This window comes from Irregularibacter muris, assembly GCF_024622505.1.
GTDB classification, from domain to species: Bacteria; Bacillota; Clostridia; order Eubacteriales; family Garciellaceae; genus Irregularibacter; species Irregularibacter muris.
In genome coordinates this window covers 1-57,671 of the sequence record NZ_JANKAS010000008.1, presented here as the reverse complement: position 1 = coordinate 57,671, position 57,671 = coordinate 1, and the positions used below count along the sequence as shown (strand labels likewise).

Genomic DNA, 57,671 nt, shown 5'->3' with positions numbered 1-57,671 from the left:
GGCAATGGCATTTTCTAAGATGGCTAATTGACCGTCTAGCATAGCTACATCTACTTTTTGACCCTTTCCTGTAAGGTTTCTTCCATAAAGGGCAGACAGAATACCGATAGCTCCAAATAATCCTGCTGTGATATCTCCTACAGAGGTACCTACACGGGTAGGCTCGCCACCTGGTTGGCCAGTGATACTCATAATACCTCCCATACCCTGAACAATCATATCATATGCTGCTCTTTGGGAATAGGGGCCAGAATGTCCAAAACCTGACATAGCGGCATAGATGATCTTTGGATTAACTTCTTTTAATACATCATATCCTAATCCTAATTTTTCCATTGTCCCTGGACGGTAGTTTTCTGTCACTACGTCTACTTCTTTAATTAAATCTAATAAAAGCTTTTTGCCTTCTTCAGACTTTAGGTCAACTGCAATACTTTTCTTTCCTCTGTTAATACTTACGAAATATATACTTTCACCATTGACAAAGGGTCCAAAGGCTCTGGCATCATCTCCACTACCAGGACGCTCAACTTTTATAATCTCGGCACCTAAATTGGCTAATACCATTGTACAATAAGGGCCAGCTAATACTCTGGTTAAATCCAAAACCTTTATACCTTCTAAGGGTTTTTTGGTCAATGGATTCACCTCCTATAATTGTTTTTTATATCTATTTTTAAAATTAGAGGAGGGCAAAAGCCCTGACTCTAAACTTTTAAACTAATCCTTCTTCTTCTAACATCCCTACAAAGGCTTCTAAAGCATCTTCATAGCACTTCATTGGAGGATGTACAATACCTGCTCCTACTTGACCCACACCTGGATCTTTATGAGCAATACCTGTGTTAATTACAGGTCTGATTCCTGTTTCTACTACTTTTCTTATATCAATACCTGTTGCAGTACCTCTGAAGTTTAAGAAAGGCATTGTATATACATTGTTTTCTGCAGCTGTAATTTCATACATAGAAGTTGAATAGTTTACAGCATCTTGTGGAGTACCACCAACGAATTGAACGATAGCTGGTGCAGTTGCCATGGCAAATCCACCAATACCTGTAGTTTCTGTAATAACACTATCTCCAATATCTGGGTTAGCATCGTCTTGAGAATATCCTGGGAAATATAATCCATCGATAAATTCTGCTGGTGCAGTAAACCATCGGTCTCCACCCTCAATACCTGATACTCTGATACCAAATTCAGTACCATTTCTAGCTTGAGTAGTAACAATAGTGCTATAAGGAATACCCTTAGCAGCGTCTAGTGTACATTTACATGCTGGCATAGTCAGGTTAAGAGCAAAGTGGTCATTGGAGTCCATAAACTTTAGTACATCTACAATATCTTTTTTATCAAAGTTTGTTTCAGCTACATAAGGAGCTATGGCTCTAATAAACATTCCTGTACCGGATTTATTTCTATTATGACCTTCATCGCCCATTTGAAGCATTTGAGCAATTAAGGTTTTTAAGTCCATTGGTCCATGAAGTGCAAGAGCTTCCTTCAATACAGGTCCTAATGTTCCTTCCATCCACTTTAATCTATCAATAACTTCTTGTGAATAAGCACCGAATCTTAAAACTTTTCCTAAACCTTCATTCAATGTACAGTAGGCATAGTTTCCATAGTTTTCATTTTTTATGATAAATACAGGCATAGATGGAGACATAACCCCAGCCATAGGTCCTACTGCATCATGATGATGACATGGATCTAATGTAATTTCACCAGATTCTAATAATTTTACGGCTTCTTCTTCATTGGATGCAAGTCCTTCATAAATAAGTGCACCCATCATAGCCCCTCTCATTGGTCCACTGGCATTTTCCCATTTTAGTGGTGGTCCTGCATGTAATAATGTCTTTTCAGTCATTCCAGGCACTGTATCTAATGCAGTTCCGATGCCTACAAGAGTAGGTTGACCATTTAAGATAATCTCCATGGTTTTTTTGTTGGCTTCTTCAATTCTTTGCATTACCATTTGTGTATTCCTCCCAATTGTTTTAATTATTTATTTTAATTTTGAAAGTAAAGACATCATCTTTTTGTTTCCACCTGCTGGTGGCTTCCAGTTCATGATGACGGTTTTGATTTCTTGATCTTTTAGGTCATTTCCAAAGGACTCTAGGCCCATGTTGATGACTTTGAGCTCTTGACCGAACAATTCATTGATTTTGCTCATTTTTTTATCCCTCCACTATTTAATGCTAGAAATTAATTTTTCGCTAAAACGAATGGCTTGTGCATTAGATGGTAATACAATGACACCATTTTCCCTAAGTCTCGCTTCGCACTCTTTTAGATTTTGTGGATCTTCATTGGTTCCACATACAAAGGCTACAAAAGTGATATGACGTCCTTCTTTTTGGGCTAATTCTCTTCCTTGAAGGATTCCTGGTAAGATTTCTCCTACAATGTCTGGGTTTGCTCCATATCCTATAACAAAGTCTAATAGGATTACGGCTACTTCTGGGTCTTTGGCTTCTTTTAAGATAACATCTATTCTTGTTGATGGGTCAATCATTGGATGAGGTTTTCCTACAGTAAACTCATCTTCTCCTAGGTCAAGTACGGTGTGTTCTTTACTTTGGAAGGAGTTTTGTAGTTTGTATTCTTTTTTCAGTGGAATATTGGAATATCCGTCTTTTCCGTTTTCCAGCATAATTTCTAAGGCTTCATAGGCTAGAGTACCCCCAGAGTATAATCCTCTTAGGTATTTTTGTCCCTTAGCATATTTTCCTACTTCCTCTTGGGCTTTTTTCTCTAGTTCTGCTTTGTCTACTGTGAAATCTACTACATCTTTTACTTCTTCTCCTCTAGATAAGGCTACAGCTTTGTAAGCGGTATCTTCTAAAGTAAGTCCTGCATAAGCTCCATGACTTCTTGCTACTTCTGGGTCTCCACCAATAAAGTGTACTACTGCTGGTTTTTCGGATTCTTTTAAAGCACCGAGTACTTTTTCCATAACTTCTTTTGCTGGGGGTTTGGAGATAACCACTATGACTTTTGTTTTAGGGTCATTTTGTAGGGCACGGATGCCATCTAACATCATGATTCCGCCAATTTCTGTTTTCAAGTCACGTCCACCGGTTCCAATGGCTTGGGTAATTCCACTTCCTAATTTCCCTATAATGGCGGATACTTCTTGGATTCCTGTTCCAGAGGCTCCCACCATTCCAATGTCTCCATCTTTTACTACGTTTGCAAAACATAGAGGGATACCATTTAGGATTGCGGTACCACAGTCAGGTCCCATCACCAATAGTCCTTTATCATGGGCGTATTTTTTCAATTCTAATTCTTGGTCCAATGGAACGTTATCACTAAATAACATAACGTGCATATCTTTTTCTAAGGCTTTTCTTGCCTCAGCTGCCGCATATTCTCCAGGAATGGAGATAACCGCTAGATTTGCATCAGACATGGTTTTATAAGCAGAATCAAAAGTTGGTGGTTTGTAATCCCCTGCTTGATCCTCTGCTTTTTTATTTAATAACTCATCTACTTTTTCTACGGCATGATTAAAGGCTTCTTCACTTTCTGCGTCTACGGTAATGTAGAAATCATTGTTTGTTAATTCTTCAATCTCTGGTGTTAATAGGTTTAAGTTGCCACTTAGTTCTTTGTTTAGATCTGTTGCCATACCTACTAATACTTCTTTTACACCAGGTACATTCTTTACTTCTTTAGTAATAATCATCAATGTTACAGAATCATAATATGTGTTTTTCTTTACTTGCACATGTACTGCCATGTTTTTCCTCCTTTATACTTATACATAATAGTTGTAGATGATAAAAGCTCCTAATAATAAGCCCACCATTGTATCTGTTCCTGAAGTGGAACCTAAGTTAATGGCCTCTTGTACCGCTTTTTCTAGATCTTTTTTATTCTCTGAAGTAACTAGAGCTATACATAACTCTTTAATAGGTCTTGCGAACTCACCTCTGGTGGCTGCAATGAGCATTTGCTGACTTACCAATGTGGTTTGATTTGTAATTTCTTTGATAAGGCCATCCTTGAGATAGGAAATAACCTTTAAATCCTCCTGGCAATATTGGCCTACATAGTAGAGAGCTGCCATCATACCCACCAGCAGATCATCTGCTGAAGGGGTTAATCCAGGACCAAATCCTACAATTCTCTTTAACATATTTTGGATTAGGGATTTTTCTTTTTCAACAATCCCGTACATCAGTTCTTTTATTCTTGGGGCTATAAACTCGCTGTAATGATTACCCGAAAAATCTTTTCCCAATTCTTGATAATTATAGAACTTTATAACCTCAGGATACTCAAAAACTAGGGGGCCTATTCCGTAAAAATTTCCCTGTTCAATCAAGACTCTTAGAACGATACGAAGATTATTTTTTAATTGGGCTTTTCCCAATCTGTGTTGAAAATCAGTGACCAATGAGGGATCCCAGCTAATGGTATTTTGGAGATTAATATGAAAAGCTCCTACCACACTTCGAATTCTCTCTCGATTTATGATCACTTTCATTCCTTGCTGTAAAGATAAGCTTTTCATTGTTTGTCCAGCTGCTAAATCTAGAGAAATGCTATAAGGATTATCTCCATATTTACTTGAAATCAACCCAATCAAATTATTGTCAGCTAGTTGAATGTTACAAGCTTGATCAAAAACTGAATGAATAAATCCTTCTACGGTTTTATCATCAATTATTTTCTCTACCCTAGTACTTATACTAACCGCATTTATCATTTTATTTCATCCCTTATCTTTGCTGTGATTACCTCATCTCTCTTATTATTAAATTCTATTTTTTAGATGGTTTCCCTTTGTTAAATATATATAAAGAAGTTTCAAGCTTTGAACTTTTTTTTGTTATCTTCTTATATTCTTCCTTATTTTTTATTTTTTATCTATGATATACATAATTTTAAGAGCAATTTCTAAATTTAAACGTTGGTGGGCATCTTGAAGGTTGACATGACATATTTCTTCAATTCGCTGAATTCTATATAAAATGGTATTGTAATGGGTAAATAATTGCTTTGAAATCTTTTTTAGGTTGCCGTTATTTTCGAAATAAGACTGCAAAGTTTTCACTAACTCTGTATCCTTGGCTTTGTCATATTCTACCAGGGGCATTAGGGTTTCTGTATAAAAGCGTCTTAACTCTGGTTTTAAATTTTCATAATATAGGAGTCTATAAATCCCAAGATCATCAAAATGTACAACTTTATCTTGGTTAAATAATTTCCCAAGGGTTATGGATTTCTTGGCATCCTGATAGCTTTTGTATAATTCTTCTATCTTAGAATAATACCTTCCAATGCCAATAGATATCTCTATTTCAGGAAAAGCCTTTTTTACCACCTCTATAATGTTTTTTCCCAAGTCAATACTTTTATTTTTTACATCACTACTATCCATTAAGGGGTCAACGGCTAATAAAATAGTTAGACTATCGCTTTTATCACCCATAATTATTTTTTGATTGTGCTTTTGTGCTGTGCTTTGAATGCTTTGTTGAATACGGTTCTTATATTGTTGAATAAATTCCGCATTATTGGGTGTCTTTTTAAAGGATTTTTCAAAATCATCTAGACTAATCACCATAACCACATAGTCTTTGCCAAATTCTAATCCAAAAATAGGTCCTCTTTCAATTGCCAGCTTCTGCAGACTCTGATCAGGAGATAGTAGATCCTCAATAAATTCTATTTTATGTCTTTTTTCTACTTCTAAAATGGCAACTTCCTTCATGACATCCAAAGCTGCTATGGCTGATGAGGTTTCAATGGTTCTCATATCCACTACTTCCAACTTAGCATTCGTCTCCCATACAATAATATACCCATAGGTCTTATTTCCTGCCACTATAGGCATGATAACTTTAGTAACCGTTTTTCCCCCTACCTCATCTTCGGTGCGTTGGTGCCTGTGCAGTTGATAATAGCGGGAGGATATTCCCTGTTGTTTTTGAGCCTTGACCATTAACTCTTCTCGTAGTTCCGGGTTTTCTCTATATAGGGAAACTACTGTGTTATTAAATAAATTATCCTGAATGGCCACAGGGTTTTTTACCATCTTTGCTAGAGCATCACTAATATCTTTTAATTCTCCGCCAGCCAATAATATATTCATCAATTGTCCATGAACTTCCTCTAGAGTGGTCAATAGGGCAGCTTGTTTATTTAATACTTCTGCTAAAATAGGGTTCATAATATCAGTAAAAGAAGCCTCAAAGGGTAGTTCAATAAGGGGGAACCCCAACGATTCAGCCGTTTTAATCATATCCTCTGAAATAGATTTCAAATATCTTCGGGGTTTTATGGCCAGCCCAGCTAATCCTTTTTCATGAAGCTTAGGAATTAATTCCTTTTGTGCTATAGGGTCATCCTTTATAGAATAGGCCGTAGTGAGAAGCAGCTCTCCCCCCTTTACCCAATCCCCAATATCCGGTACCTCCATGATATTTATCTGGGTAATAGCATTGCCCTTACCTCTTTCTCCTGCGATAAGTTTCGCTCCCTTTAGTGCGTCTAATTTTAAAGCCTGTTCTATCGTAATACCTGCATTTGTTAACATTGCTTATCACCTCGTCTGCACTGTAAATACAATAATGCCTCTAGTACTCCCCCTCCTACCGAACGAGCTTTATCTGAAATGGTCAAACAATGTTCTGCCACATCCCTAGCATCAATATCGCCTATCTTATAACCGGGGGTCACTGCTAATCCATCCTGTAATAGACCTCTGAGCACACCAGATATGGTAGCAGGTACGGGCTTTTCTCCTACATAGGCCACAATCTCGCCTTTCTTTACGATATCCCCTATTTTTCTGGTGGCTTTAAATTCTCCTTCAATAGGCGCTCTAAGAACCCTATCGATATCATGTCCGCCTATTTCCCCTGGCACACCGGTATTGGGTATGGCTTGCCCTTTTAAAATAACCCTGCCCAAAAAATGTCCCCTCATGGTTTCTATTACGGCATGAACATCCTCACCTGCAGTAAATCCCGGTCCCACTCCTATGACTATGGAAGCCATGTCCTTATGGGTACCCAAGTTTTTCTTTGCCAGGATTGCATCCACTATGGCCAAGGGTTTTAGCTTTTCTATAGACTCTCCCTTAGGATCAATTAAAATCGGTAAAATCTCTTGATCTATCATATCTATAGCGTCCTCTGGACTTTTTGCCAGTTTAGCCTTTATTCCTTCTATAATCATTTCCCCATCATAAATGGCTTGGGCAAAGGATACTGTTCTTCTTACCATGGTAGGTTTTTCCACTTCCAAAATAACCACTGGAAATCCAGCCATTACTAGTCTATGAGCAATTCCACTAGCAATATCTCCCCCGCCCCGCATTACAATTAAATTCTTCATTAAAATCTCCTCAATTCTACTAAAGATTGACCTGAACCACCCTTTATTGCTTTGATTAATTCTCCCATAATACTAATAGCTATTTCTTCTGGAGTTTCAGCTCCTATATCCAGGCCTATTGGAGCATGAGCTTTATCAAGTTCCTCTTGGGAATACCCCTTTGCCAATAGATCATCCAAGATTTTTTTCACCTTTCTTTTACTACCAATCATTCCTATGTAGTCTGCCCCTGATCTAATGACTCCTTTCAAACTAGGTCCGTCATCATTCTTAGTGGCTATAACTACATAGTGGTTTTTATGAAGTTTTAGCTCTTGTAACTCCTTTGTATAATCCTCTACGATCATCAATCTCTTGGCCGTAGGAAATCTTTGCTCATTACAATATTCCTTTCGATCATCTACCACCATAAGATCAAAGCCCAAAAAATCTACTAATTTTGATAAGGCATAGTTTACATGGCCTCCACCTATTAACACTACGGTAGGTCTGGGATGGATGACTTCAATAAAGACTTGCATACTTCCTCCACAATTCATATTTAATCCACCTTGAACCTCTTTATTTAATTCATAAGAAACTAATTTGGATTTCCCCTCTTTAATAGCCTTCAGAGCCTCTTGGATGACTTCCTTTTCCACCGGCCCCCCGCCTACGGTTTCAGTAATGGAGCCATCTTCCTCTATAAGCATTTTTGCTGTGGATTTTCTAGGGGTGGAACCACCAGAGGAAATAACCGTGGCTATGGCAAAGGCCCTTCCTTGTTCTTCCAGATCAATGGCTTTTTTATAAACTTCCATCCTGATCCCTCCTGTATTCTATGGCTTTTTGATAATCTTCTTGAGTATCAATATCGTAGTTTTCCATTTCTTCAGCAATAGGAACCTTCACTATTCTATGGGGATATTTTTTAATAATCTCTCTAGCCCCTTTATCTCCCTGTAGTGTTTTCATCTCTTCAAAAAAACTCTGACTAAAAATTACAGGGTTTCCCCTATTCCCATTAAAAGTCGGTAGAACAATATCCTGGGGATAGTGAGAAAATGTATCTATTAATAAATTAATGGTTTTTTTCCCAATAAAGGGTTGATCCCCCAATAAAAACATTAATCCCTGTACATCTCCCTCTATATTTTCTACTGCTTTTTTTACGCTCTTACTTTGTCCTAGGGCATAATCTGGATTATAGATAAGGGATATTCCTTTTTTTCGAGCAATCTCTTCAAATTCTCTTTCATGATGTCCATATACTAAATATACCCCTTTTAATTTGGATTCTATAGCCTGGTCAATGACATTTTCTACTATGCTTTGATGGCCTAAGGGCATAAGGAGTTTGTTTTGTCCAAATCTCTCGGACATCCCTGAAGCCAATATTACGCCTCCTACCATTTTTCCTTCTCCTCCACTCTTTGTAGTATTGGATTAAGGGGATTTTGCACCTGTCCCAACAGGATTTTAAAATTCTTGGGATGATCCCGAGATAAAATAATCTGGGCTAGTTCTTCTGCTTGTCCTATAGATTTTTCATCAATTTTATTAATAAGTACAAAGACTTTGCTTTCCTGTTCAACTTTCTTCAATAGACCTTTTTTGTGTAAAATGACTTCTGCCATCATTTCTTTGGTGAGAATAGTATCTTGTTCTTCCTCCCCTAGATGAAGAATGTTCAATATATTTTTTGGCCGATGGACATATTGTTCTGTAATCGGTTTTCCTAAGGCGTCTATTCCAACCACTATAATAACCACATCACTTTTTTCAGGCAAGGCTGGTTCATGGCTAGCATGGGCCTTAAAGGGTTTTCTATTGGCACCATCTGCCTCCACAAGAATAACATCTGCTATGTTTTCTTCTTTGATTTTTCCAACCCAATCTACTGAAATTCCCTTTATCTTATCTTCTCTCACCTTTGTGGTTGCTAAACCAACTATGAAATGCTTTTCAAAGCAGCTATGTAATTCCTCTATAGCTTTTAAGTAGTCGGGTTGAATCACCAGCTTTTCCACTTCATTATCCTTGGGTAAGGCCAAATGAGTGGTGGTAGTAACCAACACTTTTTTGCCCTTTTGGCTTAATTCCTGGGCAAATCTATACATAGTCGTAGATTTGCCTCCCCCTCCCACTAAAGAGATTATGCTGGGAAAACCATTTATTTCCAAACTATCATATATCAACATTTTCTCACCTTTTTCTTATAAAAAAGCTTTCTTTATATTCATACCTTATGATGGCTATTTAAATCATATTTTATCATTATTCTACAAGGATTATAGATCATTATCGGTTTTCTTTAGATATTGACTATAACTATTTTCCCATAAATCTATTAATCTATTAAATGATGGTATTATATTGTAAGGATATTCTACAAAGTATATGCAATTCCTTTGTATAATATTTACAACCTTACTAAAAATTCTATTATGTATTGTAGATAAACAATATTGTTTCTATTTAACTCCAATGAAAAAACTCCTATTCTAGAATAGGAGTTTTTTACGAAGCAGGTTATATTGTAGTTAGAGTTTCATTATTGCTCACTTTCAGCTGATGGTAAAACTTTATTAAGAATTATGCCTGCAACAGCTGCTAATGCCATACCAGAAAATTGTATTGGACTGTCGCCAAGTGGTATTTCAAATACTGCTCCACCAATACCTAATACTAAAATAACAGAAGCAATAATTAAGTTTCTAGAAGCTTTAAAGTCCACATTATTTTCTACTACTGTTCTAACACCAATGGAAGCAATCATACCAAATAAAATAATGGAAATTCCTCCTACTACCGCAGAAGGTATTGTGGAAATAAGACCACCAATTTTACCAATAAAAGCGATAGCTATAGCAAAAACTGCAGCAATTCTCATGATAGCTGGATCCCATACCTTAGTTAAAGCTAATACTCCAGTATTTTCTCCATAGGTGGTATTCGCTGGTGCTCCAATCATACCTGCCATAGCCGTGGCAATACCGTCTCCCATTAATGTACGGTGAATTCCAGGATCTGCCACAAAATCTTCCTCTACAGTAGCTCCAATAGCCAAAACATCCCCCACGTGTTCTACTACTGTTACAATGGCTACAGGAGCAATGATGGTAAGTGCCTTTGCACTAAACTTAGCCATAGTGAAAGCTGGTACAGAAAGCCAAGCGGCTTCTTTAATTGGAGTATAATCTATAACTCCTAATAATGCAGAAGCAATATACCCAACGCCCAATCCGCACAGTACTGGCAATACTTTAATAAATCCTTTACCATAAATATTAACCACTGTTACCGTAACTAAGCAAATAAATGCCAATAACCAATGAGAAGATGCCATATCAATAGCTGTTGGAGCTAAGTTTAATCCAATAACCATAATAATCGGTCCTGTAACAATAGGTGGGAACAAGGAATGAATTAATTCAGGTCCCACTAATTTAATGATAAGGGCTAAAATAACATAGATAATTCCTGCTACAACCAAACCACCCTGAGCATATTGTAAGTTAGCTATATACTCTGCACTGCCCTGTTCTACTCCCCCCATTTGTCCTGCAGCAATAATTACAGGGATGAAGGCAAAGGACGAACCAAGAAATGCTGGCACTTTCCCTTTAGTCATAAGGTGGAATAATAAAGTACCGGCTCCTGCACCAAATAATGCGACAGAAACATTAAAACCTGTTAGCAAAGGCACCAATACAGTAGCCCCAAACATGGTAAATACGTGTTGAATACCCAGCACAGTTTTTTTACCCATCGGGATATAGTCGCCTTTTCTAATGACCCCGTCATTAGACATTGTTTTTTGATCTGCTGACATAAATGTAAACCCCCTTCAATTTTTGATTGCCCCATTGGGGCGTTAAACCTTACTGCCCTGCTTCGCATTATAACCTTTGGCTTTAGACCATAGTTATAATGATGTATTGATACTCAGTCACCCAAAAAGGGGACGGAGTTTCAAGCTTTATAATTGTTTTATAAAATTACCCCTTTGTTTTTATAACAATTCAACAAAGCTTTTTATTTTCCTTCTCCATAGCAAGAAATCTTTGTTTTTTGAAAACGAGTACATAGATTGTAAAAATATATACCCTGCTATGGGGCTTATGACTTTTCATTAGCAGGTAGTTATATTTATACCCCTTATTTACTTTGATAAACCTTTAAGGGCAATTTTCTATATCCTAATCCCACTGACAATCCATTTTATACCAAGCATTTCTTTCTTGATAACTTTATTCTATATAAAAGACAATCATCCCTTTGTAAATACCTTATAAATTCGAGCTCTCTAATTTAGATACTTTACTTAATGTAGTTTTTTATTCTGTCACACTTTCCTTGCTCCTACATAACTTGATAATATAGTCTATTTTTTGGGGAGGAACTTTATATGAAAAGTTTTTCTAATTTTATTAAGTCCATAGGATTAAATCATAACAATAGGATAGAGCCTTCCATTCTATGGAATTTAGAATCCTATCCTATATCCCATTTCCCCATGATTATCCAAGTGAAAAAAGGTGTTGAACATTCTATAGAGAGAACTTTTAAAAGATTGGGATGCAGAGATATAGAATACTTCTCTATTATTAATAGTTTTTATTCCAAGGTACCTATTAAACATATAAAAAAAATTTTAAACCTGCCCGCTATTACTTATATGTCTGCAAATCATAGGGTATATTCCTGTATGGATGAAGTGACGGATAAGATAGGTTCATCTCAGGTAAATCAATTTGGTTATACGGGAAGAAATGTAGTTATTGCCCATTTAGATACAGGGATTCATCCCCATGGTGACTTATCTAGGCCTAAAAATAGGATTATTTATTTTAAAGATTTTATCCATAATCTTTCTAGAGCCTATGATGATCATGGTCATGGCACCTTTGGGGCCGGTTGTATGGCTGGAAACGGTATAATGTCTAAGGGACAATATAAGGGAATTGCACCCGATGCCCTACTTATTGGTTTAAAATGCTTGGACCAATCTGGATCTGGTGAAACTAAAAGTGTTCTACAAGCCCTACAATGGGTATTGGAAAATAAAGAAAAGCACAATATTCAAATCCTTCATCTACCCTTTGGCGTAGATTATCCCTATCCGGTAGTATGGGATCCTTTGGTGGAGGCAGTAAACACCCTGTGGGATGAGAACATAACTGTAGTGTGTGCTGCCGGCAATAACGGGCCCCACCAATCCACTATCCTATCCCCCGGTACTTCGGAAAAGGTGATCACTGTAGGAGGGAGTAAAAAAACTGCACGGCCAGGTATGGAAGATGGCCTATGTGATTTTTCCAGTAGAGGCCCTACCCTGGCAAATGGGACAAAACCCGATTTAGTGGCTCCCGCCCGACAAATTATATCTTTAAATTTCAATACCAAGTTTCATCCCTATCTATCTTTTTCTGGTACCTCTGCCTCCTCTGCCATAGTGACAGGAGCAATTGCTTTACTCTTGGAAAAGCATCCTCAATTTACCCCAGAGGAGGTAAAACTTGCTATAGAAATGTCCTGCGACAGTCTTCATGTGGATAAAAATATTCAAGGGAAAGGTATTCTTAATATTGAGAAACTACTTAGCAATGAGTTCAAGTAAAAACAAGGTAGACACTAAATAAAAGAGAATAGGTAAAGATAGAAAAATCCGGTCAAAATAAGTATTGACCGGATTTTTCTATCTTCTTTCCTCTACCTGGATATATAATTAAATGGATTTTGAGGTGTCCCATTTTTTCGAATTTCAAAATGCAAATGGGGACCTGTACTATTTCCAGTATTACCCATCTTTGCAATTTGCTGTCCTTTGGATACTCTTTGCCCTGAGCTTACTAGTATTTTACTTAGGTGGGCATACCTTGTGGTATAGCCTGCCCCATGATTCACTTCCACAATATAACCATATCCACCCCTATAGCCGATAAAGCTGGTGACACTTCCTCCATCTGCCGCATAAATAGGGGTCCCTGTACTATTTGCAATATCGATTCCTGCATGACGTCTTCCACCGGATCGCGCGACACCAAATAATCCTCCTGCTCCTGTCCGTCCTGATGCAGGTCTACTGAATTGTCCCGTTCTAGCCGTAGAGGGCTTTGCTTTGGTGCCCTTTGCTACAACTTTATCTGTAGGTTCTTTTATCACTTTTTCTGACAAAATAGTTTTGGTCTCTTCTATTCCATTTTTAAAGACTATCTCTGCTGTAACTTCCTTAGCCCCATATTTTCCTTCAGTAATAACCTTTTGTTTCCCTTTCTCTAACTTCTTATCCTCTTTATAGATGGTTTCAAAAGGAGTTTGTTCAGTGGTTGTCATAACTTGTACACTTTTTATACTGATAAAAGGCTTTGGTACAGTTAAATTAATTTCATCTCCAGGATGTAAATCATCAATGTTTACATCAGGATTACTTTCTTCTATTTCTCTGATTCCCACATCAAAGGCTCTAGAGATATCCCAAGTAGTATCTCCCAAAGCAACTTGGTAGATTTCTACTTCATCTGTTCCTTGCTCCAAATACTGGGTGGCTTCCTCTTTAGGAGAAATTTTCCCTAGCGGAATATCTTTTTCCACTATTTCTACCTTCTCTACAAAACTAACTTCCTTAAGTTCTACATTTTCTTTTGTGTTTGTATATGGTTTTTTAATTTCTTCTAAAATATCCTCTGCAATGTTTTTGTTTTCTACAGCAACAACTTCCTTACCGTCAATTTTGATAATTGCACCGGCCTTTTTCAATTCAACACTTTGAGATAAAGCCTTTTGAAGATGATCCTCTGAAGTAATATCTTCCTTCTCTATTCTGATTTTTTCAAAGGCTACCTCCTGCTGGAAAAGAACCTCATCTCCTCTAGCTAAAGTGATTTCTTCCTTCATCCCTTCCAATAGCTGTTGAAAATCTTGTTGCCTTTTTACAACGCCTATCTCCTGACCATTGAAAATGACTTTATACCCTAGACCTGATTGATAAGCTCCCAGAAATAATAAAGATGCCACAACTATGGCCGTAAAAGATAGGGTCAATCCTAATTTTCTTTTAATGATTAATTCTTTCATCCGTAAAACTTTTTTGTCTCTATTTATTTGTGTTATTTTACTGGAAAATTCCTTAAAAATCTTCTTCATCTTCTCAAGTATTTCTCCCATGTTTACACTCCCCTATAATCATTTCCCTTATATGTATGTAATGTCTTTACAAAGTTTGTAACGTTTATGTAACGTTTTTATATAAATTCACGAACATTCATAGTTTACCACATATTTCATAAAATACAACAGAATACGGGATTTTTTTTAAAAATTCCTTCCATATGGTTTTAGCATATGATATACCTGTCCCAATTATGCTATAATAGAAGTATAATTTCTAAAGGATGGTGTATTGATTGAACAAGTTTCAACTTACAATACAAAATGACGACTTAGGAATTACCCCAGTGGAAAATTTATTTATCAATCATTATTTACCAAAAGCTCCCGGTGACTTTGTCAAAGTATATCTTCTGGGGCTAAAGTTTTGTTTTCAAAGTACAAATCACAGCATTTCTAATGAAGTAATCGCTAAAGCCTTGGGCTTATTAGAATCTGATGTAGTGAAAGCCTGGAATTATTGGCAAGCTCAAGGCATTGTCCATATATCTCCGGCTGAAGATGAAAACAAGATGATTTCCTTTTTAAATATAAAAGAGGTGGTATTAAATAAATCTTCCTTGGTAACCTCCAATACAGTCGAAGGATCTACCCAGGAGTTGGTTTCTTCTAGAAAAAACCAAAAGGTAAAAGAAATGCATGAAATTATTGAGAAAATGTATGGGCGACCATTGAGTCCTATGGAAATGAAGCTTTTTCACCAATGGATGACTGAATATTCCTTTTCTCCCGAGGTCATTATTCTCATGCTAGAGGATTGCTTTAGTCGGGGACGTAAGGAAATGGCCTATATCAGAAAAGTAGCTCTTAACTGGTATGATGCTGGCATTATCGATGTAGAAGATGCTGAAAAGTACATGGGTACCCATAGAGATAAATGGGAAAAATACTTTAAAATCATGTCTTCCCTTGGGTTTAAAAACAGGCAACCTTCCCAAAAAGAAGAAGAATTAATGGATAAGTGGATTATAAAATATAATTTAGACATAGAGATTATTTTAGAAGCCTGTGCAAAAACTACAGCAATTTCTGAGCCTAATTTCAATTATATTGATAAAATTCTTACTGATTGGCATGACAAAGGCTTTACCACCCTGCAAGAGGTGAAAAATGAACAACCTATGGTTGCAGACAAAAAATATACGCCCAAAAAGCCTTCTCAAAAAATCAGTAGTAAGCTTGATCTAGATCATAGCTATGATATAGAGAGTCTAGAAAAAAAACTTTTAAAAAGAACTAGGAGTGATATAAGTGATTAAATCACTTATTGTTGACATTATCCAAGAGTATGATAAGAAAAGGGAAGATAGTCAAAGAAAACTAAAAATGCGTAAAGAAAAACTCTACCAGGAGATCCCTGAGTTAGCTCTCATTGAAAATAAAATGAGAGAAATAGGGTTAGAGGTAGTAAAAGCTGTGCAGTCCCATCCAGAACAGGTAGAACAGCTCACTGCCAAACTTAAGGAAAAAAGTATTGACTTACAAATGGAAAGAGCTGAAATATTGGCTTCCCATGGTTATCCTGTAGATTATTTGGAACTCAAGTTTTCTTGTAACTTTTGTCAAGACAAGGGTTTTATTGGAACAAAACGTTGTAAATGTTTTGAACAACGTCTAATCGATAAAGCCTATGTGCAATCTAACTTACATAATTTATTAGAAAAAGAAAACTTTGATACTTTTCATATAGACTATTATGCCGATAAAGAACAAGAGGGCCAAGAGGAAAGCCCCCGTAAGAATATGGAAAACATTTTACTGGGATGTATTAATTATGCTAAAGACTTTGAAAATCACAACAAAAATCTTTTCTTTTACGGCAGCCCTGGTCTTGGAAAAACCTTTCTTTCCCATGCCATTGCAAAGGAATTATTACAAAAGGGTAAAATTGTCCTTTATCAAACCTCCTCGGATTTGATAGACTTTATTCGAAAAAATAAATTTGATCAAAATAACAACCAAGAAAATACTTTGTTAGAAAGAATTTATTTAAGCGATCTACTCATCATTGATGATTTGGGAACTGAGAATCTAACAGAGTTTGCAAAAATGGAATTATTTAACATCATCAATAAGCGCTTACTTACAGGAAAAAAAATGGTGATATCCACTAACTTGTCCCTCAGAGAGCTTCAAGAAAAATATCCTAATCGTTTTACCTCCAGAATACTGGGGCATTTTCAACTTTATAAATTTTATGGAGAAGATATTCGGATAAAAAGAAAGAATATTTTATAAGCTAAGGTAAAAGGTAGGGATTATCCGCTTCTGCAAATAAGAAATATATATTTATTTATGATACTCTAGCATCAAAAATAGGGGGAAGAATAAACTTCCACCCTTTTTTTATTTCCCTAACCATCGTTCAAAAAACTTCTGATAATCCTTGCCGGTAACCGCTTTGGTAATACTCTTTATATCTTTTCCCTGTACATTGGTAAATTGATTTTCCCCCATATAATATTGTAATATAGAAAGCATATTTTCCTTTCCAATCTCCTTTTCTAACTGATAAAACATTATAGCCCCTTTACTATAGACCAGTCCAGAATATTCTCGATTGTCTTTAAATTCATCAACGCTTCTGGCAATAATTTCTTTCTTTCCTGGGAGTTTATCCTTTATTCTAGTGTAATCATCGACCACCATGGTTTTAAATACCCGCATTCCTATTTCTTCTCCATACTTCTCCCTGAAATATAAAATTGTAGAATACTCCGTTAAGGCCTCATCTATCCAAGGCTCCTTCACCTGATTATTCCCTACTATACCATACCACCATTGATGAGCAGTTTCATGGGCGATGATATATTCCAACATCAAGGTAGTATCCATAGCAAAAACATTTTTATCTATATATACCAAATTAGGGTATTCCATTCCTCCAATGTAGAAATCACTGGCTACTACTGAAAACTGTTTGTAGGGATAAATTCCAAAACTTTTATTAAAAATATCAATAGAATCCTTTGCCACCTCTAAAGCCTTCTTGCCCTGCTGATTTTCCCCATAATATACGTGAATATCTGTATCTCCCGCTTTGTCCCGTAATATTTTAAAATCCTTGCTCATCACCCAGGCAAAATCTCTTACCCCATTGGCCTGAACTGTCCATGTCTTTTCTTTCTTCTGTCCCTTTGTTTTTTGTGTATTTACAATGTCCCCTGTGGTAGCCAATTGATATTCCTTTGGTAGGGTTAAAGAAACTTTATAATTGCTTACTTCACTGTAAAAGGGGTCTCCTATAGCATAATAGGGGTCTAAATTCCATCCCTCATCATCATATACAGCAGCAACAGGATACCAATTTCCCAGATTGTAAGTAGTCTCTCCATAACCAAATCTGCTAGCTGAAGGCGGAATCTTTACTTCATATTCAAAATAAAGAGTAACTTCCCCTTGGGATTTTAATACTTCTGGTAAATCAATTTTGAGAATAGTTTTTTGTTGGCCTTCCACATCATATTTGACTTGCTTTCCTTGCACCTTGACATTTTTTATTTCTATATTGCCTGGTTCAAACCCCTTTGGATAAGCAAATTCCATTTCATCTGATGGGAAGGGAAGATTTTCTTTGTCCCCATAGGCATTGGGATATAAATGAAAATAAATAGTCTCAAAATCTTTGGAATGTTTATTAAAATATGTAGTCCTTTGTATTACCTGCAGGGTATTATCCTTCTCTACAAATCTAGCCTCTAGATCATAATGATGTAATCCATGTTGGGAGAGATGATTACTACTTTGAGGGCTCCAAAAATGAGATAATAAACCCTCATGAAGCTGCACACCCATGATGCAGATAAAAACCATAAGTAATACTAAAGTGATATTTCTGATCATTCTTTTTGCCACTTTATACACTTCCTTAGAATCATGTTATCTATCTATATTCTAAAAAGAGCTTGACCTATAACCCTTGTGCATAGAATAACCTAAAAACTATACAATATTACAGGCATAAAAAAAACACCTCTAAGGGTGTAATATAGAAATGGAGCTGGCGATAGGAATCGAACCTACAACCTGCTGATTACAAGTCAGCTGCTCTACCGTTGAGCCACGCCAGCATAATTCAATTATCACTTCATATCTAGATTAAAATGGCGACCTGGAAGGGACTCGAACCCTCGACCTCCAGCGTGACAGGCTGGCATTCTAACCAACTGAACTACCAGGCCACTTCTTTATCTTCAATATAAAAATGGTGGTCGCAATAGGGCTCGAACCTATGACCCCCTGCTTGTAAGGCAGGTGCTCTCCCAGCTGAGCTATGCGACCAAAAATGGTGACCCCTAGGGGACTCGAACCCCTGTTACCGCCGTGAAAGGGCGGTGTCTTAACCGCTTGACCAAGGGGCCAATGGTGACCCATCGGCGACTCGAACGCCGGACACCCTGATTAAAAGTCAGGTGCTCTACCGACTGAGCTAATGGGTCAGGAAACCTACAGTGTTGCTGTTAACTTTTTACTATTTGCCTTCCATAGATCTCATCGGAATTAAGTGACTCGCGAAAAATTATTTCATAATTTTGGCTCCCTACTTATACCGACTGAGCTAATGGGTCAAATGGACAAGCTTTCTTGTCCCACATTTATATATATTACATTAGCTTACCTAAAAAGTCAATTATTTTTTTACAAAATAGATAAGTTTTTTTCTTCTTTATTGACGATATCCCGTGCAACCACAATTCCTGTAACCGAGGCTTGCATCAATCCTCTGGTAATCCCTGCACCATCTCCAATGGTATATAAGTTTTCAATCTCTGTTTCAAAATTAGGATTTACTTTTACCTTACTGCTATAAAACTTACATTCCACTCCATAAAGAAGGGTATTCTTAGAATATAACCCTGGGGCTACCTTATCAAAGGCCTGTAGGGCTTCTATAATAGAAGTCAGATGTCTATTGGGTAAGACATAGCTTAAATCTCCTGGTACCGCGTGTTTCATAGTGGGTATAGTGGTAGATTTTTTTAGACGATCCTTGTCCGTCCGTCTTCCTTTTAATAGATCCCCTAATCTTTGTACCAGAATCCCACCACCAGTTAGCATATTTGCTAGATTTGCAATATACTGTCCATATTTAATGGGTTCATTAAAGGGTTCTGTAAAAGATGTAGATACTAATAATGCAAAATTTGTATTGTCTGTTTTTAATTTTTCATCGGCATAACTATGTCCATTGACTAAGGCTATCCCACCTTCATAGTTCTCTTGGGATACCACGCCTCCAGGATTCATGCAAAAGGTTCTAACCTTATTTTCAAAGGTATCGGAATAGTATACTAGTTTTGCCTCATATAAATCCTTAGTGAGATGATCGATAATGCTATTGGGCACCTCTACCCTAACGCCAATATCTACCGCATTATTTGTGGTATCAATAGATAGTTTTTGTGTTTGCTGGCTTAGCCATTGGGCGCCTCCTCTACCAGGAGCTGCTATAATATATTTTCCCAATAGGATTTCTTTATCCTGCCCTTTTTTCTGTACCCTTATTCCCTTTACTTTTTCATTTTCCACAAGAATATCCAATGCATCTGTTAGTTCCATAAAGGTTATATGATCTTCTTTAATCAAATAATCATACATCCCACCTAAGACGTCAAAGGCCTTTTCTGTCCCTAGATGCCTCACTGGACAAGGAATTAAGCGTATATTGTGTTTAGAAGATTGATATTGTATCTCTTCTATTTTTTTCTCATTCAAGCCATGGATCTTTCTTTGGGCACCAAATTCCAAGTAAATTTCATCTGCATAGTGAATAAGAGATTGGGCCTCTTCTTCAGACATATAATCAGTGATATGTCCACCTACCTCATGACTTAAGGATAACTTTCCATCACTGAAGGCACCTGCTCCTGACCATCCACTCGTTACTCCACAGGGATCACAGCCCACACAATGATTTGTGGTACGAGCAGGACACTTACGCCTATGGATTTCTCTTCCTTTATCTATGATTAAAACTTTTACATCCTTATTTTGCTTTGTCAGTTCTAAAGCAGTGAAAATTCCTGCTGGTCCCGCACCAATAATAATGACATCATATATTTTCCCCATATTACGCCCCCACCTTCTTCATTTTTATAGGGTAAAACCTGAACTTCCCTATGCTATACTATCAAAAATAAGCGTGAAAATCAATCAACATGCGAATATTAACAAGCATTTATTAGATAATATTCGATATATTATCTATATTTCCTTTTCACCTCTTAGGCAAAGAGAGGGGATAACTCTCTGCTATGGGGTTAACATTTCTAAAAAATAAAAAAATCATGGATAAGTTTAAAATGCTATCTATAACTTATCCATAATTTTTTTGCAAATTTCCTATTGATGATGTCTTTCCAAGCTAGCAAACTTAGTAAATTGTCCCAACCACACCAACTTAATTACCCCGGTGGGACCGTTTCTTTGCTTGGCAATACTCACTTCACCTATGTTTTTTTCCTCGGTATCTGGATTGTAATACTCATCCCTATATAAAAACATAACTACATCGGCATCCTGCTCTATGGCGCCTGATTCTCTCAAGTCTGAAAGGATGGGCCTATGATCTGCTCTAGCCTCTGGAGCACGACTGAGCTGGGAAAGAGCCAATACTGGACAATCCATTTCCCTAGCAAGGGCCTTTAGGGAACGGGAAATCTCTGAAATTTCCTGTTGTCTACTCTCTATCTTGCCATTCCCCGACATCAATTGTAAATAATCAATCAGGATTAGCCCTAATCCATGTTCCATCTTCAGTCTTCTACACTTAGCCCTCATCTCCATTACGCTGATACCAGGAGTATCATCAATAAATACAGGAGCTTCTGCTAAAATAGCCATTCCTTGGGCCAACTTATCCCAATCGCTTTCTTGTAAATCTCCTGTTCTCAATTTCTGACTATCAATATGGGCTTCGGAGCATAGCATACGATGGATTAATTGCTCTTTAGACATCTCTAAGCTAAATACGGCTACAGGCACTTTCTCTTTTACTGCCGCATGTTGGGCGATATTTAGTGCAAAGGCTGTTTTGCCCATAGAAGGACGGGCAGCGACTAATATAAAGTCTGACTTTTGAAAGCCTGAGGTTTTACTATCTATATCAGTAAACCCTGTGGGAATACCGGTAATTTGACTTTTATTTTTAAATAACGCTTCAATATTATCAAAGGCATCCAAAAGTACCTCTCTTATGGGTACAAACCCATCAGTAGTACGCCCCTGGGAAATGTCAAATATTCTCTTCTCTGCCATTTCAATAAGATCACTTATTTCCTCTGAGCCTTCATAGCTCTTATCCAGAATGTTCGAAGAAGCTCTAATTAATTTTCTCATTAAAGATTTTTCTTCTACAATCTTTGCATAATGGCGTACACTGGAGGAAGAGGGAACAGCGTTAGCTAATTCAGCTAAATATGCTGCTCCTCCTATTTGTTCCAATATATTGGTGTTTTTTAATTGCTCAGATAATGTGATGAAATCCACTGGTTCAGATCTATTGTATATCTGTACAATGGCATCAAATATTGCCCCATGGGCTTCTCTATAAAAATCCTCTGCTATCAAGATTTCTGTAGCCCCGGCAATAGCCTCTTTATCTAACAACATTGATCCTAAAACAGATTGCTCTGCTTCTATACTTTGAGGTGGAACACGTCCCATCATTGCATCCATTCACTTTTACCTCCCACTACCCTAACTTCTAATTTTGTGCCTCTACTTTGACAGTCAAATTCCCTGTGATGTCAGGATATACTTTTACTTCTACATTTATATTGCCCACGTATCTAATGGGTTCTGCTAAACTGATCTTTCTTTTATCTACTTTTATCTTTTTTTGGCTTTGTAACACTTGGGCAATATCCTTACTGGTTACAGAGCCAAATAATCTTCCATCTTCCCCTGCTCTTTCTTGAATGACAATAGTGGTTTTTGATATTTTATCTGCTAGGGCTTGGGCTTCTTCTACTTCTCTTTTTTTTCTAATCTCCGCTGCCTTTTTTTGTTCTTTTACCTTGGTTATATTGCCTTGACTAGCCTCTACTACCAACCCCTTAGGTAATAAATAATTTCTTGCATAGCCATCACTGGCATTGACAATTTCTCCTTTTTTACCTAATCCTTTTATATCTTGTTTTAAAATTACTTTCATTTTTCTTCCCCTTCCTGTAAGTATTCTTCAATGGCATTTTTTAATAAGACTGTTGCTTCTTCAAAATCCATATCTACTAATTGGGCCCCTGCCACTGACAGGTGACCTCCTCCACCAAGTTTTTCTAAAATTACCTGGACATTGACATCCCCTAAGGAACGGCCACTAATAGAAATGTGATTATCCCGGGCTGTCATCACAAAGGAAGCAATAATCCCGCTAATATTTAAAAGCTCATCGGCGGCCTGTGCTGCAATTAAATTGGCATCCCGCACATCAGATGGGCTAATCGAAATGGCAATATTGTCCTTAAAAATTTGAGCCCTTTGTACAGCCTCTGCCTTGGCTACAAAGGTAGACATATTATTTTGAAATAATTGCCTTGAGGAAATGGTGTTGGCTCCTCTTCTTCTTAAATAAGAAGCAGCCTCAAAGGTACGTACTCCAGTTTTAAAGGTAAAGTTTTTGGTGTCAATAAAAATGCCTGCCAATAATGCGTCAGCCTCTATAGGCTCTAGTTCTATTTTATCTTCAATGTATTGGAGAATCTCAGTTACCATTTCACTAGTAGAAGATGCATAGGGTTCCAGATAGGTAAGCACTGGGTCTTCAATAAACTCTGATGCCCTTCTATGGTGATCAATCACAATGACTCTGCTTACTTCCTCTAGGAGCTCTGGTGATTGGGTAAAGCTTGGTCTATGGGTATCTACTACTACCAATAGTGTTTTATCGGTAGTACTCTTCTTAGCCTTTTCAGGAGAAAGAAAAACTTTATTGTACTCCTCCCTGACCATTCTCTCATATAATGTATCAATATTTGGATTGGATTCTTTAAAGATGATATGGGCGTCCTTGTTGAGGGCTCGACAACACCTATAAATCCCTAAGGCAGATCCAAGACTATCCAAGTCTGGAAGATCATGACCCATAATAAATACCTGATCTGCTTGCTCTATAAATTGTTTTAAGGCATGGGCCATTACCCTGGCCTTTACCTTTGTTCTTTTTTCTACTGCCTGACTTTTTCCACCGTAGAAGGATAGTTTCTCTCCTTTTTTTACCACGGCTTGGTCTCCTCCCCTACCTAAGGCAATATCTAGGGCAGCATTAGCAGATTCCTGAGATTTAGATGGAGTATTTCCCTCAATACCCACCCCTAACCCAATACTTAGGGTAATAGGAATTTTATTTCCTGATTGAATCTCCCTTATGGTATCTAAGATATCAAATCTTTTTTCCTCCAGGGCATTTAAATACTTGTTTTCAAAAATCATAATGTATTTATCATTGGTATATTTTTTAAGCAGAGCATCGCTTTGCTTTGCCCACATATTGATCTTTCTATCAATAGCCGCTACAATAAGAGATCTATTGTTTTCAGCAGTTGATTGCATCACTTCATCATAATTATCTATTTGTATGAAGGCAATGGAGGGTTTTTCCTGCTGATAACGCTCCCTTATATGAACATAGGAGGTTTTATCTACCCAATACATCATAATAATATTTTTACTTATTTTTTTATGATTGGATACCTCAACTACATTACTTAACACCTCATAGGTACGTCCATCTATCTTTTCGGTAAGGGATTTTTTTCCCTCCTTGCTACTTTCTAAGATTTCTTTTATATGAATATCTTTAAAAACATCTACAATCTTTTCTTCCAACAGGTTGGGTTGATTGCAAATATTGGAAAATTCTTCGTTGTACCAAATAATGGTACCGTCTTCCTCTAAAATGACAAGAGGTAAGGGTAAATCCAAAAGAGTCTTCTGGGTAGCAGTATCAATATTTATAGATAAATTTTCAATATATTTCGTCCATTTTTCTTTCTTTTCATGTATACTACGCCAATTGTAATAAATAAGATACAACAGAATCAATACGCCTATACTAGCAACAATAGGATTATAAATAAATATAATCATAACAAGGATTGCTATAATCCATAGATGAATGGTTGTATCTGGTATTAATATATTCCAAAACTTTCCGTCTTTCATAGTTGAACCTCCCGGCAAATTAGCGCCCATTATGTTTTATTAGGTTTCTAAAATTAAAGACTACATCAAACAAACCAATAAAATGAATCATGATTTGTAGAAAGGGGGTCAGTAGGATAAATAGATATCCTATAAATTTAATTCCTTTGGAAAAGTTTCTATGGTGAAAAAAATAAGAGATAACGGCTAAGCCTTGGATGAAAAATACCATAAGAATTAAATACAAAACATTGCGATGGACCATATCAAAATTAGGAATTTTTAAGTATTGACCTAAAGTGGTTAAGACGATTATAAAAAATAAACCATAATTTGCATGACTAGGTAACTTCCAATTCCTTAAGGGTTGAATTTTGGCCACCTGGTGATATCCTAATCTTGGTAAAAGCTTTTGTGTGACCAACATATTTATTCCTGTAATGGCCATGGGTATGGTCAATAAGATAGCAGGAAATAGCATGTTGACCGTCTGCATCATATTCTCTATTCTTTCTACTGCCTGATCTAAGATATTGGGGTCAACACCCATTTTCTGGTACATATTGGTGATTTCCCCCATAGACAATTTCATCATTTCAGTCATTTCAGTAAGAATATCCACGCCTACAATGATTCTATAAAATTGAAACATTACCACAATAGATAGCAAGGAGGTCACATATCCCAAGAGTGCAGTCTTAGATATACTCCATTGTTTCTGATAAGCGTATCCCAAAACAATACCTAATAAACCATACATCAAAATCAAATATCCCGAATAAACAATAGGAGTAAATATACTTACTAAAACAGAAGCTATAAAGGTAGCCAATAGGCTGATGGTCATCCCCTGTCTTATCCCCAAAACAATAATCGGAATGGGCCAAATAAATATTAATAGGTTAAGAAAAGGGATATAATAACTAAGAACTCCTAAAAGAGCGGTTAAAGCAGCCATAATCGCTCCCTCGGTCATTGCTCTGGTATTAAATTTTTTATTCAAATATAAACACCTCTATCTATTGTTTTTGATATATTGGCATAAATTAGATAGATCTCCAAACCATTTTTCTGCTTCGTGTTCTTCTACAATACCCAACTTTAACTTACTTTCCAGCTTTTTATCTATATCTTCATACTTTACGCCTAATCTTTTTCCCGCTAAATAAGTTACCATAATAATATTAGCAAGCACATCAATAATGGCTTCTTGGCTAATCTTAACACCCTTAAAGCATAGGTCAAAAAGACTAGAGACCCCAGCTAATAATTCGCACTTTAGCCATTCAATCATTCTGATGTTCTTTGTAATATCCATATCCTTATTCATGGAGTTCATACTCACATCCCCCCTATTATTCTATTATATCAGATATCTCCTAATTCTAAAAAAGACTTTTGGGTTTTCTTATTTATCCTTATATTGAATGAAATAGCAGACTTTTTTATCGTGAAAACGGTTGGCTCTGCCCTAATGCCATAGGAAAAGTTGCTTTGGAGGGGCATGATCAACTTTCCCATATTACAAAATAGCAGCAAAGCTGCTTTATTGGATGTAATACAAAAGCTTGGTCTCTTACCAACAAGACAAGCTCTTCTCTTTTATAATAAATAAGCCCATCCTATGGATGGGCTTATTTGCTTATTCTGCAGTAAAGGGTAATAAAGCAATACTTCTTGCTCTTTTGATGGCAATTGTTAATTGCCTTTGGTGTTTTGCACAGTTACCTGAAACCCTTCTAGGTAAAATTTTACCCCTTTCAGTAACGTACTTGCTAAGTTTTCTTATATCTTTATAATCAACATGATCTACTTTATCCGCACAAAAACTACAAACACGTTTTTTAGGTCTTCTGAATGGTCTAGCCATATTTTTCCCTCCTTTTCTAGAATGGAAGTTCATCCTCTTCTCCATCAATTGGATAGAGGTCATCTAAATCAACGTCTTTAGTGGCATTGTCCTGAGATGGATATCCACCACCTCTATTGTCTCTGTTTTTAGACTCTAAGAAATGAACCTCGTCTGCCACTACTTCAGTGATATATCTTCTTTGCCCATCGCTACCTTCATAGCTTCTGGATTGGATTCTTCCAGATACCGCAACTAAACTTCCTTTATTTATATAATTCGCGCAATTTTCTGCCTGTTTTCTCCAAACTACGATGTTAATAAAATCTGCTTCTCTTTCACCATCTCTATTCTTGAAAGCTCTATTGATCGCAAGAGTAAAATTGGCTACTGGAGTACCATTACCCAAATATCTTAATTCTGGATCCTTGGTCAATCTACCAACTAAAGAAACTTTATTTAACATTTTTCCACCGCCTATTTATTATTCTTCTTCTTTAATAATAATGTGACGAATAATATCTTCTGTGATTTTGAAAACACGATCTAATTCAGCAGGAATAGCAGGATCAGCTGTATAATTCATTAAAACATAGTATCCTTCTTTAAATCCTTTTACTTCATAAGCTAATTTTCTCTTTCCCCATTGATCAATGCTTTCAACAGAGCCATTGGTTTCAATAATTCCTGTTGTTTTTTCAATTAAGGATTGAACCAATTCTTCCTCTGCCTCTGGACGAATAATAAAAATAGTTTCATATTTGTTCATTACCTTCACCTCCCATCTGGACTAACGGCCCTATATAATATAGAGCATGGACTTACAGAACGATATTATATCACATATTGATTATAAAGAAAAGTTTTTAATCCATTTTTAAGACTCCATCTTCTACAAGGTGGGTTCCCAATATTTTTTCTTCATATGAAGTAGAGTTTCTACCTAAAGTTTTGATGTTCAGCCTTAGCTAGACAAGCTCATTCTTGGCTGTCATCCTCTACCTTTTTTACTATCTTTTTTACACTTTTTTCAAACTTAGAACGGGGGAGCATAACCACCCGACCACAGCCCAAACATTTTATTTTAAAATCCATACCTACTCTAATGATCTCCCATTGGTCACTACCACAGGGATGTCCCTTTTTGGTTTGGACAATATCCCTAAGACTATATTTGTCTCCCATGACTTTTCCTCCCTGCTATTGTTCTAATTTCTTTTGATAAACACTTCTAGTAGGATAGGGTATTTCTATACCTTCCTCATCAAAGGCTTGCTTAATCTCCTGGAGTAGTAGTCTTTCCACTGCCCATTGTTCCATATTTATCGTTTTAGCCACAATCCTAATGCTTATGGAGAACTCTCCTAGATTTTGTATCCCTAGGACATCAGGGCCTTCTACTATTGTATCATTTTCTTTGGCAATCTTTTGACACAGTTTATTTAAAATCTCTATTGCCCTTTGGATATCCTCCTCATAGGCTATACGTACATCTACCATAGCTCTCATATTTCCTCTGGAGTGATTGGTGACTCTAGAAATTTCCCCATTGGGGAGAATATGAAGGTCTCCATTGAAATCCCGAATTTGGGTAGTCCTTAGGCCCATATTTTCTACGATTCCTCCAAAACTGTCTATATTAATATAATCTCCCACAGAAAACTGATCCTCTAGAAAAATAAAAAATCCTGTAACTACATCACGGACTAAATCCTGGGCACCAAAGCCTATGGCCAGTCCTCCCACCCCGGCAACAGCGATAATGGAGGTAACATCCATAAAAAATCCTACAATAGTCACAATTCCTACAAAATAGATTAGATACCTAAATACACTCTTTAAAATTGTAGATAGGGTATTGGCCCTTCTCTCTTCTATAGAAATTTTTCCCAGACTTTTTCTATGAAAAAATTTATCAATAATCTTATTTCCCAACCTTATTGCAATACTCATGGCAATAAAGACCAAAATGGCTCCTAAGAATTTTTTAGCCCCTTCACTTAATATTTTTATGGCTTCATCAGAAAGTTGAATAAAAAATTCTGTGGGATCTTTACCCAATCGAGTTAGTAGGTTTTCTAACCACTTCAATGTCCATCCCCCTGCTCTACTATTTTTTCAATACTCTTTTTCCCCTGTTCTACTTTTACCTTAAATATTCCATAATAGGAAAGGTTTTTATTCTTTAAAGTTTCCTGGGCAAAGGGTATGTCTTTTTCTTGTATTTGTAGGGAGAGACCACAACTACTAGTGATTTCCCTGGGTGTGGGTATCATCATGATTTTTTTCTGTGCTTCCTTTAAAGCTTGCTCAGTAGAAATTGCATGATGAGTTGAGTTAAATGCAATGATATAATAATTATCTGTCATGGGTATCTTCCTTTTTCTTTTTATAATACTATAGATTTTCCAGCCTCATGCAAGGATTCTACAATGGTGTACATATTGGATATATTTCCTACCTGTAGTTGTTCCTTAAGATGATAATAATCCAAGCAAGTGCCACAGGACATAATCTCTACACCCATTTCCTCTAGTCTTTTTAGGTGTTCTATAGAGGGTGATCCTATACAGGCTAATTTCACTCCATTATTTACAAAAATTAGCTTATCGGGTCGTGGCTCTACCTCTGTCATGGTATATAAATATCCCTTGATCAAAATATTGCCCAATTCTTCTTCCCCTGTACCCATTTTATCATTTCCTATTAAAATAACAAATTCCCCATTGCCCTTCTGTACTACAGGTTGTATATTTTCTATAGGCTGTACGCCCTCTTCCCCTTTGGTGAGGGTGATGTAATAATTCCCATCCTTTTCTTCTACATCCACTAAGGTATTCATTTTTTGTGCTAGCTTTTTTACATTCTCCTTGGCAACTTCATTGTCCACTATGGTAATTATACTCCCTGCTTTCATTTCATCTAAGGCTTTTTTTGTATTAATCACCGGTTGGGGACAATTTAACCCTCTACAATCTATTTCTCTACTCATATGACAATTCCTCCTTCTCTTTATCCCTATTTTTATATTGAAAAAATTTAAAATTTCTTATTTATATAATGATACCATAATAATCTTTGTATCTTAGGGCTATATATTTTTTTTATAAAGAAAAGAATTCCATTCAAAAATATTATTATAAAAATTCTCCATAAATATCCACTTATTTTATAACATCTTTATTCATGAAATCCTTCCCTTATGGAAACAATGTACTAGAGGAAGGAGGTTGTCCATGACATCTTTTGCTAAAAATCAGTTTGAAACCTATACCATAAGCAGTGATACTCCCCAGGCTATAGCTCGTTTTTCTGAGTATTTTCATCAATGCATAAAAAGTATCCTGCCAAGAAATATTGAGAACATTATTGTTTTATGCATTGGTACAGACCGTTCCACCGGCGATTGTTTAGGTCCCCTAATTGGTCATAAATTACATAGGCACCAAAACAAATATACCAATATCCACATTTTGGGTACCCTGGAAAGTCCTGTTCACGCCAAAAATTTGGAAGAATATATCGAGAAAATAAAAAGGGAGTTTCCCTCTCCTTTTATTATCGCCGTTGATGCCTGTTTAGGTAAGTTTGACCGTGTAGGCTATATTAATATTTCTCCGGGACCTTTAAAACCAGGAGCTGGAGTAAATAAAAGCTTGCCCCCTATAGGTGACATGCACATTACTGGTATAGTAAATATTGGTGGATTTATGGAATATATTGTTTTACAAAACACCAGATTAAATTTAGTAATGAAAATGGCCGATGTTATTAGTCAATCATTACATAGGAATTTTTTACTTTTTGATGGTTTTTTTACATCTAAAGAAGAAGTATTTGAAAGAAGGATAGGAAAAGATGGTTAGAAACAATATCAGGGTGGTATGAAGACCACCCTGCTACCATGATAAGCGTACAATATATTCTGTTTCAATAGCTTGAGAGTTGTCTAAAGCAGAAATGCACTGAGGGCGGTAAGTCACCCAAGAGTTTCACGCATTCATACATTAGGAGTGCTAACCTTCCTTGGTGGTTAATCTTAGATTTTAAGGTGTTTAATAAAAATCTCTAAAAAGGGGAGAATAACTTCTTTGCTTTAATAATTGGTCAATTTCATCAATAGACTTATCTCTAGCATTTATCATAAAGGCTCCATTTTTTGTATGAATATTTTCTCCTGTAAAAATTGTGGGGCTAGATGTTTCCTGTTGAAGGTTTGATCCCTCATGACCATTGTTTATATACACTATGGCATCTATGGATTCATCCCCCCCTAGATTTACAATCTGATATCCCTTGTTTTCTAAACCCTTTCGAATGTCTTCCAAATTTCCATCTATAGCAATATTCAAAAAACCACCTCCAATAGCTTTATTATGAGCAGGAGGTAGTTTTTTATTCAATTTTATTCTTATTGATCTGCTGGTTGCGCCATTAATGACATCTCTTGGGCCACTGAGACTTTTAGGCCCTTTTCTATTATTTCAAAAGTGGGAGAGTGTTTTTTCGAAATTTCTCCGTCAGCATTTACCCAAATCTCTTCCTTGGATGTGATGGTTACTTTTTTCCCTCTGAAGGTCTTGACCCAGGGCAGATCTATATGGCTGCCTTTAAATACCCTTGGAAATAAAAAAAGCAACTTTAATTTAGAAAGCTTTGTGATCAGATAGATATCGAAATAACCATCCCCCACATCAGCTGTGGGAGCTATTTTCATTCCTCCGCCATAGTATTGACCATTAGCAATGGCACACAGCATCACCTCTTCATGATGCATGACTCCATCAATAGAGATATTCAATTCAATAGCCTTAAAGGTAAACAGTGCCTTTAATAATCCCAATACATAAGCAATAGATCCCTTGACAAATTTTTTAAAAAATTCTGTACATCTTAGTACCTCTACATCTAATCCTACACCGGCCACATTAACAAAACGGTGTTCTTCCATATTTCCTATATCCATCTGTTTTTCATTTCCATCAAAAATTACCCTTAGAGCTTCCTGCTTATCCAAGGGTATATGAACACTTCTTGCTAAATCATTACCGGTTCCTGCTGGGATTATTCCTAAGGATATGGATTTGTCCTTTAGTCCATTAATGATCTCATAGATTGTACCATCTCCACCTACAGATACCACCTTAGAGTATAGATTGTCATCAACCTGAGAAGCCAATTCTATGGCATGCCCTGGGTATTGGGTGTAAGCAATTTCCCATTGTACATTTCTATCCCTCATAAAATGTATGGCTTGTTCCATAAATTCCTTTCCTTTGCCCTTGCCAGCAATTGGATTTACAATAAAATATACTTTCATTAGGCTCACCTACGCATATATAGTGTTTTTCTTTGCCCTATCTATTGCTAATATTTCTTCTGCCGTTAATTTATAATCAGATTCGCCGTTAGTAATAGGTTTTGCATAGGTATTGCAATAGTCTCTTCCATAAATTCCACTCATAATTACACCATTATTTTTTTCATCTAACATGGCAATAGAATAACTTAAATCACTGCCCATATCATTAAAGGCATTATAACGAACAACCCCCATTTTCTGCACACAATCTACTAGCTTTTCATCTAATTTTCTTTGACTTTCTAAGATTTCTTCTAGATTTCCTAGAGCCTGGGCTAGATTTTCGTTGTGTTCAAGCAATAGGTTCTCTATGACCTGATGATTTTTTCCACCCATCATCTTATAATATTTCTTCTTCCATTTCCCAATTTTAATACTTTGGACAAGGGATAAAACCAATAATAACAAGGAAAATAATACCAGCCCAATAAGCACCCATAATTGATTTTCTTCGACAAGTTTCAAAATTTGATCCATTCTCTTTTCCCCTCTATTATGCTAATTTATTTTAAATCAATATACAATAATATCTTCTTTATATTATCATAATTTACCCTCTTATTCTATTTACATTTTGTAACTATTCCCCGGGAAATATTAGTAATAAAGGGATGAGGGATAAAGTCCAGTGCTTTGTTCTAAATACAAATTTATGTAAAATATAGTTAGATAAACAGATAGATTAACCCCTATAATCTATCTAGAGTATCCTCCTTCATCTACAATAATCTACAAATTTCGAGGAATGAAGGCAATAGAAACCTATAGAAAATAAATATCCCATTGTCTTAATCCTTTAAAGATAAGTTGAGCTTTACCCCACAAAAATAATTTTCTGCAAGGAATAAATGAAATTGACGTCATGTGCAAAATATGTAATGATACATAAAAAGCAATATACTTAAATCATAGGGGGAAAAAATGAATAAGAAAATATGTTTTATTTCAAACTTGTGTTTGTTAGTATGGTTTTTTCTAGATATGATAGGCGTAAGTATTGACAATGGTATTTTAGTGACTAGATCCTACAGAGAAGATGGCGTATTTTTCCTTATATTTTTATTTTTATTTATCGGATTTATTTTTAAAGAAAGACTGGGGAAATATTTACTTTCAGGGTGGCTTTTTCTATGGTTCTTCACCCAATTTTTATCCCACTGGTACTTTACTATATTTGGTCCTGCCCAAGGAAAAATGAATTATTTTGCAGATACAATAAAATTAATACCTTCTTCCACCATTTATATCCCTGATTTCTATCACATAGTTCTACATATATTGATCCTTATTTCCCTAATCAATATGATTCTTTATTGTAGGATCTCAACACAATCAAAAATAAATCAAAAGCACATATGAAGGGTATACGGATAAAAATCAATCTCTATATTTACAGGTTGAATATTCTTAGGACCTATTAAACTATAACTTTAATAAAGTCTCTGCAAGTATCCTTAGTCTAAGGGGATTACAAAACAATTAATTGCTATTCTTATATGCTGGGAATGAGTAAAGTATTAAGACTTAATAATCGACCAACAACATGAAGGTGGTAGGTACAACAATGAGAAAGAATGCAATGTCTATTGGAATTATAGGAATACCCGACGATGAATCTATTAAAAAACTAGAAGAAGTTTTGGGAAAGCCTATTAAAAGGATTGAAAAAGATGGGAAAATTATTTTATTGGTTGGTAAAGGGCTGTTTAAAAAGAAAATTGTAATACCATTTGAAAAATAACCCTTGATGCAAATTTTTTATATTAAGCGTCATATCAGGAGATAAATGCGTCGTAGACTGCCCTTCTTTTCATGATAGGAACAGCCGGATTAGTTAAATTCCGACTTGCTACGTTTGGGGTAAGAGTTTGTAAAATTTGCTTTCAGCAGCGTCAAAAACTCGCTTTGCTCAAACACTTGACTTAAAACGCTTCCAGCTACATTAACAAACTCTAAACCCCTACACTACGTCAAGTCTCCATTTAACTAATCCAGCTGAACTGTAAATAGTGCGTTATAAAAAGGCTTGTCATCCTGAGCGTTAGCGAAGGATCTTAGACCCAAAAGACAAACATAAGATGCTTCGTTTCCCTCAGCATGACAGCCACTTTTTACGACGCACTATTTATGTGTCAGCTGGGGGAGTTAAATGGAGATTTTGCTTTGTGAAGAGACTTAGAGTTTGTTAATGAAGCTAGATAGGCGCTTTAAGTCAAGTGTCTGAGCGTAGCGAGTTTTTGACGGTACCTATATAGCGAATTTACAAACTCTTGGGCTCAAACATGGGCAAATCGGAATTTAACTCCCCCAGCTGTTCCTATTCATAATAAGCGGTATATTCTAGGACGTATTTTTCTTATAGTACGTCGCTAAAAGTAGTTGTCATGCTAGAGGCATTGAAGGATCCCATGTCTAACACCCAACATTCTTCGCCACAGGCTTAGAATGACAACAACCCTAGAATACCATCCTAAAGAGTTTTGCAAGATGTCATTCTGAGGAGCTTTGCGGCGAAGGATCTTATATGGCACAATTACTAAAATACACATAAAAATAAAGAGATATCAGCCTAAGATATCGCTTTATTTTTATATTAATAATTTTTAAATTTTTTTCTTCAAACCTTCTTCTATGGCTTTATTCATTGCTTATTTCTTTTAACGCACTAATAACTTCATCCACTTCTTCCTTGGTATTAAAATATCCCATACTAAATCTTAGGGTACCCTGTTCAAAGGTACCGAGGGTTTTATGGGCTAAAGGTGAACAATGTAAGCCTGAACGACAGGCGATATCATATTTATGATCTAAAATAAAACTAATTTCTGAAGTGTCCCTTTGCCCCATATTTATAGATACCACAGCAGCTTGCTTCTTGGCACCTTGAGTCCCATATACTTTTACTGCTTCAATTTCCTTTACTCCATCTATGAATCTCTGGGTTAACATTTCCTCATGTTCCCTAATTCTATCCATGCCTTCTTCTAGTAAAAACTTAACTCCCGCTCCTAATCCCGCTATTCCTATGGTATTTGGTGTACCACTTTCATAACGATCTGGTAACATATCTGGTTGTATCAAGGACTCTGATTGACTCCCTGTACCCCCTTCCCTTAAGGATTCCACGAACAAGCCTTCCTTAATATACAATCCTCCAATACCCTGAGGTCCCATTAAACTCTTATGGCCGGGAAAGGCCAACATATCTATATTCATTTTCTCTACATCTATGGGGTATACTCCTGCACTTTGAGCAGCATCTACCATATAAATAATCTCATGTTTTTTCGCAATGGCCCCTATCTTTGCAATAGGAAGGAGGGTACCCACAACATTGGATGCATGGGTAGTGATAATCATCTGGGTATTTGTTTTAATGGCTCTTTCAATATCCTCTACATCTACATTTCCCTGGGGATCACCTTTTACAATCGTTAATTCTATGATGTCCTTTTTCTCTAAAACCTTTAGAGGACGTATCACTGAATTATGCTCCATGCTCGTGGTAATAACGTGGTGGCCTTTTTTCAAAAAGCCTTTTATTCCTAGGTTAAGGGCATCAGTAGCATTGTAAGTAAATATAATTTGCATAGGATTTTGGATTTTAAATAGCTTTGCCAATAATTCTCTAGTTTTATATATCATTCTCCCTGATTCTAAGGCCATTTTATGACCTGCTCTGCCAGGGTTGGCACAACTTCTCATAACCCTTTCCATTTCTTCATATACCCTTTCTGGTTTGGGAAAGGTAGTGGCAGCATTATCAAAATATATGGTCATATCTACACTTCCTTTTTTATATTGATATAAAAGGAGAGAGGCTTTTCCTGCTTATCCCGTTTCTCCTATCCCTAGATTTTAGATTTGGAATTTCTATATCCTCCCCATCATCTGGCTTGTCCCTCTCTTAAACTCCTCTTTTGCTTTTCCCAAAGAAGATGGACCCTAAAAATACCACAGCAGCGACTAATATTAGATTGATATTCAGCATAATATAACCGTTAAAGTTTAAATTGTTTCCTGCAATAAGTTCACCCACAAAAGAAAAGGGACGATGCCAAAACAAAGTAGGTCCTCCTACCATATAAAAGATATTCCATTGGGTAAAATCACTTACCTTATTTATCGGTGTTCCTAACACTTGACTGAGAATAGTAAAAAATCCAGCAGGTAAAACACATATAATAGCTGCAATAATTCCCTTTCCATAGATATTTTCACTATTATTACTGGCCGATCGCACGCCTATATAAAACCAAAATAATAGAGTAAGTACAAATACCACCATTAAAAGTGTGGATTTCAAGCCATAGTAAATGCCCAAAGGTTTTAAATGTTCTAATAAAGATATGAGTAAAAAAGTAATAAAAACAATAACAATATGACCAATATTGCCTATTACTGCGCTTTCTAAAATTTTTTCCTTAGACATATCCAGTTTTTCATCCTTTCTTGTTTCATATTGATTCATTCCGCCTGGTTAGGATCGTTCTACACATTTTAGATCTAGATTTTTCAGATTATAAAAATTCTATAATCAATTGCTGCTCTATTATTGTAACATAAGCAAAATCATTTAATCATATTTTTTATCCTTTTATTTTTTGCATTTAATATAATATGGGAGGAGTGATAAGCCTTCTCTAGGTATACTATTTTTCTTGGATAGGTTTTAATCTCATTATAACCCCTCACATATATTGTACCAAATTTTTTTCCTATATAGAATTTGAAAAAGGCATAAGTGTTTTTCTCCTATTTAGTTTTTCTATTTTGTTTTTATCAAGTTTTAAGACTCTATCCTTTACATATAAAGGACCTATACATTTAAATTGCTGTTTAAGTAGGTCTTTTTTCAAAAAAGGCCTATATTTCCCTTTAGAGAGGTTTTTGGCCTTAGATAACTTATTCTATAAGAAAAATATTTAATAGCCTCACAATGGAAAATAAGCCCTGATTTTTTTGATCTTTAGCTATAAACAACAACCAATGTTTCACGTGAAACATTGGTTGTTGTTTATAGATTAGAAGTAATAATCTCCATAATTCTTTCTAAATCATCATTAGAATAATATTCAATTTCAATTTTGCCTTTTTTCCTTCCATGGGAAATAAGGACTTTGGTTCCCAAAGTTTTTTGTAGATTGTCCTCTAGCTCAATAATTAGGGGGGATTTATTTTTTGCTGCCTTTAGTGGTTGAGTATCTTTTTTAATATTTTTTACTACCTTTTCTAATTCCCGTACTGACATTTTTTCTTCTATTGCTTTTTTCGCTAAGGTTACTCTTGTGTTTTTGTTTTCCACTGTTAATAGGGCTCGTCCATGACCTGGGGAGAGTTGATTGTCAATGAGATAGGATTGTAGTTCCTTAGAAAGATTCAGCAATCTTAATGTGTTGGTAATAGCCGTTCTACTCTTTCCCAGCTTATTGGAAATCTCCTCCTGGGTAAGATGAAATTGATCCATTAAAAGTTTATACGCCTTAGCCTCTTCTACAATGTTTAAGTCTTCCCTTTGTAGGTTTTCTATTAAAGCAATTTCCATTATTTCCTGTTCTGAGAATTCTTTTACAATGGCAGGGATACTTTCAAGACCTGCTAGGCTTGCCGCCCGCCATCTTCTCTCGCCAGCTACAATTTGATAACCACTATCCGATGGACTTACCAAAATGGGCTGAATCACCCCATGTTCCTTTATAGAGGATGCCAATTCTTCTAATTTCTCCCGACTGAATTTTCTCCTAGGTTGCTGTTTATTGGGATAAATATCTCTGATCTTTATTTCTAAATCAACAGTTTTTTCTTCCTCCATTTCCGGAATAAGGGCTTGTAGCCCCCTACCCAAACCTCTCTTAGCCATTTTACTCACCTTCCTCTGTATAATCAATAAATTCCTGAGCAAGATCAAGATAAGCTTCTGCCCCCCTGGATTTGAGGTCGTATTCCATAATAGGCAATCCATAACTGGGTGCTTCAGCAAGACGAACATTTCTAGGGATTAAAGTGGTGTACACCTTTCCCCTAAAATACTTTTTCGCTTCATCTACCACTTGGATAGACAGATTGTTTCTCCCATCAAACATACTTAATACTACACCTTCTATTTCAAGGTTGGGATTTAATCCTCGCTTTACCAGTTGTATGGTGTTCATTAGCTGGCTGACTCCTTCTAAAGCATAATATTCACATTGAATAGGGATCAAAACACTATCAGAGGCCGCCAAAGCGTTTATGCTCAATAGACCTAGAGAAGGAGGACAATCGATAAATATATAGTCATAATCTTCTTTTACTTCTTCAATTTTCTTTTTTAACTTTACTTCCCTTTGGTTTTTTGATGTTAATTCAATTTCTGCCCCTGCCAACTCTACAGTAGCTGGTAGGATATGTAGATTATCAAAGTCTGTTTTAATAATCGCCTTATGGCTATCTAAATCGTTTATTAGGACATCGTATATGCTATATTCTAGATGGTTTTTATTTATTCCTAGCCCACTGGAGGAATTACCCTGGGGATCAATGTCTATCACTAGAACTTTTTTGCCTAATTTCCCCAATCCAGCACTTAAATTAACATTTGTAGTGGTTTTACCCACTCCTCCCTTTTGATTGAAAATTGCTATAGTCCTAGACAAGTGATCACTCCTATTACACCAAAATCATTTTTCACAAATCATATCTGTTTTTTATCTATCTTCACCCATCGTGCCCATAGAATGAAAAAATACCCAAGACACTTCTACATCTTCATGAATTTTGAAAGTTCCCATCCCTTAAATGAAAGAAGCCTGTAATTACTATTAAGATTTAACTTGTTTTCCTATATATCTAAGTATTTAAGAAGCTTTAGAAATTCTTTCCTTCACTTTGTTCCACTGAGATGGCACACCTCAGGCTTTTTCATAAGTTTGTAATGCTCCTAAAGAGAAAGATTTGCCAAGTGTATTTTAAGTTCAATCTCAAAAATCTACTAACTCTTAGCCGGAAAACGACGATAATTACAAATTCCACTAGCACAATAGGTTGTTTTATTCTATTCTATCATAGATTTAGATAAAAAATATCATAAAAGATGGATGTTTCACGTGAAACATCCATCTTTTATGATAAAACTGCTTTTTTATTAATTTTCCTTTTATAATAAATTATAAATCCCTTATTATCATTGGTTGTACTGGTTAATAAAAATTCAACGAATACAATAGATCTATATCTATCCATTAGGTTGACTCCAACGGGTGGGAAGATACTCCGCTTCTTTCTCTATCTTCTACCTCTTTTAAAATCCTCTTATGCAAAGGCAATCTTTTTATATTTTTATTTCCATGGGATTTTACTTCTCTATTGTTGTTTTAATCTTTTGGGTATCTTTACTTTTACTTCTATGTATTCCTCATGATCTTTTTGCTCAAAGGTAGCGTTTATACCTGTTTTTTTAATTTCATCAAAGGCATTGCGAAGGGTATTTATATAAATTCTTAGATTGATAAAGCTTTTTACCCTTGCTCTAGCATTTTTCCTCTTGTCTCCGTCTCCTGATTGTTCTTCCATTAGTTTTTGTCTTGTCTTTTCTATTAATTCTTCGGTCTTTTTTACGGTCAAACTTTTTTCAGTGACCTTATCCAATATTTCTAACTGCAATTCTTCATCAGGCAATCGTAATAGGGAGCGAGCATGACGTTCAGATAGAGCTTTATCCACAAGTATTTTTTTTACTGGATCACTTAAGCGCAACAGTCGTAATTTATTTGCAATAGTGGATTGGGTTTTCCCCACCTTTTTTGCAATTTCTTCTTGGGTCATATGATGATCATTTAAAAGATGATGATAGCTTTGAGCCTCTTCAATATAGTTTAAGTCTTCTCTTTGTAAGTTTTCAATTAGTGCTAAAACCGCGGAGTCTTTATCTACAATTTCTATGACTATTGTAGGTACCTCTTTCAATTCCAATAGTTTTGCTGCCCTTAATCTCCTTTCACCAGCTACCAACTCATAGTGAGTTTCCCCTATTTTTCTTACACTTAAAGGTTGTAATATGCCATAATTTTCAATAGAAGCTGCCAATTCTTCAATAGATGACTGATTGAAGTATTTTCTAGGTTGGTATGGATTAGGACGTATATTTTCCACCGGAATATATTCTATTTCCCTGGCAATAGCATTTTCTTTCATTGGATTATTCCCCTCAACTTTCTCCACTAACTTTTCCTCATAGGTATATAAAGAATATGATTTAAATATAAAACATGTATTAAGATTAGTATTCTATATAAATTTGTCTGTTCCTTCTAGATTAAGGAATTTCTTGATGAATAAAGGTAACTTTCCTTCGTCATTATTTTTAATTTTTCTTATTTTATAGGGCTTTTTGTCGGCTTTCCTGGTTTTCTAGGAAATTTAGTCGGAGTTTGTTTTGTTTTTTTGATCACTAGAATATAATGAACAATATCGCTAAAGGGAAGCTTTACTTCCACAATTTCCTGCATTTCTCCCCCTAATAATCTAAGAGCTTTTTTACTTTCCTTAAGTTCTTCTTCATAATTTGGTCCTTTCAAACACAGGAATGTTCCATTCACTTTTAAAAATGGAATACAATATTCCGCCAATACCGCCAAGTTTGCTACAGCCCTAGAGACCACAACATCAAAAGATTCCCTATATTTTGGGTCTTGACCTAAATCTTCTGCTCTTCCGTGTATACAATCAATCTTGCTAAGGCCTATTTTTTCTGTGGTATCCTTTAAAAATTGAATACGCTTATTTAAGGAATCCGCCAATACAAAGGAGATGTTGGGATAAAGTACTTTTAAAGGCACTCCTGGAAAACCTGCTCCCGTACCCATATCCAGTACCCTATCCACCTTTGTAAAATCAATGGCTTTGCCGATGGTAAAACTATCCAGAAAATGTTTAACAATAAAGTCCCTATCCTCTGTAATAGAAGTTAAATTCATAGACTGATTCACTTCTACTACAATATCTTTATATGCAAGAAGTTCTTCAATTTGTTGGGCGGATAGATTGATTCCCAGTTCCTCTGCTCCTGCTAAAAGAAGCTCTTTATTATTCATCTTCCCTTTCATCCTCCTTTTTCTGTCTTCTCATTTGTTCCATGTAGATCATAAGTACAGAAATATCAGCAGGTGAAACTCCAGATATTCTGGAGGCTTGCCCTAAAGATGAGGGTCTTATTTGATCAAGTTTTTGCCTTGCTTCTATACGCAATCCTTTAATCTGATGATATTGAATATCTGAGGGAAGATAGTTATTTTCCATTTTCTTAAAGCTTTCCACTTGCCTTAATTGTCTATGAATATATCCTTCATATTTTACTTGGATATCCACTTGCTCCGCTGCCTGATCTGATATTTGGGGTCTTTCCTTATCTAGAAATTCAGTATTATAGTAAGTCACTTGAGGTCTCTTCATGAGCTCATGTAAGGATATACTGGTTTTTAACGGTGTACTTCCTATGCTTTCTAAAAATGCCTGTACCTCTTGGGTGGGCTTTACCATTACAGATTTTAAACGTTCCAATTCTATTTTAAACTCTTCTTTTTTATTTACATATTTCTGGTATCTTTCTTCAGTAACTAATCCAATAGCATATCCCTTTTCAGTGAGTCTCAAATCTGCATTATCTTGACGCAAAAGCAGGCGATATTCTGCCCGAGATGTCATAATTCGATAGGGCTCTTTCGTTCCCTTAGTGACAATATCATCGATTAATACGCCTATATAGGCCTCTGAACGATCTAAAATCAGTGGTTCTTCACCTTTTATATATTGTACTGCATTAATACCCGCTATAAGTCCTTGAGCAGCAGCCTCCTCATAACCAGAGGTGCCATTAATTTGTCCTGCCAAAAATAACCCACTGATATTTTTTAATTCTAAAGAAAGTTTAAGCTGTGTAGGATCAATACTATCATATTCAATAGCATAGGCTGTTCTCATCATTACAGCATTTTCTAAACCTGGGATGGTTTTTATCATTTCCATTTGTACATCCTCTGGAAGACTAGAGGATAATCCTTGAACATATAGTTCATTGGTATTTAGTCCTTCTGGTTCTATAAATATCTGATGACTGGGCTTGTCAGAGAAACGAACAATTTTATCTTCAATAGATGGACAATATCTTGCCCCCACTCCCTCAACAACTCCGCTATACATAGGAGATCGGTGAAGATTTTCCTGGATGACCTTATGGGTTTTATCATTGGTATAGGTTAGATAGCAGGGAACTTGTTCTTTTTCTAAAGAATCGTTCATAAAGGAGAAAGGAACGATTTTTTCATCTCCTGGTTGGATGATCATCTTTGAGAAATCAACGGTTTTCTTATCTATCCTGGCAGGAGTTCCCGTCTTTAGACGCATCAAATCAATTCCCTTATCCATTAAATCATGGGATAATTCTTCTACCGCTACTAATCCATTGGGTCCTCCACTATAATGAACATCTCCAATGAAAATTTTCCCTCTTAAATAAGTACCCGTAGCCACAATAATGGTCTTGGCATGAAATATTCCTCCAGATTTGGTAAGCACGCCTTTTATCTTACCCTCTTCAATCATTAATTTTGTTACTTCATTTTGTTTTACCACTAGATTTTCTTGTTCTTCTAATGTTTTTTTCATGGAATGTTGATAGGCTATTTTATCTGCCTGGGCTCTTAGGGAATGGACTGCCGGTCCTTTTCCTGTATTTAACATCCTACTTTGGATAAAGGTTTTGTCTATATTCAGACCCATTTGCCCTCCAAGGGCATCTATCTCCCTGACTAAATGTCCCTTACCTGTTCCCCCTATAGCCGGGTTACAGGGCATATAGGCAATACTATCTAGATTAAGAGTGACCAATAATGTCTTATAACCCATTCTAGCTGGTGCTAAAGCTGCCTCACATCCTGCATGCCCCCCGCCTATAACAATCACATCATATTCTCCTGCAAAATATTCCATCTTATCTCCTACTTTCCAATACAAAAATTAGCAAAAATCTGATCTATAATGTTTTCAGACACAGTATCCCCTGTGACTTGTCCTAAATAATCCCAACAATCCTTTAGATCCACCGACACCAATTCCAAGGGAAGATTGTCTTCTATGGTACCTATCGTTATATCTATACTATCAAAAGCGCTTTCCAATAGATTTTTATGACGAATATTGGATACTAACCCGGTATCTGAAATAGCAACTTGTCCTCCAAAGACCATTGTAGATATGGCTTCTTCTAAGGCATCTAATCCCTTTCCTTTAAGAGCCGATATTTCAATCATTGTTTTCCCCTCAAAGTATTTATTAATTTCCTCTTGGGATACCTGAGTTGGAAGATCTGTTTTATTGAATAAAATAATTGTTTTTTTATTTTTTACTAATTTCATTAGGGTTTTATCTTCATCATCTAAAGGATTGCTAACATCCAATAAAAATAGTATTAAGTCTGCCTGCTCCATATGCTGTCTTGATTTATCTACACCTATTTTTTCAACAATATCCTGGGTTTCCCTAATTCCGGCGGTGTCCACAATCTTCAATGGTATACCATTGATATTGATATAATCCTCTATGACATCTCTAGTGGTTCCGGGCACATCGGTGACAATAGCTCGTCCTTCCTTTAACAGTGCGTTTAAGAGAGAGGATTTTCCCACATTGGGCTTGCCAACAATTACGGTATTCAGGCCTTCCCTAAGGATTTTACCGGTATCTGCACTTTTTAATAAACTTTGGATTTTTTCCTTTACTTCCTCAGCCTGCTTTAGCAGCGTATCATAGGTTACTTCTTCAATATCATACTCTGGATAATCAATGGATGCTTCTATATGGGCCAACATATTGATAATTATGGTACGAATTTCTTCAATATTGTAGGAAAGACTTCCCTCCAATTGCCCTAAAGCTACTTCCATTCCTATATTGGTCTTTGCCGTAATGACATCAATAACTGCCTCAGCTTGAGAAAGGTCTATGCGACCATTTAAAAAAGCCCGTTTTGTAAATTCTCCAGGTTCAGCAAGTCTAGCGCCATTTCTTAAAACCAATTCCAACATTCTTTTTACTGGTACAGTTCCCCCATGACAATTAATTTCTACCACATCTTCTGCTGTGTAGGTATGGGGGCCTTTCATCTTACTAATTAATACTTCATCTATTTTTGTTCCTGTATTAGGCTCTATAATAAATCCATGATTGATGCTTCTATTGTTTAATGCAGAGAATGCTTTTTTTGAGGAAGATTGAAATATCTTCTCAGTAATAGCAAAAGCATCCTTACCGCTCATACGCACAATGCCAATACCTGCCTCACCGGGGGCAGTAGATATAGCGGCGATGGTGTCATTTACATACATGCTTTTCACCTTCCTATGAGATTTTTATCTCTTTTCTTCTATAGTTATAGGCTTTAGATTTTTCTTCTTTGTTATTATACCAAAAAACCCCTTATACAATTACATAAACCCAGCACCTTTAGGAATATCTTCGATAATATTGCCTAGGGTAGCTGGGTTTTCTCGTCACTATTTTAATGCAATAACCACTTTCCTGTAAGGTTCTTCCCCTTCACTATAGGTGGTTACCTTTGGATGATTTTGAAGAATGGAATGAATAATTCTTCTCTCATAGGGATTCATTGGTTCTAGTAATACCTTTTTATTTGTCTTCTCTACCTTCTTAGCCAAACGTAGGGCTAATTGTTCTAGAGTTTTTTCTCTCTTTGCCCTGTAGTCTTCGGTATCTACTACAACTCGAATGTATTTTTCCCGATTTTTATTTACGACTAAACTCACTAAGTATTGAATCGCATCAAGGGTCTGTCCTCTTCTTCCAATGAGGATACCCATATCTACACCTTCAATTTCAATCTCCAGTGAATGTTCATCCAATTGAGTCGTTATTTTGGCCTCTATATTCATAGCTTCTAGTATTTGAGTCATAAAGCTAGAAGCCATTTCTTCCACATTATCCTTAACGGAAATTTCTACCTTAGCTAACTTATTACCCCATAATCCAAATAGTCCCTTAGAGGGTTCTTCTACAACATTGGTTTCTACCTGGTCTTCCCTGAGTTGTAATTCCTCTAAGCCATGTTCAATGGCTTCTTGAATGGTCTTTCCCGTAGCCACTATTTTTTTCATGCTATCTGGAAACCTCCTTATCCGACACTACACTCCTCATCATCACATATTGTTGTATCATTTGGAATACATTGCTTACCACCCAATAAAGGGCAAGTCCGGAAGGAAATCTTATACTAATCCAACCAATCATAAGAGGCATAATCATATTCATGGTCTTTTGGGTTTGATCGCCACTATTGCTTGTACTCATCATCTTAGTAGATAAATATGTCGTTAAGGCAGCAAGCACAGGCAATATATAGTATGGATCGGGATTTCCTAAGTTGGGTAACCATAGAAAACTTTGTGCAACATGTTGGTAGGTACCCTCTGGAAATACATAAGTCTGTGGATTCTGTAATACTCTAAATAAACCAATTAATATCGGAAATTGTATAAGTAGTGGTAAACATCCACCAGCAGGATTGTAATTATGTTCCTTATACAGTTCCATCATTTTCTCATTTAATTTTTGTTTATCATTTTTATACTTTTGTTGTAAAGCTTGAATCTTTGGTTGTATGGTCTGCATTTGCTTCATGGAATTGGTTTGCTTTAATGCCAAAGGAAGCAAAAATACTTTTACCACAACCGTAAAGGCAATGATAGATAGCCCATAGTTTTGGAATAGAGAATAAATTCCATATAAAAGCTTACCCAGTAAATCATATAGTATAGCCACTCGTATAAACCCCCATTTCATTATTGTGAATCCCCATCATCCTAAGGCAGAGGATCAAATCCGCCAGGATGAAAAGGATGACATTTTACAATTCTTTTTAGACCCAAATAAAGGCCCTTGGATAATCCAAATTTTTCAATTGCTCCATAGGTATATTGGGAACAAGTAGGATAAAATCTACAACTTTTAGGTAAAAGTGGGGATATCATCCTTTGATATAATCTTATTATAGATAATACCATTCTCTTCATCATAGACATCCAACCTTAGTTTTTTTCCAAAAGATCAACTTTTTTTAATAAATGGACCAATGCACTCTCTATGGATTTATAATCAGCATCATTAGCCTTTACTCTGGCAATCAAAATCATATCGTATCCTTTTTTAATTTTATCCTCATTTAGCCTATAACTTTCCCTCATCAATCTTTTTACCCGATTTCTAACTACACTATTTCCTACCTTCTTACTTACAGAAAGTCCTAGGCGATTCACATAATTTCCATTACTAGAATAATAAATTACCAGCAAACGATTAGCAAAGGATTGACCCTTATTATATAGTAGTTTAAAATCTTGATTTTTTTTTAGTGTATGGGTATCGTTCATTTAAAAATACTTCCTCCAATATTTGGGTAATCTTTACATTTATTATCCCCATTAAGCACGAAATTCTACATCTCATCTAAAAAAAAGGACAAATCCTCCTACTTCCTTTTTTTTATGAAATAGGAAAGTTAACCTTCCTATTTCATAAAAATAATTGTAGAAAAAGGCCACTATACTGCGGCCTTTATGCTGATAATACTTTTCTACCTTTTTTTCTTCTTCTTCTTAATACATTACGTCCAGATAAAGTAGACATCCTTTTTCTAAATCCATGGACTTTTTGTCTTTGTCTTTTTTTAGGCTGATATGTTCTTTTCATGCAAGGCACCTCCTCGTGTATCCAATTATATTAAACCATAGTTTACACCATTATAATAAGTTTACTATAAAATTATATCGATTACCCCTTACCATGTCAAGCAAGAAAAGCTGGTAATCCTCCCATATCTTCACAAAATAATACAGTTTTTTTCCATAACTAAATGACAACTTGTTCTTTCGGGTTGTTGAAAACGTCCCCTTTTGTTTCATTCTAAATGTAGAGTAGGGGAGTGGAACATCTTAAACTCGCTTAAATGCTCAATTTTTTCCTATGCTCACAATGACAAATTTAGGTATTTTCCTTTATATATGATTTTTCAACAGTCTCTGAGAACTTGTTCTCTACAGCAAATATTGTAGAATAATTTTCTATTTTTATAGCCTATGTGGATAATATTAATTTCTCTTCTTCTTTTTGTGGATAATTTATTTAATTTTTATTGATAAGCCCTGCATTATTTGATATCATATAAACACATTGTTGATAACTTATAGCTTTTATACATATTATCCACAAATTTTCATAGTTTGTGGATAATATTGTGGATAATTAAATAATAAAGGTTTATTTTTTCTTTTATGTGTCTATACTCAAGATAATTAGCAATATTTTCATGTTAATAAATTTTATCCACAGTTGTTGATTCATTCATTATACATATATACACGTATATCTTTTCACATTTTATCCACAAATTCAATCTAATGTTTGTCATCTCTTCTTTTTTCCCTAATTTTTATTTATTTCCTACAATTTTTATGTGGATAAAGAGTGGACAAACAGTTATTATTTACACGATAGGGGGTTTATCTATGACATCTCCACTATTTGAAGTTTGGGCAAAGACATTAGAAATTATCAAATCAGAACTAACCGAGGTTAGTTTTAATACCTGGCTAAAAACCATTGAGCCAATTTCCTACCAGGGCAACCGGATCATACTAGGGGTACCCAATGATTTTACAAAGGGAATATTGGAAGCTAGGTATATTGTTCTAATATCCAATGCTCTCAAACAGGTAACTGGAGAACAAATAAATATAAAATTTACTATACCCACTGAGGAGATCCAAAAAGAGGTATATCAAGAGAATGATGAAAAGGCCAATATAGTAAGTGCGCCACCAACCAATCTCATCCCCAAATATACCTTTGAAACTTTTGTTATTGGTAATAGTAATCGCTTCGCCCATGCTGCATCTTTAGCTGTAGCCGAGGCACCGGCCAAAGCATACAACCCATTGTTTATCTATGGGGGTGTTGGTTTAGGTAAAACTCACCTTATGCATGCCATCGCTCATTTTATTCTAAATCAAAATCCTAAATCCAAGGTCATGTATGTTTCCTCGGAAAAATTCACCAATGAATTAATTAATTCCATTCGGGACGATAAGAACGTAGAATTTAGAAATCGTTACCGAAATATTGATGTTTTATTGGTCGATGATATCCAGTTTATTGCAGGGAAGGAAAGTACCCAAGAGGAATTTTTCCATACCTTTAATGCCCTACATGATGCAAATAAGCAAATCATCATTTCCAGTGACAGACCTCCTAAGGAGATTCCAACCTTAGAAGATAGGCTGCGTTCACGCTTTGAATGGGGACTGATCACAGATATCCAACCCCCTGATCTGGAAACTAGAATTGCAATTCTTAGAAAAAAAGCAAATGTAGAAAATTTAGATATCCCCAATGAGGTTATGCATTTCATCGCCAAGAAAATTCAGTCCAATATTCGTGAATTAGAAGGGGCACTTATACGAATAGTGGCTTATTCCTCCCTAACCAATCAAGACATCACTGTGGAATTGGCCAATGAAGCTTTAAAAGATATTATTTCTTCCATCGCTCCCAAAAAAATTACCGTACCTTTAATTAAAGAGGTGATCGCGGAACATTTTAATATTCGCATGGAGGATTTTAATTCTAAGAAAAGAACCAAAGCAATTGCCTTTCCAAGACAAATTGCTATGTATATCACCAGAGAACTTACCGATCTTTCCCTTCCTAAGGTGGGAGAAGAGTTTGGAGGAAGAGATCATTCAACAGTAATCCATGCCTGTGATAAGATCTCTAATGACGTAAAAAAAGATATAAATTTAAAAAATACCATAGACAAATTTATTAAACAAATAGAAGGTAAATAAATTTAATCTTTAATATAAAAATGGACCTAAGGCAAACTATCTTTATTGTGGACAAATCTATGGATAAAGTGTGTATAAAGCCCGTCCATTTTTTTTTCAGTAAAACCTGTGGATAAGTAGGGCTTTTTTAGCCACATACTGTCCACACTCATTTCTTATTCGTTTTCCAATGTATAAGGGCTTATCCACAAATTCACAGCCCCTACTACTACTACTACTAAATTAATATATTATTTATATATATCTTTAATAAAGGAGGTTATCCACAAATGAATATTAAATGCTCAAAAAATCAATTACTGGAAGGGGTAGTTACCGTACAAAAAGCTGTATCCAGTAGAACCACTTTACCTATTCTAGAAGGAATCTTTATACAAGCAGAAGAGAATAAAATAAAACTTGTGGCTACTGATTTAGAAATAGGTATTGAAAGCTATATAGAGGGAGAAATTATAGAAGAGGGTTCTGTCGTACTTTCCTCTAGAATAATCAGCGAATTGATTAGAAAACTACCCGAAGCCCCAGTAGAAATTAAAAGCGATGAAGCCAATAAAACTTGGATTACCTGTGCCAGCTCAGAATTTGTTATCCAAGGCCAAAGCGGTTTGGAATTTCCAGATTTACCTGAAGTAAGTGATGAGAGTTTCACAGAAATTCCCCAAGATCTTTTTAAAAATATGATTAGGCAAACTATTTTTTCAGTAGCCCAAGACGAAACTAGACCTATTTTGACAGGAGCACTTCTTGAGGTAGACGAAAAAGCAGTTAGTTTAGCAGCTTTAGACGGATATCGCCTAGCCCTTCGTAAGGGAAAAACCTCCGGAGCAGGGAATGATAAAATAAGGGAAGTTATTCCAGGTAGAACCTTGAATGAAATTAGTAAAATACTATCAGAAGAGGAAAATATGATACAAATCTCCCATACAGGCAATCAGATTCTTTTTCAATTTGGAAATACTCGCATTATTTCTAGATTGTTAGAAGGGGAATTCATCAACTATAACCAAATTATCCCAGAAGAATACAAAACAAAAATAAAAGTAAAAACAAAAGATTTACTGGATAGTTGTGAAAGAGCTGCCCTCCTTGCCCGTCAAGGGAAAAACAACTTAATAAAAATGGAAATACAAGGAGAGCAAATGGTTATTTCCTCCAATGCAGAAATAGGGCAGGTTCATGAAGAAATAACCATAGAGATAGGGGGAGAGGAACTTACAATAGCCTTTAACTCAAAATACTTTATCGATGCTTTAAAAATTATTGAAGATGAAGAAATTATATTGGAATTTACAACCTCTGTCAGTCCTTGTGTTATAAAACCTATTGAAGAGGACTATTTTGTATATTTAATCCTACCTGTTAGATTATTAGAACATTAAAAACCACTATTTAAACCACCTTCAATAGGTGGTTTAAATAGTTAATTATAAAGATAGTTAAAAAAGGAGAACAGAAATGGAAAAAGTAAAAATAAAACCTCCCTATATCAAACTAGATCAATTGTTAAAATATGTTGGTATAGCAGAAAATGGCGGTATGGCCAAAATGATGATTCAAGATGGACTAGTTCAGGTAAATGGACAAGTAGTTCTACAAAGAGGAAAAAAAATAAAATCAAAGGATATCATAGAAATTGTTAATTATGGTAAAATAGAAATAGAATAACATAAGAACGTATGTTCTTGAAGAAAAGTATGATAGAATAAAAAAAGGAAGATTAAGATGGGTCTTCTTACTTTGTCATGGATTAAAAAGGGGAGGCAATTCACTTCATGTATATTGAAGAGCTTCATTTAAAAAATTATAGAAATTATAATCAATTAGATTTAAAGTTGCATCCCAAAATCAATATTTTTGTAGGAAATAATGCCCAGGGAAAAACAAACATCATAGAGTCTATTTATTTAATGAGTATTGGTAAATCCCATCGTAGTAGCAAAGATAAAGAAATCATAGCCTGGGGACAGGACCATGCTTTTTTAATGGGTAAATTTAATACAACCCAAGGCCAAAAAACAATAGAAATTGGACTTTCCCATCAGCGAAAAAAATTAATAAAAAGAAATGGCATAGTATTAGAAAAAATAGGAGAGCTTTTAGGTCAAGTCAATACCGTACTATTTTCCCCGGAGGACCTGAGACTAATCAAAGAAGGTCCAGTGGAAAGAAGAAATTTTTTAGATCGAGAAATATCGAATCTAAGACCTCAATATTATTATGCGTTACTGGAATATAATAAAATTCTTCAACAGAGAAACCACTTATTAAAAAAAATAAAGATACAACCCTCCCTAAGGGATACTCTCCCCCTATGGAATGAGCAATTAATCAATATGGGATCTAAGATTATTCAAATGCGTCTTCACTTTTTAAAAAAAATAAATGTTTTTACCAAGAGTCTTCACCATGAAATAACCGATGGCTTTGAAAAAATAGAATTATTTTATCAATCCACCTTAATCTCTTCTCTAGAGGAAATGCAGCAAATAAAAGAATTATTTGGTAAAGAACTCAAAAAAAGTGAGAACAACGATATAAAAAAAGGAACCACCACTATAGGTCCCCACCGGGATGATATCAAAATCAATGTCAACAAAATAGATATTCGTTCCTTTGGATCCCAAGGCCAACAGCGTACTGCTGCACTCTCTTTAAAACTCTCCCTTATCCAACTGATATATACTGAAACAGGAGAATTTCCTATACTTTTATTGGATGATGTGATGTCAGAGTTAGATCAGAAAAGGCAAAAAAAGCTTATTCATTCCCTACAGGAGGTACAAACCTTCATTACTTGTACCGATCTAAGCTTTCTAGAAGATATAGAGCTTAAAGAGAAAAAGATATTTGAAATTCAAGAAGGAAGAGCCAAATAAGGTTTTTAATACAAAAGTGATGTAATAATATTCCATTGTTTTTCTTTTAGAATCTAATCATAAAGGTTATAATAGAAAAGATGAAAAATTGGTATTTTAAGGAGGATTCCTATGTTACTTCATCTGGGCGGAGATGAAATGGTTTCTTTTAAGGATGTCATTGCGGTAATGAATTTAGAAATTGCCCAAATGTCAAAAGAAACTGTAGAATTTTTAGATATAGCAAGAGAAGAAGGATTTATAAAAAGAATTTCCAAAGAAGAACCAAAATCCTTTGTTTTAGCAGAGGTAAATCATAAGAGTATTATATATTTTTCACCCATCTCTTCAAATACCCTGATAAAAAGAATGGGTTTTATGGATAAAGTGAAAAAGTGTAATAAATGAAACTGGGGGGTAAGTAATGACCACACAAAATAATAATCAAGCTTATGGAGCAGAACAAATACAAGTATTGGAAGGATTAGAAGCAGTCCGAAAACGTCCTGGTATGTATATTGGTAGTACAGGAAATAGGGGACTTCACCATTTGGTCTATGAAATAGTGGACAACAGTATTGATGAAGCCCTAGCAGGCTATTGTGATAACATCCACGTAACCATTAAACCAGATAATTCTATAACTGTAGAGGATGATGGACGGGGAATCCCTACGGGCATTCATCCTAAAATGAAAAAACCAGCGGTAGAAGTGGCTCTAACCGTACTCCATGCTGGAGGAAAATTCGGCGGTGGGGGCTACAAGGTATCCGGAGGCCTCCATGGAGTAGGGATGTCTGTAGTAAATGCCCTTTCAGAATGGCTGGAGGTAAATGTAAAACAAGAGGGTAAAATTCATAGACAACGTTATGAAAGAGGTAAGCCTGTTACAGAGCTAGAGATTGTTGGAGAGACAAAAGAAACAGGAACAACCACTACCTTTAAGCCTGATCATCAGATATTTGATGAATTAGAGTATAGCTTTGACATCCTAGAACATCGATTAAGGGAACTGGCCTTTTTAAATAAAGGGATTAGAATTACCCTAAAGGATGAAAGAGAAGAAGAAAAACAAGAAGAATTTCACTATGAAGGGGGAATTGTTTCCTTTGTAGAGTATCTAAATAAAAACAAAGAGCCCATACACAGACAAATTCTTGGGTTTGAAACTGAAAAAGATGGTACTTTAATAGATGTAGCCTTCCAGTACAATGATGGATATGCCGAAAATATCTATACTTTTGCCAATAATATTAATACCACAGAGGGCGGCGTGCATTTAAGTGGTTTTAGAAGTGCCATGACAAGAACCCTAAATGATTATGCTCGAAAACAAAACTTTCTTAAAGAAAATGATAAAAATCTTTCCGGGGAAGACGTACGGGAAGGGATTACTGCGGTAATTAGTGTAAAGTTGACAGATCCTCAATTTGAGGGACAAACCAAAACAAAATTAGGGAATCCCGAAGTCAGAGGAATTGTAGAACAAGTGGTAGGGGAAAACCTATCTAGATTTTTAGAGGAAAACCCAAATGTAGGCAAGATTATTATGGATAAGGCTCTTACAGCTGCACGGGCAAGGGAAGCAGCAAGAAAAGCTAGAGAATTGACCAGAAGAAAAAGCGTGCTAGAAAGCACTTCCTTACCGGGAAAACTTGCTGATTGTAGTGAAAAAGATCCCAGTTTATCAGAAATTTTCATTGTGGAAGGTGACTCCGCTGGAGGATCTGCTAAACAGGGAAGGGATAGACGTACCATGGCTATTTTACCTCTAAGGGGTAAAATCTTAAATGTGGAAAAGGCAAGATTGGATAGAATATTATCCACCCAAGAGATTCGTTCTTTGATCACTGCCTTTGGAGTGGGGATATCTGAGGACTTTGACATAGAAAAGGCAAGATATCATAAAATCATTATTATGACAGATGCAGACGTAGATGGTGCCCATATTCGTACTTTATTATTAACCTTCTTTTATCGCTATATGAAACCATTAATTGATGCAGGTTATCTCTATATTGCCCAGCCACCCCTTTATAAGGTATCCAAGGGAAAGGTAGAAAAGTATGCCTATAGTGATGAGGAAATGGATGAAATACTAGGGGAAATGGGTAGAGACAATAATATAAATATTCAGCGTTACAAAGGTTTAGGAGAGATGAATCCCGAACAATTGTGGGAGACTACCATGAACCCAGAAAGCCGTACTTTGCTCCAAGTTACCCTTGAGGATGCCATAAGAGCAGATGAAATCTTCACCACTCTTATGGGAGAAAAGGTACAACCCAGGAGAGAATTTATAGAGAAAAATGCCAAAACAGTAATTAACCTAGATATATAGTCAAGGAGGTGCCATGATGACAGAAAATAATAATAGTGAAAATATTTTACAAATCAAGATAGAAGATGAAATGAAAAAATCTTATATAGATTATGCCATGAGTGTTATTGTATCCCGTGCTCTACCTGATGTTAGAGATGGACTAAAACCAGTCCATAGAAGGATTTTATATGCCATGAGCGAACTGGGAATAACCCCTGAAAAAGCCCATAGAAAAAGTGCCAGAATCGTCGGGGACGTACTGGGTAAATACCATCCCCATGGGGATACCGCGGTATATGATGCCATGGTAAGATTAGCCCAGGATTTCTCTACCCGTTATCCTTTAGTAGATGGACATGGAAATTTTGGTTCTGTCGATGGGGATGGCGCTGCTGCCATGCGTTATACCGAAGCTAAAATGACAAAAATGACTACAGAGTTATTGAGAGACATCAATAAAAATACCGTGGATTACAGACCAAACTTTGATGAAACCTTGAAGGAACCAACAGTATTGCCTTCTCGTTTCCCTAACCTATTGGTCAATGGATCCTCAGGTATCGCTGTAGGTATGGCCACCAATATTCCTCCCCATAACCTTGGAGAGGTGATTGATGGATTACTTAAGATTATTGATAATCCTGAGGTCACCATAGAGGACTTAATGAAAAAGATTAAGGGACCAGATTTTCCAACCGGGGGAATTATTTTAGGGAAGAATGAAATAAGATCTGCTTATACCACTGGAAGAGGAAAAATCAAGGTAAGGGCTAAAGCCAATATTGAGCAAATGGCCAATGAGAGATTTAGAATTATTGTCACAGAAATTCCTTATCAGGTAAATAAAGCTAGACTTATTGAAAAGATTGCTGACTTAGTAAAGGAAAAACGAATTGAGGGCATTTCTGACCTAAGGGATGAATCAGATAGAAATGGTATGCGTATTGTTGTGGAGTTGAAAAGGGATGTTAATCCCAATGTAGTATTAAATCTACTATACAAATATACGCAAATGCAAGATACCTTCGGAGTGATTATGCTATCCCTTGTGAATGGTGAGCCAAAGGTACTTAATCTACGTCAAATGCTGGACTATTATCTAGAGCACCAAAAAGAAATTATCGTCAGAAGAACTCAGTTTGATTTGGAAAAAGCAGAGGCCAGGGCACATATCTTAGAAGGTTTAAGGATTGCATTAGATCACATTGATGAAGTCATTAAGCTGATTAGAGGTTCTAAAACAGCCCAAATAGCAAAAGAAGGTTTAATGGAGAAATTCCAGTTATCCGAAAAACAAGCCCAGGCCATTTTAGATATGCGTCTACAACGCTTAACTGGATTGGAAAGGGATAAAATAGAAGAAGAATATAGTGGTTTATTGGAAACTATTAAAGGATTAAAAGAAATTCTAGGGAGTGAAACTCTTATCTATCAAGTGATTAGAGAAGAATTACTAGACATCAAAGAAAAATACAATGATGATCGAAGAACAGGTTTTGATCTTGATGCTTCTGATTTTGATATAGAAGACTTAATCGAAAAAGAGGATGTGGTCATTACTTTAACCCACTTCGGATACATTAAACGACTACCCTCTGATACCTATCGTTCCCAAAGAAGGGGAGGAAGAGGGATGGCTGCCCTAAGTACGAGAGAAGATGATTTTGTGGAGCATCTCTTTATGACGTCTACCCATCACTACCTCTTGTTTTTTACCAACAAAGGGAGAGTATATAGACTCAAGGCCTTTGAAATACCTGAGGCAAGTAGACAGGCTAGAGGAACAGCTATTGTCAATATTCTACAGTTAGAACCAGGGGAAATGATTGCAGCAGTTATCCCTGTTAAGGAGTTTACCCCTGAACATTACTTAATTATGGTGACTAAGTTAGGGATGGTAAAGAAAACAGAACTAGTAGAATATGATACCTCCAGAAGATCGGGTTTAGCTGCCATTACCATCAAGGAAAATGATGAACTTATTGGTGTACGATTAACCAATGGGGATAAAGAAGTGATCATTGGTACAGAAAAAGGATATGCCATTCGTTTTTCTGAAAATGATGTCCGGGCTATGGGAAGAACGGCTATGGGCGTAAAGGGAATAGATCTAAGAAATAAAGACCAAGTTATTGGGATGGATTTAGTGTCCGAGGGATCCTATGTTCTAGCCGTAAGCGAAAATGGATATGGTAAAATGACCTCCTTAGAGGAATACCGTACCCAGGGCAGAGGAGGAAAAGGTGTAATCACCTATAACTTGACCAATAAAACCGGTGAATTGGTAGGAATCCGAATTGTAACAAAAGAAGATGAAATCATGTTAATCAATAATCAAGGCATAGTTATTAGACTAGAAGCTGAAGGAATATCAGAAATGGGTAGAAGTACCCAAGGGGTCACCCTAATGAGAGTAGGGGGAGAAGACAAAATTGTTTCAGTGGCAAAAGTCTATGTAAGTGAAGAAGTAGTAGAAGAAGCTAAAGATATGGAAAAAGCTGAGGTAAGGGAAGTCACTGAAAATAATACAGAAAAATAATTATAAATAAAAGGACGATAAATATCGTCCTTTTATTTATAAAAACCTAAAAATAAAGGGGAAAATCTCATTCTTTTGATATAATATGGGTATCTATAAAGTAGAAAGAGAAGGTGAGAAGCATGATTAAAATAGCGCCCTCTATTTTAGGGGCAGACTTTGGAAATTTAGAAAGAGAGATAAAAGAATTAGAAGAACTCAATATAGAGATACTCCATCTTGATATGATGGATGGAAATTTTGTCCCCAATATTACCTTTGGACCAGATCAAATCAAAAACCTAAGACCAAAAAGCAAAATGATATTTGATGTTCATATGATGGTGCAAGATCCTGATCGATTCATTCCTAGGATAGCGGAGGCAGGAGCGGATATTATTACTATTCATCAGGAAGCGACTACCCATCTGCATAGAAGCATTCAGCTTATAAAGAGTACAGGAGTCAAAGCAGGAGTAGTCCTAAACCCTGCAACCCCTCCAGAAACCCTTCAATATATCCTAGAAGATATCCATATGGTATTACTGATGACTGTAAATCCAGGCTATGGTGGACAAAAATTCATTCCAGTTATGACAGAAAAGATAGCTAAAACAAGAGAAATGATCTCATCCTATCCTATAGATCTTCAAGTGGATGGAGGAATAAATGATGTGACAGCAAAACAGTGTATAGAAGCAGGAGCAAATATATTAGTAGCAGGTTCCTACGTCTTTAATGGAGATAAAAAAGAAAATATTCGTAAGTTATTAGGAGAAAATGAAAGATAAAACATCGGTAAATAGTTAAGTAGAGGGTAGAAGAAAGGGATTTCCATCTCCCTAGGATTCTCTACCCTCTACTTTTTTAAAAGAATGAGGTATTGCAGCATAAAAGGTATAAAATACCAGTTGAAAAGCGAGAAGAAGCATGATAAGCTATAAAAGCTCTCCGAGAGAGGGCAAAATAAACAGGATAACAAGAAAAAAGAAAAAAGCTGTTGACAGCTTTGCAGAAACCTGTTAAAGTAGTAAGAGTCGCCAGCAAGGGACGAAACAGCACCTACTTACAGTAGGGGATAGCCTGCAAAACAACTTCAAAGAATTTCTTCCAAAGAAATAAAAAAAGTTGTTGACAAAAGAAATGCCAGGCTATATAATAGTAAGAGTCGCCGCAAGAAAAGGCGACAAAGAAATTGATCTTTGAAAATAGAAC

At 35.9% G+C, this 57,671-nt stretch carries 56 protein-coding genes and 5 tRNA genes (1 of these 61 running past the window's edge); 14 read left to right on the top strand and 47 right to left on the bottom strand.

Translation table 11 applies throughout. The annotated features are described in order from the left end of the window. The 11 genes from NSA47_RS09905 to NSA47_RS09855 form a co-directional block, all read right to left on the bottom strand. Positions 1 to 639, bottom strand: the 5' portion of a protein-coding gene (locus NSA47_RS09905; RefSeq protein WP_257531484.1) for a CaiB/BaiF CoA transferase family protein. Its footprint begins 564 nt before the window's first position; the window shows 639 of its 1,203 coding nt (coding positions 1–639); its start codon is at positions 637 to 639; its stop codon lies beyond the left edge, outside the window. Between the two features lie 76 nt (positions 640 to 715). Beyond that, positions 716 to 1,984 (bottom strand): YlbE family protein, encoded by a 1,269-nt coding sequence (locus NSA47_RS09900; RefSeq protein WP_257531483.1) that lies wholly within the window; start codon positions 1,982 to 1,984, stop codon positions 716 to 718. Between the two features lie 30 nt (positions 1,985 to 2,014). Then, entirely contained in the window at positions 2,015 to 2,185 is a 171-nt protein-coding gene (locus NSA47_RS09895) for a fdrA domain protein (protein WP_257531481.1), read from the bottom strand. Between the two features lie 15 nt (positions 2,186 to 2,200). Then, entirely contained in the window at positions 2,201 to 3,757 is a 1,557-nt protein-coding gene (gene fdrA / locus NSA47_RS09890) for an acyl-CoA synthetase FdrA (RefSeq protein ID WP_257531479.1), read from the bottom strand. An 18-nt stretch (positions 3,758 to 3,775) separates the two neighbouring features. Next, positions 3,776 to 4,729, bottom strand: a complete 954-nt coding sequence (locus NSA47_RS09885) for an oxamate carbamoyltransferase subunit AllH family protein (protein WP_257531476.1) — start codon at positions 4,727 to 4,729, stop codon at positions 3,776 to 3,778. 150 nt (positions 4,730 to 4,879) lie between these two features. Further along, positions 4,880 to 6,562, bottom strand: a complete 1,683-nt coding sequence (locus tag NSA47_RS09880) for a PucR family transcriptional regulator (RefSeq protein ID WP_257531474.1) — start codon at positions 6,560 to 6,562, stop codon at positions 4,880 to 4,882. Next, a complete protein-coding gene (gene yqeB / locus NSA47_RS09875; protein WP_257531472.1) occupies positions 6,556 to 7,365 on the bottom strand; it encodes a selenium-dependent molybdenum cofactor biosynthesis protein YqeB in 810 nt (269 codons plus the stop codon). The genes NSA47_RS09880 and yqeB overlap by 7 nt, the downstream gene beginning before the upstream one ends. Next, a complete protein-coding gene (locus NSA47_RS09870) occupies positions 7,365 to 8,165 on the bottom strand; it encodes an XdhC family protein (RefSeq protein ID WP_257531470.1) in 801 nt (266 codons plus the stop codon). Before NSA47_RS09870 ends, yqeB begins: the two co-directional genes overlap by 1 nt. Then, complete coding sequence (gene mocA / locus NSA47_RS09865; protein WP_257531468.1) at positions 8,152 to 8,757, bottom strand: molybdenum cofactor cytidylyltransferase; 606 nt, start codon at positions 8,755 to 8,757, stop codon at positions 8,152 to 8,154. The genes NSA47_RS09870 and mocA overlap by 14 nt, the downstream gene beginning before the upstream one ends. Beyond that, positions 8,751 to 9,545: a selenium cofactor biosynthesis protein YqeC gene (gene yqeC, locus NSA47_RS09860; protein WP_257531466.1), complete on the bottom strand. Its 795-nt coding sequence runs from the start codon at positions 9,543 to 9,545 to the stop codon at positions 8,751 to 8,753. Before yqeC ends, mocA begins: the two co-directional genes overlap by 7 nt. Before the next feature lie 353 nt (positions 9,546 to 9,898). After that, positions 9,899 to 11,179: a uracil-xanthine permease family protein gene (locus NSA47_RS09855; RefSeq protein WP_257531464.1), complete on the bottom strand. Its 1,281-nt coding sequence runs from the start codon at positions 11,177 to 11,179 to the stop codon at positions 9,899 to 9,901. Between the two features lie 576 nt (positions 11,180 to 11,755). Here NSA47_RS09855 and NSA47_RS09850 point away from each other — a divergent pair. Next, positions 11,756 to 12,967, top strand: coding sequence for a S8 family peptidase (locus tag NSA47_RS09850; protein WP_257531462.1), 1,212 nt, complete (start codon positions 11,756 to 11,758; stop codon positions 12,965 to 12,967). A 92-nt stretch (positions 12,968 to 13,059) separates the two neighbouring features. On the opposite strand, the gene NSA47_RS09845 is transcribed toward NSA47_RS09850, so the two are convergent. Next, complete coding sequence (locus NSA47_RS09845) at positions 13,060 to 14,514, bottom strand: M23 family metallopeptidase (protein ID WP_306811148.1); 1,455 nt, start codon at positions 14,512 to 14,514, stop codon at positions 13,060 to 13,062. Positions 14,515 to 14,753: 239 nt separating this feature from the next. Here NSA47_RS09845 and NSA47_RS09840 point away from each other — a divergent pair, with 239 nt between their 5' ends. Both NSA47_RS09840 and NSA47_RS09835 read left to right on the top strand, forming a co-directional pair. Further along, complete coding sequence (locus NSA47_RS09840) at positions 14,754 to 15,776, top strand: DnaD domain protein (RefSeq protein WP_257531460.1); 1,023 nt, start codon at positions 14,754 to 14,756, stop codon at positions 15,774 to 15,776. Beyond that, positions 15,769 to 16,755: an ATP-binding protein gene (locus NSA47_RS09835; protein ID WP_257531458.1), complete on the top strand. Its 987-nt coding sequence runs from the start codon at positions 15,769 to 15,771 to the stop codon at positions 16,753 to 16,755. The genes NSA47_RS09840 and NSA47_RS09835 overlap by 8 nt, the downstream gene beginning before the upstream one ends. A gap of 108 nt (positions 16,756 to 16,863) precedes the next feature. Here NSA47_RS09835 and NSA47_RS15450 read toward each other — a convergent pair whose 3' ends face one another. The 19 genes from NSA47_RS15450 to yedF form a co-directional block, all read right to left on the bottom strand. Then, complete coding sequence (locus tag NSA47_RS15450) at positions 16,864 to 18,372, bottom strand: M1 family metallopeptidase (protein WP_257531456.1); 1,509 nt, start codon at positions 18,370 to 18,372, stop codon at positions 16,864 to 16,866. A gap of 140 nt (positions 18,373 to 18,512) precedes the next feature. Beyond that, a tRNA-Thr gene (locus NSA47_RS09825) sits at positions 18,513 to 18,587 on the bottom strand. Between the two features lie 34 nt (positions 18,588 to 18,621). After that, positions 18,622 to 18,698: transfer RNA gene (locus NSA47_RS09820), tRNA-Asp, on the bottom strand. Between the two features lie 24 nt (positions 18,699 to 18,722). Beyond that, positions 18,723 to 18,798, bottom strand: a tRNA-Val gene (locus NSA47_RS09815). Positions 18,799 to 18,803: 5 nt separating this feature from the next. After that, positions 18,804 to 18,878 (bottom strand) — tRNA-Glu (locus NSA47_RS09810). Positions 18,879 to 18,880: 2 nt separating this feature from the next. Next, positions 18,881 to 18,956: transfer RNA gene (locus NSA47_RS09805), tRNA-Lys, on the bottom strand. 199 nt (positions 18,957 to 19,155) lie between these two features. Beyond that, complete coding sequence (locus NSA47_RS09800; protein WP_257531454.1) at positions 19,156 to 20,586, bottom strand: NAD(P)/FAD-dependent oxidoreductase; 1,431 nt, start codon at positions 20,584 to 20,586, stop codon at positions 19,156 to 19,158. Positions 20,587 to 20,859: 273 nt separating this feature from the next. Further along, a complete protein-coding gene (gene dnaB, locus NSA47_RS09795) occupies positions 20,860 to 22,194 on the bottom strand; it encodes a replicative DNA helicase (protein WP_257531452.1) in 1,335 nt (444 codons plus the stop codon). Between the two features lie 28 nt (positions 22,195 to 22,222). After that, positions 22,223 to 22,672: a 50S ribosomal protein L9 gene (gene rplI / locus NSA47_RS09790; RefSeq protein WP_257531449.1), complete on the bottom strand. Its 450-nt coding sequence runs from the start codon at positions 22,670 to 22,672 to the stop codon at positions 22,223 to 22,225. After that, on the bottom strand, positions 22,669 to 24,681 hold the full coding sequence (locus NSA47_RS09785; protein ID WP_257531447.1) for a DHH family phosphoesterase: 2,013 nt from the start codon (positions 24,679 to 24,681) through the stop codon (positions 22,669 to 22,671). Before NSA47_RS09785 ends, rplI begins: the two co-directional genes overlap by 4 nt. Before the next feature lie 19 nt (positions 24,682 to 24,700). Beyond that, positions 24,701 to 25,663, bottom strand: coding sequence for a YybS family protein (locus NSA47_RS09780; protein WP_257531445.1), 963 nt, complete (start codon positions 25,661 to 25,663; stop codon positions 24,701 to 24,703). A gap of 12 nt (positions 25,664 to 25,675) precedes the next feature. Continuing rightward, positions 25,676 to 25,999 (bottom strand): MazG-like family protein, encoded by a 324-nt coding sequence (locus NSA47_RS09775; protein ID WP_257531442.1) that lies wholly within the window; start codon positions 25,997 to 25,999, stop codon positions 25,676 to 25,678. A 303-nt stretch (positions 26,000 to 26,302) separates the two neighbouring features. Beyond that, complete coding sequence (rpsR, locus tag NSA47_RS09770) at positions 26,303 to 26,563, bottom strand: 30S ribosomal protein S18 (RefSeq protein WP_373370319.1); 261 nt, start codon at positions 26,561 to 26,563, stop codon at positions 26,303 to 26,305. Then, positions 26,547 to 26,975 carry a single-stranded DNA-binding protein gene (locus NSA47_RS09765; RefSeq protein WP_257531438.1) on the bottom strand — a complete coding sequence of 143 codons (429 nt, stop codon included), beginning with the start codon at positions 26,973 to 26,975 and terminating at the stop codon, positions 26,547 to 26,549. The genes rpsR and NSA47_RS09765 overlap by 17 nt, the downstream gene beginning before the upstream one ends. 18 nt (positions 26,976 to 26,993) lie before the next feature. After that, complete coding sequence (gene rpsF, locus NSA47_RS09760; RefSeq protein WP_257531436.1) at positions 26,994 to 27,278, bottom strand: 30S ribosomal protein S6; 285 nt, start codon at positions 27,276 to 27,278, stop codon at positions 26,994 to 26,996. A gap of 209 nt (positions 27,279 to 27,487) precedes the next feature. Continuing rightward, a complete protein-coding gene (locus NSA47_RS09755) occupies positions 27,488 to 27,694 on the bottom strand; it encodes a DUF951 domain-containing protein (RefSeq protein WP_257531434.1) in 207 nt (68 codons plus the stop codon). Positions 27,695 to 27,709: 15 nt separating this feature from the next. After that, the gene (locus tag NSA47_RS09750) at positions 27,710 to 28,600 is read right to left on the bottom strand and encodes a mechanosensitive ion channel family protein (RefSeq protein ID WP_257531433.1); all 891 of its coding nucleotides are present in this window, start codon (positions 28,598 to 28,600) and stop codon (positions 27,710 to 27,712) included. Then, on the bottom strand, positions 28,597 to 28,878 hold the full coding sequence (locus tag NSA47_RS09745) for a putative Se/S carrier protein (protein ID WP_257531431.1): 282 nt from the start codon (positions 28,876 to 28,878) through the stop codon (positions 28,597 to 28,599). The genes NSA47_RS09750 and NSA47_RS09745 overlap by 4 nt, the downstream gene beginning before the upstream one ends. A gap of 20 nt (positions 28,879 to 28,898) precedes the next feature. Next, a complete protein-coding gene (gene yedF / locus NSA47_RS09740; RefSeq protein ID WP_257531429.1) occupies positions 28,899 to 29,501 on the bottom strand; it encodes a sulfurtransferase-like selenium metabolism protein YedF in 603 nt (200 codons plus the stop codon). Between the two features lie 244 nt (positions 29,502 to 29,745). Here yedF and yyaC point away from each other — a divergent pair, with 244 nt between their 5' ends. Continuing rightward, positions 29,746 to 30,375: a spore protease YyaC gene (gene yyaC, locus NSA47_RS09735; RefSeq protein WP_257531427.1), complete on the top strand. Its 630-nt coding sequence runs from the start codon at positions 29,746 to 29,748 to the stop codon at positions 30,373 to 30,375. 189 nt (positions 30,376 to 30,564) lie between these two features. Here the strand turns inward: yyaC and NSA47_RS09730 are convergent, their stop codons facing one another. Genes NSA47_RS09730 through NSA47_RS09720 form a run of 3 tightly spaced genes read right to left on the bottom strand, consistent with a single transcriptional unit; the run spans position 30,565 to position 32,348 of the window. Further along, a complete protein-coding gene (locus tag NSA47_RS09730; RefSeq protein WP_257531425.1) occupies positions 30,565 to 30,861 on the bottom strand; it encodes a YkuS family protein in 297 nt (98 codons plus the stop codon). A gap of 59 nt (positions 30,862 to 30,920) precedes the next feature. After that, positions 30,921 to 31,829, bottom strand: a complete 909-nt coding sequence (locus NSA47_RS09725; RefSeq protein ID WP_257531423.1) for a diacylglycerol/lipid kinase family protein — start codon at positions 31,827 to 31,829, stop codon at positions 30,921 to 30,923. A gap of 9 nt (positions 31,830 to 31,838) precedes the next feature. After that, positions 31,839 to 32,348: a DUF4446 family protein gene (locus NSA47_RS09720; protein ID WP_257531421.1), complete on the bottom strand. Its 510-nt coding sequence runs from the start codon at positions 32,346 to 32,348 to the stop codon at positions 31,839 to 31,841. A gap of 444 nt (positions 32,349 to 32,792) precedes the next feature. Here NSA47_RS09720 and NSA47_RS09715 point away from each other — a divergent pair, with 444 nt between their 5' ends. After that, positions 32,793 to 33,230 (top strand): hypothetical protein, encoded by a 438-nt coding sequence (locus NSA47_RS09715; RefSeq protein WP_257531418.1) that lies wholly within the window; start codon positions 32,793 to 32,795, stop codon positions 33,228 to 33,230. Positions 33,231 to 33,435: 205 nt separating this feature from the next. After that, complete coding sequence (locus NSA47_RS09710) at positions 33,436 to 33,612, top strand: hypothetical protein (protein WP_257531417.1); 177 nt, start codon at positions 33,436 to 33,438, stop codon at positions 33,610 to 33,612. An 896-nt stretch (positions 33,613 to 34,508) separates the two neighbouring features. On the opposite strand, the gene NSA47_RS09705 is transcribed toward NSA47_RS09710, so the two are convergent. The 13 genes from NSA47_RS09705 to rpmH form a co-directional block, all read right to left on the bottom strand. Beyond that, the gene (locus NSA47_RS09705) at positions 34,509 to 35,651 is read right to left on the bottom strand and encodes an aminotransferase class V-fold PLP-dependent enzyme (RefSeq protein WP_257531415.1); all 1,143 of its coding nucleotides are present in this window, start codon (positions 35,649 to 35,651) and stop codon (positions 34,509 to 34,511) included. Between the two features lie 127 nt (positions 35,652 to 35,778). Then, entirely contained in the window at positions 35,779 to 36,342 is a 564-nt protein-coding gene (locus NSA47_RS09700) for a hypothetical protein (protein ID WP_257531412.1), read from the bottom strand. A 546-nt stretch (positions 36,343 to 36,888) separates the two neighbouring features. Continuing rightward, positions 36,889 to 37,731 carry a ParB/RepB/Spo0J family partition protein gene (locus NSA47_RS09695; RefSeq protein WP_257531410.1) on the bottom strand — a complete coding sequence of 281 codons (843 nt, stop codon included), beginning with the start codon at positions 37,729 to 37,731 and terminating at the stop codon, positions 36,889 to 36,891. Position 37,732: 1 nt separating this feature from the next. Beyond that, a complete protein-coding gene (locus NSA47_RS09690; protein WP_257531408.1) occupies positions 37,733 to 38,506 on the bottom strand; it encodes a ParA family protein in 774 nt (257 codons plus the stop codon). Positions 38,507 to 39,212: 706 nt separating this feature from the next. Further along, a complete protein-coding gene (gene noc / locus NSA47_RS09685) occupies positions 39,213 to 40,028 on the bottom strand; it encodes a nucleoid occlusion protein (RefSeq protein ID WP_506323677.1) in 816 nt (271 codons plus the stop codon). A gap of 194 nt (positions 40,029 to 40,222) precedes the next feature. After that, positions 40,223 to 40,942, bottom strand: coding sequence for a 16S rRNA (guanine(527)-N(7))-methyltransferase RsmG (rsmG, locus tag NSA47_RS09680; protein ID WP_257531406.1), 720 nt, complete (start codon positions 40,940 to 40,942; stop codon positions 40,223 to 40,225). Beyond that, complete coding sequence (mnmG, locus tag NSA47_RS09675; RefSeq protein WP_257531404.1) at positions 40,935 to 42,836, bottom strand: tRNA uridine-5-carboxymethylaminomethyl(34) synthesis enzyme MnmG; 1,902 nt, start codon at positions 42,834 to 42,836, stop codon at positions 40,935 to 40,937. Before mnmG ends, rsmG begins: the two co-directional genes overlap by 8 nt. 8 nt (positions 42,837 to 42,844) lie before the next feature. Beyond that, complete coding sequence (gene mnmE, locus NSA47_RS09670; protein ID WP_257531402.1) at positions 42,845 to 44,230, bottom strand: tRNA uridine-5-carboxymethylaminomethyl(34) synthesis GTPase MnmE; 1,386 nt, start codon at positions 44,228 to 44,230, stop codon at positions 42,845 to 42,847. Between the two features lie 168 nt (positions 44,231 to 44,398). Further along, a complete protein-coding gene (gene jag, locus NSA47_RS09665) occupies positions 44,399 to 45,016 on the bottom strand; it encodes an RNA-binding cell elongation regulator Jag/EloR (protein ID WP_257531400.1) in 618 nt (205 codons plus the stop codon). 1 nt (position 45,017) lies between these two features. Then, positions 45,018 to 45,701, bottom strand: coding sequence for a YidC/Oxa1 family membrane protein insertase (locus NSA47_RS09660; protein ID WP_257531398.1), 684 nt, complete (start codon positions 45,699 to 45,701; stop codon positions 45,018 to 45,020). 20 nt (positions 45,702 to 45,721) lie between these two features. Beyond that, complete coding sequence (gene yidD / locus NSA47_RS09655) at positions 45,722 to 45,934, bottom strand: membrane protein insertion efficiency factor YidD (RefSeq protein WP_257531396.1); 213 nt, start codon at positions 45,932 to 45,934, stop codon at positions 45,722 to 45,724. Positions 45,935 to 45,946: 12 nt separating this feature from the next. Next, positions 45,947 to 46,288, bottom strand: coding sequence for a ribonuclease P protein component (rnpA, locus tag NSA47_RS09650; protein WP_257531394.1), 342 nt, complete (start codon positions 46,286 to 46,288; stop codon positions 45,947 to 45,949). A gap of 184 nt (positions 46,289 to 46,472) precedes the next feature. Continuing rightward, a complete protein-coding gene (gene rpmH / locus NSA47_RS09645) occupies positions 46,473 to 46,607 on the bottom strand; it encodes a 50S ribosomal protein L34 (protein ID WP_257531392.1) in 135 nt (44 codons plus the stop codon). Between the two features lie 815 nt (positions 46,608 to 47,422). Here rpmH and dnaA point away from each other — a divergent pair. From dnaA to rpe, 8 genes are all read left to right on the top strand, one after another. Beyond that, positions 47,423 to 48,760 (top strand): chromosomal replication initiator protein DnaA, encoded by a 1,338-nt coding sequence (gene dnaA / locus NSA47_RS09640; RefSeq protein WP_257531390.1) that lies wholly within the window; start codon positions 47,423 to 47,425, stop codon positions 48,758 to 48,760. Between the two features lie 269 nt (positions 48,761 to 49,029). Next, positions 49,030 to 50,139 carry a DNA polymerase III subunit beta gene (gene dnaN / locus NSA47_RS09635; RefSeq protein ID WP_257531388.1) on the top strand — a complete coding sequence of 370 codons (1,110 nt, stop codon included), beginning with the start codon at positions 49,030 to 49,032 and terminating at the stop codon, positions 50,137 to 50,139. A gap of 76 nt (positions 50,140 to 50,215) precedes the next feature. Further along, a complete protein-coding gene (locus NSA47_RS09630; protein ID WP_257531386.1) occupies positions 50,216 to 50,425 on the top strand; it encodes an RNA-binding S4 domain-containing protein in 210 nt (69 codons plus the stop codon). 107 nt (positions 50,426 to 50,532) lie between these two features. Continuing rightward, positions 50,533 to 51,636 (top strand): DNA replication/repair protein RecF, encoded by a 1,104-nt coding sequence (gene recF, locus NSA47_RS09625; RefSeq protein WP_257531384.1) that lies wholly within the window; start codon positions 50,533 to 50,535, stop codon positions 51,634 to 51,636. Between the two features lie 111 nt (positions 51,637 to 51,747). Beyond that, positions 51,748 to 52,023, top strand: coding sequence for an extracellular matrix regulator RemB (gene remB / locus NSA47_RS09620; RefSeq protein ID WP_257531382.1), 276 nt, complete (start codon positions 51,748 to 51,750; stop codon positions 52,021 to 52,023). 16 nt (positions 52,024 to 52,039) lie between these two features. Further along, the gene (gyrB, locus tag NSA47_RS09615; protein ID WP_257531380.1) at positions 52,040 to 53,956 is read left to right on the top strand and encodes a DNA topoisomerase (ATP-hydrolyzing) subunit B; all 1,917 of its coding nucleotides are present in this window, start codon (positions 52,040 to 52,042) and stop codon (positions 53,954 to 53,956) included. Positions 53,957 to 53,972: 16 nt separating this feature from the next. After that, positions 53,973 to 56,477, top strand: coding sequence for a DNA gyrase subunit A (gene gyrA, locus NSA47_RS09610; protein ID WP_257531378.1), 2,505 nt, complete (start codon positions 53,973 to 53,975; stop codon positions 56,475 to 56,477). A 122-nt stretch (positions 56,478 to 56,599) separates the two neighbouring features. Next, the gene (gene rpe, locus NSA47_RS09605; protein WP_257531376.1) at positions 56,600 to 57,247 is read left to right on the top strand and encodes a ribulose-phosphate 3-epimerase; all 648 of its coding nucleotides are present in this window, start codon (positions 56,600 to 56,602) and stop codon (positions 57,245 to 57,247) included. Positions 57,248 to 57,671: the final 424 nt, after the last annotated feature.

Bases quoted from the DNA above. Each gene is read 5' to 3' on its own strand.
- NSA47_RS09870 (WP_257531470.1), bottom strand. From the start codon at position 8,165: ATGGAAGTTTATAAAAAAGCCATTGATCTGGAAGAACAAGGAAGGGCC.
- NSA47_RS09745 (WP_257531431.1), bottom strand. From the start codon at position 28,878: ATGACAGATAATTATTATATCATTGCATTTAACTCAACTCATCATGCA.
- dnaN (WP_257531388.1), top strand. From the start codon at position 49,030: ATGAATATTAAATGCTCAAAAAATCAATTACTGGAAGGGGTAGTTACC.
- NSA47_RS09775 (WP_257531442.1), bottom strand. From the start codon at position 25,999: ATGAACTCCATGAATAAGGATATGGATATTACAAAGAACATCAGAATG.
- jag (WP_257531400.1), bottom strand. From the start codon at position 45,016: ATGAAAAAAATAGTGGCTACGGGAAAGACCATTCAAGAAGCCATTGAA.
- rsmG (WP_257531406.1), bottom strand. From the start codon at position 40,942: ATGAATAATAAAGAGCTTCTTTTAGCAGGAGCAGAGGAACTGGGAATC.
- NSA47_RS09660 (WP_257531398.1), bottom strand. From the start codon at position 45,701: ATGAAATGGGGGTTTATACGAGTGGCTATACTATATGATTTACTGGGT.
- NSA47_RS09785 (WP_257531447.1), bottom strand. From the start codon at position 24,681: ATGAAAGACGGAAAGTTTTGGAATATATTAATACCAGATACAACCATT.
- mocA (WP_257531468.1), bottom strand. From the start codon at position 8,757: ATGGTAGGAGGCGTAATATTGGCTTCAGGGATGTCCGAGAGATTTGGA.
- NSA47_RS09705 (WP_257531415.1), bottom strand. From the start codon at position 35,651: ATGACCATATATTTTGATAATGCTGCCACTACCTTTCCCAAACCAGAA.
- NSA47_RS09755 (WP_257531434.1), bottom strand. From the start codon at position 27,694: ATGGGAGACAAATATAGTCTTAGGGATATTGTCCAAACCAAAAAGGGA.
- fdrA (WP_257531479.1), bottom strand. From the start codon at position 3,757: ATGGCAGTACATGTGCAAGTAAAGAAAAACACATATTATGATTCTGTA.
- NSA47_RS09880 (WP_257531474.1), bottom strand. From the start codon at position 6,562: ATGTTAACAAATGCAGGTATTACGATAGAACAGGCTTTAAAATTAGAC.
- NSA47_RS09845 (WP_306811148.1), bottom strand. From the start codon at position 14,514: ATGGGAGAAATACTTGAGAAGATGAAGAAGATTTTTAAGGAATTTTCC.
- mnmG (WP_257531404.1), bottom strand. From the start codon at position 42,836: ATGGAATATTTTGCAGGAGAATATGATGTGATTGTTATAGGCGGGGGG.
- remB (WP_257531382.1), top strand. From the start codon at position 51,748: ATGTTACTTCATCTGGGCGGAGATGAAATGGTTTCTTTTAAGGATGTC.
- rpsR (WP_373370319.1), bottom strand. From the start codon at position 26,563: ATGAACTTCCATTCTAGAAAAGGAGGGAAAAATATGGCTAGACCATTC.
- NSA47_RS09765 (WP_257531438.1), bottom strand. From the start codon at position 26,975: ATGTTAAATAAAGTTTCTTTAGTTGGTAGATTGACCAAGGATCCAGAA.
- NSA47_RS09715 (WP_257531418.1), top strand. From the start codon at position 32,793: ATGAATAAGAAAATATGTTTTATTTCAAACTTGTGTTTGTTAGTATGG.
- NSA47_RS09855 (WP_257531464.1), bottom strand. From the start codon at position 11,179: ATGTCAGCAGATCAAAAAACAATGTCTAATGACGGGGTCATTAGAAAA.
- yedF (WP_257531429.1), bottom strand. From the start codon at position 29,501: ATGAGTAGAGAAATAGATTGTAGAGGGTTAAATTGTCCCCAACCGGTG.
- NSA47_RS09895 (WP_257531481.1), bottom strand. From the start codon at position 2,185: ATGAGCAAAATCAATGAATTGTTCGGTCAAGAGCTCAAAGTCATCAAC.
- yidD (WP_257531396.1), bottom strand. From the start codon at position 45,934: ATGATGAAGAGAATGGTATTATCTATAATAAGATTATATCAAAGGATG.
- yqeC (WP_257531466.1), bottom strand. From the start codon at position 9,545: ATGTTGATATATGATAGTTTGGAAATAAATGGTTTTCCCAGCATAATC.
- NSA47_RS09885 (WP_257531476.1), bottom strand. From the start codon at position 4,729: ATGATAAATGCGGTTAGTATAAGTACTAGGGTAGAGAAAATAATTGAT.
- gyrA (WP_257531378.1), top strand. From the start codon at position 53,973: ATGACAGAAAATAATAATAGTGAAAATATTTTACAAATCAAGATAGAA.
- NSA47_RS09720 (WP_257531421.1), bottom strand. From the start codon at position 32,348: ATGGATCAAATTTTGAAACTTGTCGAAGAAAATCAATTATGGGTGCTT.
- rpsF (WP_257531436.1), bottom strand. From the start codon at position 27,278: ATGAACAAATATGAAACTATTTTTATTATTCGTCCAGAGGCAGAGGAA.
- yqeB (WP_257531472.1), bottom strand. From the start codon at position 7,365: ATGAAGAATTTAATTGTAATGCGGGGCGGGGGAGATATTGCTAGTGGA.
- mnmE (WP_257531402.1), bottom strand. From the start codon at position 44,230: ATGTATGTAAATGACACCATCGCCGCTATATCTACTGCCCCCGGTGAG.
- NSA47_RS09900 (WP_257531483.1), bottom strand. From the start codon at position 1,984: ATGGTAATGCAAAGAATTGAAGAAGCCAACAAAAAAACCATGGAGATT.
- recF (WP_257531384.1), top strand. From the start codon at position 50,533: ATGTATATTGAAGAGCTTCATTTAAAAAATTATAGAAATTATAATCAA.
- NSA47_RS09850 (WP_257531462.1), top strand. From the start codon at position 11,756: ATGAAAAGTTTTTCTAATTTTATTAAGTCCATAGGATTAAATCATAAC.
- NSA47_RS09725 (WP_257531423.1), bottom strand. From the start codon at position 31,829: ATGAAAGTATATTTTATTGTAAATCCAATTGCTGGCAAGGGCAAAGGA.
- NSA47_RS09630 (WP_257531386.1), top strand. From the start codon at position 50,216: ATGGAAAAAGTAAAAATAAAACCTCCCTATATCAAACTAGATCAATTG.
- rpe (WP_257531376.1), top strand. From the start codon at position 56,600: ATGATTAAAATAGCGCCCTCTATTTTAGGGGCAGACTTTGGAAATTTA.
- gyrB (WP_257531380.1), top strand. From the start codon at position 52,040: ATGACCACACAAAATAATAATCAAGCTTATGGAGCAGAACAAATACAA.
- NSA47_RS09800 (WP_257531454.1), bottom strand. From the start codon at position 20,586: ATGGGGAAAATATATGATGTCATTATTATTGGTGCGGGACCAGCAGGA.
- NSA47_RS09695 (WP_257531410.1), bottom strand. From the start codon at position 37,731: ATGGCTAAGAGAGGTTTGGGTAGGGGGCTACAAGCCCTTATTCCGGAA.
- yyaC (WP_257531427.1), top strand. From the start codon at position 29,746: ATGACATCTTTTGCTAAAAATCAGTTTGAAACCTATACCATAAGCAGT.
- dnaA (WP_257531390.1), top strand. From the start codon at position 47,423: ATGACATCTCCACTATTTGAAGTTTGGGCAAAGACATTAGAAATTATC.
- NSA47_RS09700 (WP_257531412.1), bottom strand. From the start codon at position 36,342: ATGAATCAATATGAAACAAGAAAGGATGAAAAACTGGATATGTCTAAG.
- rplI (WP_257531449.1), bottom strand. From the start codon at position 22,672: ATGAAAGTAATTTTAAAACAAGATATAAAAGGATTAGGTAAAAAAGGA.
- rnpA (WP_257531394.1), bottom strand. From the start codon at position 46,288: ATGAACGATACCCATACACTAAAAAAAAATCAAGATTTTAAACTACTA.
- rpmH (WP_257531392.1), bottom strand. From the start codon at position 46,607: ATGAAAAGAACATATCAGCCTAAAAAAAGACAAAGACAAAAAGTCCAT.
- NSA47_RS09710 (WP_257531417.1), top strand. From the start codon at position 33,436: ATGAGAAAGAATGCAATGTCTATTGGAATTATAGGAATACCCGACGAT.
- dnaB (WP_257531452.1), bottom strand. From the start codon at position 22,194: ATGGATGCAATGATGGGACGTGTTCCACCTCAAAGTATAGAAGCAGAG.